Annotated in this window: 45 protein-coding genes (2 of these 45 only partly in view); 26 read left to right on the forward strand and 19 right to left on the reverse strand. The window is 72.1% G+C overall.

All coding sequences use genetic code 11. The annotated features are described in order from the left end of the window. The 5 genes in view from AB0C33_RS24445 to AB0C33_RS24465 are tightly spaced (at most 43 nt apart) and all read right to left on the reverse strand, a layout consistent with a single transcriptional unit that may run on beyond the window. Positions 1–1,962, reverse strand: partial view of a terpene synthase family protein gene (locus tag AB0C33_RS24445; RefSeq protein ID WP_358291640.1) — the 5' portion only. Its footprint begins 234 nt before the window's first position; only the first 1,962 of its 2,196 coding nucleotides appear in the window; its start codon is at positions 1,960–1,962; its stop codon lies off the left edge, out of view. After that, positions 1,962–3,332 carry a family 2B encapsulin nanocompartment shell protein gene (locus AB0C33_RS24450; protein WP_358291642.1) on the reverse strand — a complete coding sequence of 457 codons (1,371 nt, stop codon included), beginning with the start codon at positions 3,330–3,332 and terminating at the stop codon, positions 1,962–1,964. Before AB0C33_RS24450 ends, AB0C33_RS24445 begins: the two co-directional genes overlap by 1 nt. A 43-nt stretch (positions 3,333–3,375) precedes the next feature. Next, positions 3,376–4,785, reverse strand: a complete 1,410-nt coding sequence (locus tag AB0C33_RS24455) for a family 2B encapsulin nanocompartment shell protein (protein ID WP_358291644.1) — start codon at positions 4,783–4,785, stop codon at positions 3,376–3,378. Positions 4,786–4,812: 27 nt separating this feature from the next. Next, positions 4,813–5,754: a 4-hydroxy-3-methylbut-2-enyl diphosphate reductase gene (locus AB0C33_RS24460; RefSeq protein WP_358291646.1), complete on the reverse strand. Its 942-nt coding sequence runs from the start codon at positions 5,752–5,754 to the stop codon at positions 4,813–4,815. A gap of 11 nt (positions 5,755–5,765) precedes the next feature. Continuing rightward, a complete protein-coding gene (locus AB0C33_RS24465) occupies positions 5,766–6,809 on the reverse strand; it encodes a polyprenyl synthetase family protein (protein ID WP_358291648.1) in 1,044 nt (347 codons plus the stop codon). Positions 6,810–6,937: 128 nt separating this feature from the next. Here AB0C33_RS24465 and AB0C33_RS24470 point away from each other — a divergent pair, with 128 nt between their 5' ends. Beyond that, on the forward strand, positions 6,938–8,686 hold the full coding sequence (locus AB0C33_RS24470; RefSeq protein WP_358291650.1) for a 1-deoxy-D-xylulose-5-phosphate synthase: 1,749 nt from the start codon (positions 6,938–6,940) through the stop codon (positions 8,684–8,686). Beyond that, positions 8,674–9,777 (forward strand): flavodoxin-dependent (E)-4-hydroxy-3-methylbut-2-enyl-diphosphate synthase, encoded by a 1,104-nt coding sequence (ispG, locus tag AB0C33_RS24475; protein ID WP_358291652.1) that lies wholly within the window; start codon positions 8,674–8,676, stop codon positions 9,775–9,777. The genes AB0C33_RS24470 and ispG overlap by 13 nt, the downstream gene beginning before the upstream one ends. Positions 9,778–9,889: 112 nt before the next feature. On the opposite strand, the gene AB0C33_RS24480 is transcribed toward ispG, so the two are convergent. Next, entirely contained in the window at positions 9,890–11,272 is a 1,383-nt protein-coding gene (locus AB0C33_RS24480; RefSeq protein WP_358291654.1) for a carbohydrate-binding protein, read from the reverse strand. 165 nt (positions 11,273–11,437) lie between these two features. Between AB0C33_RS24480 and AB0C33_RS24485 the strand changes: the two genes are divergently transcribed. From AB0C33_RS24485 to AB0C33_RS24505, 5 genes are all read left to right on the forward strand, one after another. Next, positions 11,438–12,619 (forward strand): zinc-dependent alcohol dehydrogenase, encoded by a 1,182-nt coding sequence (locus AB0C33_RS24485; protein WP_358291656.1) that lies wholly within the window; start codon positions 11,438–11,440, stop codon positions 12,617–12,619. A gap of 40 nt (positions 12,620–12,659) precedes the next feature. After that, positions 12,660–13,709 carry an NAD-dependent epimerase/dehydratase family protein gene (locus tag AB0C33_RS24490; protein ID WP_358291658.1) on the forward strand — a complete coding sequence of 350 codons (1,050 nt, stop codon included), beginning with the start codon at positions 12,660–12,662 and terminating at the stop codon, positions 13,707–13,709. Between the two features lie 97 nt (positions 13,710–13,806). Next, positions 13,807–14,271: an ATP-binding protein gene (locus AB0C33_RS24495; protein WP_358291660.1), complete on the forward strand. Its 465-nt coding sequence runs from the start codon at positions 13,807–13,809 to the stop codon at positions 14,269–14,271. Between the two features lie 69 nt (positions 14,272–14,340). Next, a complete protein-coding gene (folP, locus tag AB0C33_RS24500) occupies positions 14,341–15,240 on the forward strand; it encodes a dihydropteroate synthase (protein ID WP_352323007.1) in 900 nt (299 codons plus the stop codon). A 14-nt stretch (positions 15,241–15,254) separates the two neighbouring features. Beyond that, entirely contained in the window at positions 15,255–15,653 is a 399-nt protein-coding gene (locus AB0C33_RS24505) for a DUF1992 domain-containing protein (protein WP_358291661.1), read from the forward strand. Positions 15,654–15,783: 130 nt separating this feature from the next. Here AB0C33_RS24505 and AB0C33_RS24510 read toward each other — a convergent pair whose 3' ends face one another. Next, entirely contained in the window at positions 15,784–18,096 is a 2,313-nt protein-coding gene (locus tag AB0C33_RS24510) for a glycoside hydrolase family 6 protein (protein ID WP_358291672.1), read from the reverse strand. A 309-nt stretch (positions 18,097–18,405) separates the two neighbouring features. Here AB0C33_RS24510 and AB0C33_RS24515 point away from each other — a divergent pair, with 309 nt between their 5' ends. From AB0C33_RS24515 to AB0C33_RS24525, 3 genes are all read left to right on the forward strand, one after another. Continuing rightward, positions 18,406–21,351 (forward strand): glycoside hydrolase family 48 protein, encoded by a 2,946-nt coding sequence (locus tag AB0C33_RS24515; RefSeq protein ID WP_358291674.1) that lies wholly within the window; start codon positions 18,406–18,408, stop codon positions 21,349–21,351. Positions 21,352–21,362: 11 nt separating this feature from the next. Then, a complete protein-coding gene (locus AB0C33_RS24520; RefSeq protein WP_358291829.1) occupies positions 21,363–23,843 on the forward strand; it encodes a glycoside hydrolase family 9 protein in 2,481 nt (826 codons plus the stop codon). A 76-nt stretch (positions 23,844–23,919) separates the two neighbouring features. Next, entirely contained in the window at positions 23,920–25,512 is a 1,593-nt protein-coding gene (locus AB0C33_RS24525; protein WP_358291676.1) for a cellulase family glycosylhydrolase, read from the forward strand. 173 nt (positions 25,513–25,685) lie between these two features. Here the strand turns inward: AB0C33_RS24525 and AB0C33_RS24530 are convergent, their stop codons facing one another. The 5 genes from AB0C33_RS24530 to AB0C33_RS24550 form a co-directional block, all read right to left on the reverse strand. After that, positions 25,686–26,207: a hypothetical protein gene (locus AB0C33_RS24530; protein WP_358291678.1), complete on the reverse strand. Its 522-nt coding sequence runs from the start codon at positions 26,205–26,207 to the stop codon at positions 25,686–25,688. Continuing rightward, the gene (locus tag AB0C33_RS24535; RefSeq protein ID WP_358291680.1) at positions 26,204–27,277 is read right to left on the reverse strand and encodes a lytic polysaccharide monooxygenase; all 1,074 of its coding nucleotides are present in this window, start codon (positions 27,275–27,277) and stop codon (positions 26,204–26,206) included. The genes AB0C33_RS24530 and AB0C33_RS24535 overlap by 4 nt, the downstream gene beginning before the upstream one ends. A gap of 168 nt (positions 27,278–27,445) precedes the next feature. Next, positions 27,446–28,723, reverse strand: a complete 1,278-nt coding sequence (locus AB0C33_RS24540) for a serine/threonine-protein kinase (protein ID WP_358291681.1) — start codon at positions 28,721–28,723, stop codon at positions 27,446–27,448. Beyond that, the gene (locus AB0C33_RS24545; protein WP_352358712.1) at positions 28,710–29,681 is read right to left on the reverse strand and encodes a LacI family DNA-binding transcriptional regulator; all 972 of its coding nucleotides are present in this window, start codon (positions 29,679–29,681) and stop codon (positions 28,710–28,712) included. Before AB0C33_RS24545 ends, AB0C33_RS24540 begins: the two co-directional genes overlap by 14 nt. 228 nt (positions 29,682–29,909) lie before the next feature. Next, the gene (locus AB0C33_RS24550; RefSeq protein WP_358291683.1) at positions 29,910–32,111 is read right to left on the reverse strand and encodes a transglycosylase domain-containing protein; all 2,202 of its coding nucleotides are present in this window, start codon (positions 32,109–32,111) and stop codon (positions 29,910–29,912) included. A 192-nt stretch (positions 32,112–32,303) separates the two neighbouring features. Between AB0C33_RS24550 and AB0C33_RS24555 the strand changes: the two genes are divergently transcribed. From AB0C33_RS24555 to AB0C33_RS24570, 4 genes are all read left to right on the forward strand, one after another. After that, the gene (locus AB0C33_RS24555; protein ID WP_358291685.1) at positions 32,304–33,599 is read left to right on the forward strand and encodes a cytochrome P450; all 1,296 of its coding nucleotides are present in this window, start codon (positions 32,304–32,306) and stop codon (positions 33,597–33,599) included. A gap of 106 nt (positions 33,600–33,705) precedes the next feature. Further along, positions 33,706–34,875 carry a hypothetical protein gene (locus AB0C33_RS24560; RefSeq protein WP_358291687.1) on the forward strand — a complete coding sequence of 390 codons (1,170 nt, stop codon included), beginning with the start codon at positions 33,706–33,708 and terminating at the stop codon, positions 34,873–34,875. After that, positions 34,872–35,870, forward strand: coding sequence for a hypothetical protein (locus AB0C33_RS24565; RefSeq protein ID WP_358291690.1), 999 nt, complete (start codon positions 34,872–34,874; stop codon positions 35,868–35,870). The genes AB0C33_RS24560 and AB0C33_RS24565 overlap by 4 nt, the downstream gene beginning before the upstream one ends. A gap of 132 nt (positions 35,871–36,002) precedes the next feature. Next, complete coding sequence (locus tag AB0C33_RS24570; RefSeq protein WP_358291692.1) at positions 36,003–36,413, forward strand: STAS domain-containing protein; 411 nt, start codon at positions 36,003–36,005, stop codon at positions 36,411–36,413. Here AB0C33_RS24570 and AB0C33_RS24575 read toward each other — a convergent pair. Next, a complete protein-coding gene (locus AB0C33_RS24575; protein ID WP_358291694.1) occupies positions 36,401–37,807 on the reverse strand; it encodes an NAD(P)/FAD-dependent oxidoreductase in 1,407 nt (468 codons plus the stop codon). The two genes, AB0C33_RS24570 and AB0C33_RS24575, sit on opposite strands and share 13 nt — an antisense overlap. 164 nt (positions 37,808–37,971) lie before the next feature. Here AB0C33_RS24575 and AB0C33_RS24580 point away from each other — a divergent pair, with 164 nt between their 5' ends. From AB0C33_RS24580 to AB0C33_RS24595, 4 genes are all read left to right on the forward strand, one after another. Beyond that, positions 37,972–39,354, forward strand: a complete 1,383-nt coding sequence (locus AB0C33_RS24580) for a hypothetical protein (RefSeq protein ID WP_358291696.1) — start codon at positions 37,972–37,974, stop codon at positions 39,352–39,354. Beyond that, positions 39,351–40,445 carry a sialidase family protein gene (locus AB0C33_RS24585; protein WP_358291698.1) on the forward strand — a complete coding sequence of 365 codons (1,095 nt, stop codon included), beginning with the start codon at positions 39,351–39,353 and terminating at the stop codon, positions 40,443–40,445. The genes AB0C33_RS24580 and AB0C33_RS24585 overlap by 4 nt, the downstream gene beginning before the upstream one ends. Positions 40,446–40,587: 142 nt before the next feature. Then, complete coding sequence (locus tag AB0C33_RS24590) at positions 40,588–41,346, forward strand: IclR family transcriptional regulator (RefSeq protein ID WP_358291699.1); 759 nt, start codon at positions 40,588–40,590, stop codon at positions 41,344–41,346. Between the two features lie 136 nt (positions 41,347–41,482). Then, a complete protein-coding gene (locus tag AB0C33_RS24595; RefSeq protein ID WP_358291831.1) occupies positions 41,483–42,340 on the forward strand; it encodes an SMP-30/gluconolactonase/LRE family protein in 858 nt (285 codons plus the stop codon). Here AB0C33_RS24595 and AB0C33_RS24600 read toward each other — a convergent pair. The 3 genes from AB0C33_RS24600 to AB0C33_RS24610 are packed head-to-tail and all read right to left on the reverse strand — an operon-like array spanning position 42,330 to position 45,345. After that, a complete protein-coding gene (locus tag AB0C33_RS24600) occupies positions 42,330–43,145 on the reverse strand; it encodes a carbohydrate ABC transporter permease (protein WP_358291701.1) in 816 nt (271 codons plus the stop codon). The two genes, AB0C33_RS24595 and AB0C33_RS24600, sit on opposite strands and share 11 nt — an antisense overlap. Beyond that, positions 43,142–44,062: a sugar ABC transporter permease gene (locus AB0C33_RS24605; RefSeq protein WP_358291703.1), complete on the reverse strand. Its 921-nt coding sequence runs from the start codon at positions 44,060–44,062 to the stop codon at positions 43,142–43,144. The genes AB0C33_RS24600 and AB0C33_RS24605 overlap by 4 nt, the downstream gene beginning before the upstream one ends. Beyond that, positions 44,059–45,345, reverse strand: a complete 1,287-nt coding sequence (locus AB0C33_RS24610) for an ABC transporter substrate-binding protein (protein ID WP_358291705.1) — start codon at positions 45,343–45,345, stop codon at positions 44,059–44,061. Before AB0C33_RS24610 ends, AB0C33_RS24605 begins: the two co-directional genes overlap by 4 nt. Positions 45,346–45,505: 160 nt before the next feature. Between AB0C33_RS24610 and AB0C33_RS24615 the strand changes: the two genes are divergently transcribed. Next, the gene (locus tag AB0C33_RS24615) at positions 45,506–46,474 is read left to right on the forward strand and encodes an endo alpha-1,4 polygalactosaminidase (protein WP_358291707.1); all 969 of its coding nucleotides are present in this window, start codon (positions 45,506–45,508) and stop codon (positions 46,472–46,474) included. 232 nt (positions 46,475–46,706) lie between these two features. Then, positions 46,707–47,471, forward strand: coding sequence for an SDR family oxidoreductase (locus tag AB0C33_RS24620; protein ID WP_358291709.1), 765 nt, complete (start codon positions 46,707–46,709; stop codon positions 47,469–47,471). Here the strand turns inward: AB0C33_RS24620 and AB0C33_RS24625 are convergent. Both AB0C33_RS24625 and AB0C33_RS24630 read right to left on the reverse strand, forming a co-directional pair. Beyond that, positions 47,457–48,536, reverse strand: coding sequence for an STAS domain-containing protein (locus AB0C33_RS24625; protein WP_358291711.1), 1,080 nt, complete (start codon positions 48,534–48,536; stop codon positions 47,457–47,459). The genes AB0C33_RS24620 and AB0C33_RS24625 overlap by 15 nt on opposite strands. A gap of 104 nt (positions 48,537–48,640) precedes the next feature. Then, positions 48,641–50,242, reverse strand: coding sequence for an IucA/IucC family protein (locus AB0C33_RS24630; protein ID WP_358291713.1), 1,602 nt, complete (start codon positions 50,240–50,242; stop codon positions 48,641–48,643). An 80-nt stretch (positions 50,243–50,322) separates the two neighbouring features. Between AB0C33_RS24630 and AB0C33_RS24635 the strand changes: the two genes are divergently transcribed. The 6 genes from AB0C33_RS24635 (at position 50,323) to AB0C33_RS24660 (ending at position 56,257) form a co-directional block, all read left to right on the forward strand. Then, entirely contained in the window at positions 50,323–51,912 is a 1,590-nt protein-coding gene (locus AB0C33_RS24635; protein WP_358291715.1) for an IucA/IucC family C-terminal-domain containing protein, read from the forward strand. Positions 51,913–51,967: 55 nt separating this feature from the next. Further along, complete coding sequence (locus AB0C33_RS24640) at positions 51,968–52,816, forward strand: alpha/beta hydrolase (RefSeq protein ID WP_358291716.1); 849 nt, start codon at positions 51,968–51,970, stop codon at positions 52,814–52,816. A gap of 39 nt (positions 52,817–52,855) precedes the next feature. Next, complete coding sequence (locus AB0C33_RS24645) at positions 52,856–53,965, forward strand: L-dopachrome tautomerase-related protein (protein WP_358291718.1); 1,110 nt, start codon at positions 52,856–52,858, stop codon at positions 53,963–53,965. A gap of 195 nt (positions 53,966–54,160) precedes the next feature. After that, on the forward strand, positions 54,161–54,580 hold the full coding sequence (locus tag AB0C33_RS24650; protein WP_352358745.1) for a hypothetical protein: 420 nt from the start codon (positions 54,161–54,163) through the stop codon (positions 54,578–54,580). Beyond that, entirely contained in the window at positions 54,568–55,461 is an 894-nt protein-coding gene (locus AB0C33_RS24655; protein WP_358291720.1) for a hypothetical protein, read from the forward strand. The genes AB0C33_RS24650 and AB0C33_RS24655 overlap by 13 nt, the downstream gene beginning before the upstream one ends. A 1-nt stretch (position 55,462) precedes the next feature. Next, complete coding sequence (locus tag AB0C33_RS24660; protein WP_358291722.1) at positions 55,463–56,257, forward strand: hydrogenase maturation protease; 795 nt, start codon at positions 55,463–55,465, stop codon at positions 56,255–56,257. Here AB0C33_RS24660 and rfaE2 read toward each other — a convergent pair. Then, positions 56,229–57,671, reverse strand: partial view of a D-glycero-beta-D-manno-heptose 1-phosphate adenylyltransferase gene (rfaE2, locus tag AB0C33_RS24665; RefSeq protein ID WP_358291724.1) — the 3' portion only. 45 nt of this gene lie beyond the right edge of the window; the window shows 1,443 of its 1,488 coding nt (coding positions 46–1,488); the start codon falls outside the window, past its right edge — the gene reads right to left on this strand; its stop codon occupies positions 56,229–56,231. The two genes, AB0C33_RS24660 and rfaE2, sit on opposite strands and share 29 nt — an antisense overlap.

Here is a 57,671-nt window from a genome sequence, read left to right on the forward strand (position 1 = left end):
GCACAGGATCGGCAGCTCGTGCGCGGCGATGTGCTGGAACTGCTTCATCCGCGAGGTCAGCAGGTCGTTGACGATGCCGAGCGCGGCCGGGTAGTCGCAGTCGAAGAAGTTCTGGACCACCAGGACGCAGTTGTGCAGCTCGCCCTCGAACTCGATCTCCTTCTGGTACGAGAAGATGTCGTTCAGCAACATCCCGCAGTCCATGACCGCGTTCTCCAGCGCCCGCATCGGGCCGCTCTCGTACAGCGCCTCGGGCAGCGCGTACGCGTGCCGCAGCCGGCACAGGCTCATCGTCAGCTCCGAGCCGAAGGTGAGCCGGCGCATCTCCAGGTAGTCCACCGGGTCGGGGATGTGCCGGGCCGCCTCGTTGCCCAGCTCCCAGAGCCAGCCCTCGCACATCGTCACCACCGACCGTCGCAGCTGCGCGCGGGCGCCGGCCGGCATCGGCCCCGCCGTACGCGCCCACAGGTCGGCCAGGCCGCGTTCGAGCGCGCTCACGGGCGGCGGCGCCGGCGTGCCGTCCAGCGGCATGAACGCCGAGAGCCTGGACACCGTGACCTTGGCCGCCGCCAGGTTGCCCGACCGGCCGAAGACGACGGGGAAGTAGTCGTCGCCGTAGGTGCCCCAGCACAGCCAGTGCGAGGCCAGGTCCAGCTCCTCGGGGGTGGCGTCGGGATGCAGGCCCGCCGCGCACAACGGCAGGTCGTAGTCGGCCAGCTTCTCGGCGTCCCAGACCGCCGAGCCCACGACGCCCGGCTGGGCCTCCAGCAGGCCCATGGACGCGCACCAGGTCACCGCGTTGCGCCGGGCCCCGTCGAGGTGGGGGGACAGGCGCAGCTCGAAGGGCACGTACAGCTCGGGGATCTGCGAGGGGCCGACGCGCTGCCGCCCGGTGTGGGCGAAGTTGCGCAGCCGTTTGGCCCCCGTGCCGGCGACCAGCGACTTCGCGCCGAGCGGCCGGGCCGTCTTCGCGCCCTTGTTCATGTAGCGGCTCGACCGCAGGTGCCACTCGTGCCCGCCGGACTGCCAGTCCTGCAGCCCCTTGACGTAGGCCAGCACGCCCATCGCCGACAGCGGATCGACGGCGTGCTCGACGAACAGCGGGCCCAGCTCGCCCAGCGCGGTGTGCTCGAACTGCTGCATGCGCGAGGTGAGCAGGTCGTTGACGGCGTCGGCGGCCTCCTGCGTCGTGCACCCGAGGAACGTCTCCAGCACCAGCACGCCGTTGCTCAGCTCGCCCTCGTCCCTGACCTCGCGCTCGTAGGAGAACAGGTCGTTGCGCAGGTGCACGGCGTCGGAGAAGCTGTCCTTCAGCACCCGCAGCGGCCTGGTGCCGGCCAGCCGGGCGGGGATCTCGGCCCGCACCGCGTGCTCGACCAGCCCCGCCGACCAGGGCGCGCCGCCCACCTTGCGGCGCATCTCGATGTACTCGACCGGGTTGGCGATCCGGCCCTCGTTGATGTTGGACAGCTCCCAGATCGACTCGTTGAGCAGGTGGCGGGTGCTCTCGGCGAACCGCCGCCGCCAGTCGGCCGACATGCCCGGCACCGTGCGCAGCCACAGGTCGGCCAGGCCCGCCTCGACCGGGTTGGCCGGCTCCGGCATGGACAGGTCGGCGCCCATCGGCATGAACCGGGGAAGCCGGTCGAGGTGCCGCTTGCCGCCCTGGATGTCGCCGGAGCGCTTGAAGACATCGAGGAAGTGGTCGTCGAAGAAGAACACCCAGACGTACCAGTCGGTGATCAGGCACAGCTCGGCGCCGTCGCAGTCGGGGTGGGTGTAGGCGCACATCAGGGAGTAGTCGTGGCCGTCGAGGTCGGCCTCCTCCCAGACGCCCGATCCCTCCAGCATGCCCATCTCGCGCGCCCACAGCTTGGAGTGCGTACGGGCCTCCTCCAGATGCGGGTTGAGCCGCGCCGGGTACGGCATGTAGAAGTCGGGCAGTTCGAACGGCTGAGCCATCAGCTCGCGACCTCCACGTCCTCCAGCACCCCGAGCGCGTCGGGCACCAGCACCGCGCACGAGTAGTAGGCGCTGACCAGGTACGACATGACGGCCTTCCGGTCGATGCCGGTGAGCTTCACGCTGAGCCCCGGCTCCCGCTCGTCGGGCACGCCGGTCTGGAACAGGCCCACGACGCCCTGGTCCTTCTCGCCGGTGCGCATGCACAGGATCGAGGTGGTGCCCGCCCGGCTGATCGGAATCTTGTCGCACGGCAGGATGGGCACCCCGCGCCACGACTGCACGGGCACGCCCTCGATCTCGGCGGTGTCGGGATAGACGCCCCGCGCGCTGCACTGCCGGCCGAAGGCCGCGATCGCCCGCGGGTGGGCCAGGAAGAACCGCGACTTCTTGCGCCGGCTGACCAGGTCGTCCAGGTCGTCGGGGGTGGGCGGACCGGTCAGCGTGCGGATGCGCTGGCTCGGGTCGACGTTGTGCAGCAGGCCGAAGTCGCGGTTGTTGACCAGCTCGCGCTCCTGCGACTCGCGCACCGCCTGGACGGTGAGCCTGAGCTGCTGCTCGGTCTGGTCCATCGGGTCGCCGAACAGGTCCGCGACCCGGGTGTGCACGCGCAGCACGGTCTGCGAGACGCTGAGCTCGTACTCGCGCGGGCCCGGGTCGTAGTCCACGAACGTGCCCGGCAGCGTGTGCTCGCCCCGGTGGCCGGCCGTCAGCTCGATGGCCGCCTCGCCGTGCTTGGTCTGGGGGGCCGCCCGCCGGGCGCGGTGGCGGTCGAGCCGGTCGCGCAGGGCGGGCGTGCTCTCGGCAAGCGCGCGCAGCTCCTCCCACGGCAGGGCCAGCACCGTGCACCTGGTGCCGGCCTCCAGCGTGTCGTGCCGTACGGCCCGCTCGCCCGGTGGTTCGGTCCCGGCGTGGTCGCCCTCGCCGAGGGTGCCGAGCACCAGGCGGTTGCCGTAGTCGCCCGGCTGGAACCGGGTGACCCGGCCGTCGGCGACCAGGATGATCTCGTCAGCCGGCCGTCCGGCCCGCGCGATCGTGTCGCCGCGGGCGTACTCCCGCTGCTCGAACAGCCCCGCGAGGGTGTCGAGCAGGCGGTCGTCGTCGAGCCCGTGCAGCGGCGGCAGCTCGGTCAGGCTCGGCGGCACCACCCGCACCCGGGCGCCGGTGCGCGAGAAGCTCACCCGGCCACCGCCGACCATGTAGGTGAGCCGCCGGTTCACCCGATAGGTGCCGGCGGTGTCCACCCACGGAAGCATCCGCAGCAACCAGCGGGAGGAGATCTCCTGCATCTGCGGAGGCGTCTTGGTCGTCGTGGCGAGTTTCCGCGCCGCGGCGGTATCCAGGCTCAGCCGCTGATCCGACTCCGTCAACACAAACACCACCAATTCTTGGACCGGACGGACGAAGGGGCTGCTAGCCGTTCCTGCCGAGCTCGACGTCCTCCAGGACGCCGAGCGCGTCGGGCACCAGGACGGCGGCCGAGTAGTAGGCGCTGACCAGGTAGGAGATGATCGCCTTCTCGTTGATGTTCATGAAGCGCACCGACAGGCTCGGCTGGTACTCGTCGGGGATGCCGGTCTGGTGCAGGCCGACGACGCCCTGGTTCTCCTGGCCCGTACGCATGAGCAGGAACGACGTGGTGCGCTTGCCGGTGACCGGGATCTTGCTGCACGGGAAGATCGGCACGCCGCGCCAGGCCGGGATGCGGTGGCCGTTGACCTCGCTGGCCTGCGGGTAGAGGCCGCGCTTGCTGCACTCCCTGCCGAACGCGGCGATGGCCTGCGGGTGCGCGAGGAAGAAGGCCGGCTCCTTCCAGACGACGGCCAGCAGGTCGTCGAGGTCGTCGGGCGTGGGCGGGCCGGAACGCGTGCGGATGCGCTGGCTGAAGTCGGCGTTGTGCAGCAGGCCGAACTCCCGGTTGTTGATCAGCTCGTGCTCCTGGCGCTCGCGCAGGGCCTCGATCGTGAGGCGGAGCTGCTGGTCGAGCTGGCTCATCGGCTGGTTGTACAGGTCGGAGACCCGGCTGTGCACCCGCAGGACCGTCTGGGCGACGCTCAGCTCGTACTCGCGGGGGGACTGCTCGTAGTCCACGAACGTGCCGGGCAGCGCGACCTCGCCGGAGTGGCCGGAGGACATGTCGATCGCGGCCTCGCCGTAGGCGTTCTGGGCGTGGTCGCCGGCCGCCTGCCGGCTCTGGATGTGCTCGCGCAGCGACGGCGACTGCTCGGCCAGCTGCTCGAAGGTCTGCCTGGACAGGGTGAGCACGGTGGTGTGCGTCTTGGCCGTGGCGGTGAAGTCGTACGTGCCGCCGCCGGTCAGCGCCTGCTCGCCGAGGTGGTCGCCGTCGGCCAGGACGCCGAGGTTCTGCTCGTCGCCGTAGGCGCCCTGCCCGACCTTGCCGACCCGGCCGTGGGCGATCAGCACGAGCTGGTCGGCCGGGTCGTCCTCCCTGACGATGGCCTCGCCCGGCTCGATCTCGCGCTGCTGGAAGCGGTCGGCCAGCGCTTCGAGCACCTCCATGTCGTCGAAACCGCGCAGCATGGGCAGCTCGGTCAGCTCGGCCGGGATGACCCGCACGTCGGAGCCGGTCGTGGAGAACGTGATGCGCCCGTCGCCGAGCGTGTACGTCAGGCGCCTGTTGACCCGGAACACGCCACCGGAGCACTGCACCCACGGCAGCAGCCGCAGCAGCCACCTGGAGGTGATCTCCTGCATCTGCGGGGGCGTCTTGGTGGTGGTCGCGAGCTGTTTGGCGGCCTCGGTACTGAGGCTGAGCTGCCCGTTGCCGTTCAAGGGCGCGCTGGAGTCGGTGGTTTCTGTCATGGTGCACCGCCAATCTCGGTGTGGGGTCTAGCCGGGGTTGCGGGAGGAACGGAGTTCCAGGGGGAGGGAGAAGGTGAGCGTCTCCTCGGTCACGGTCACGGGCTCCACGTCGGTGTAGCCGTGGCCGGCGAGCCAGCCGAGCAGGTCCTCGACCAGCACGTCGGGTACGGACGCGCCGGAGCTGACCCCGACCGTGCCGACGCCGCCGAGCCATCGCGGGTCGGCGTCGGCGGCCCGGTCCACCAGGTGGGCGGCGGGGGCGCCGGCGTGCAGCGCGACCTCGACCAGCCGCCGGGAGTTGGAGGAGTTGGCCGAGCCGACGACGATGACCAGGTCGCAGCGGGGGGCGATGCGGGTGATCGCCTCCTGGCGGTTCTGGCTGGCGTAGCAGATGTCGTCGCTCGGCGGGTCGGCCAGCTGGGGGAAACGGTCGCGCAGCTCGGCGACGGCGCCCATGGTCTCGTCGACCGAGAGGGTGGTCTGCGACAGCCAGGTCATGCGCGCCGCGCCGCTCGCGGTGACCTCGTGGGGCCTGGCCGGATCGACGACGTGGATGCGGCCGGGCGCCTCGCCGAGGGTGCCCTCGACCTCCTCGTGCTCGGCGTGGCCGATGAGCACGATCTCGTGGCCGGCCTCGGCCAGCCGCACCGCCTCCTTGTGCACCTTGGTGACCAGGGGGCAGGTGGCGTCGATCGTGCGCAGGCCGCGGCCCCCGGCCTCCTGCCGGACCGCGGGGGAGACGCCGTGGGCCGAGAAGATCACCAGCGCGCCGTCCGGCACCTCGTCGAGCTCGTCGACGAAGACCGCCCCGCGCTCGGTGAGGTCGGCCACCACGAACGTGTTGTGCACGATCTGCTTGCGCACGTAGACCGGTGGCCCGAAGCGCCGCAGCGCCTCCTCCACGGAGAAGATGGCCCGTTCGACGCCCGCGCAGTAACCGCGCGGGGCCGCGAGCAGTACGCGTCCCATCGGAGAGCCCCCTACTTGGTACGGTGCGCGAGCTGGTCGGCCAGGACGGACAGCGCACTGCCGGCCTCGGGCCCGATCGGCGCCCGGGCCAGGGCGGCCGTGGCCTCGCCCACGCGTTCGTCGATCATCGACTCGACCTGGTCGAGCGCGCCGGTGTCGATGAGGATGGTGCGCAGCCCGACAGCCTGCTCCTCGGTGAGCGCCGGGTTGCCGTGCCAGGCGCGCAGGTAGCCGAGCTGCGCGGGCGAGGCGTGGGCCATGGCGTGCGCGATCAGCACCGTGTGCTTGCCCTCGCGCAGGTCGTCGAGCGCCGACTTGCCGGTCTCGGCCGCCGAGCCGAACGTGCCCAGCACGTCGTCGCGCAGCTGGAACGCCTCGCCGAGCGGCACGCCGAACCGGGAGAAGGCGTCGAGCAGCTCGGGTGCGGCGCCGGCCAGGGCGCCGCCGATCTGCAACGGCCGCTCGACGGTGTACTTGGCCGTCTTGTAGCGGATCACCGTGAGCGCCTCCGGCACGCTCGCGCCGGCGCGGAGCTGGGCGAGGATGTCGAGGTACTGGCCGCTGATGACCTCGGTGCGCATGGCGTCGAAGAGGTGGTGGGCGGCGCGCAGGCGGACGGGCTCGACGCCGCACGACGACAGCAGGGTGTCGGACCAGGCCAGGCTGAGCGTGCCGAGCAGGATGCCGCCCGCGTGCCCGAACGCCTCCGCGGACGGACCGTCGTGGAGGTCGGCGAGGTTGCGGTGGATGGTCGCCCGGCCCCGGCGCAGCTCGCTGCCGTCCATGATGTCGTCGTGGATGAGCAGCCCGGCGTGGCACAGCTCCAGGGCCGCCGCGGCGCTGACGATCTCGTCGCAGTCGGCGCCGCCCGCGCCCCGCCAGCCCCAGTAGCACAGCAGGGGGCGGATGCGTTTGCCGCCGCCGAGGATGAACTCGGTCAGCAGCCGGTAGGCCGTCTGCACGTCGGGATCGGAGACAGGCGAACGCCATGTCTCAAGGAAGTCGGCGAGGCGTCGCTCGATCCGTGATCCGAGGTAGTGCTGAGTGAAGCTCACCGGCATCCGCTCGGCTCCTTCTGGTCGGGACGCACTACCAATAGTTACTACTTGAATACAGAGCGTGTAAAGTGTCTTGGGCCTTTCAACTATTCTTTTGGCTCACCGCAACACCGTCAGGGGATGTCATGACGACCCTGTTGCCGTACGTTTCCACTCCCCAAGACCTGCGCGCCCTGCCCGCCGAGCTGCTGCCCGGCCTCGCCCGCGAGATCCGCGACTTCCTGGTCGAGAAGGTGAGCGCCCGCGGCGGGCACCTCGGCTCCAATCTCGGCGTCGTCGAGCTCACGATCGCCCTCCACCGCGTCTTCGACTCGCCCGGCGACGCCATCGTCTTCGACACCGGGCACCAGGCGTACGTCCACAAGATCCTGACCGGGCGGCGCGACTCCTTCGACGCCCTGCGCTGCCGCGGCGGCCTCAGCGGCTATCCGAGCCGGGAGGAGTCCGTGCACGACCACGTCGACAACTCCCACGCCTCCGCCGCGCTCGCCTACGCCGACGGGCTGGCCAAGGCGCGCCTGCTGACCGGCGACGCCGGCCGGGCGGTGGTCGCCGTGGTCGGCGACGGCGCGCTCACCGGCGGGCCGGCCTGGGAGGCGCTCAACAACCTGGGCGCCGCCCGCCACCGGCCGGTCGTCGTCGTGCTCAACGACAACGGACGCTCCTACGCCCCCACCCACGGCGGCATCGCCGACCACCTCGCCCGCCTGCGCACGGCCGCCGACGTGACCGTCTTCGAGCAGCTCGGCCTGCGCTACCTGGGCCCGGTCGACGGCCACGACATCGCCGCGCTCGAAGCGGTCCTGCGCGCCGCCCGCGAGCTGCGCGCCCCCGTCGTGGTCCACTGCGTCACCCGCAAGGGCCGCGGCTACGACCCGGCCGAACGCGACCACGACGAGCACCTGCACGCGATCCCGGCCACCGACCCGGCCACCGGCCGTCCCCTCGCGGCCGGCGCCGCCACCTGGACCGACGCGTTCGCCCGCCACCTGTGCGTGCTCGGCGAGCGCCGCGACGACCTGGTGGCCGTCACCGCCGCGATGCCGGGGCCGACCGGGCTGGCCTGCTTCGGGCGGCGCTTCCCCGGCCGCATGTTCGACGTCGGCATCGCCGAGCAGCACGCGCTGGCCTCGGCGGCGGGCATGGCCATGGCGGGCCTGCACCCCGTGGTCGCCGTCTACGCGACGTTCCTCGGGCGCGCCCTCGACCAGGTGCTGATGGACGTCGCCCTGCACCGGCTGCCGGTGACGCTCGTGCTCGACCGGGCCGGGCTCACCGGCCCCGACGGGCCCAGCCACCACGGCATGTGGGACCTGGCGGCGCTGGCCATGGTGCCCGGCATGCGGGTGGCCGCGCCGCGCGACGCCCGCCGGCTGTGCGAGCTGCTGGAGGAGGCGGTCGAGCACCCCGGGCCCACGGCGCTGCGCTTCCCCAAGGCGGCCGCCGGTCCCGAGCTGCCGCGCGTGGGGCGGCTCGGCGACGTCGACGTGCTCTTCGCGGGCGGTCCCGACGTGCTGCTGGTGGCGGTCGGGCCGATGGCCGGGCCGTGCCTGGGCGCGGCGGCCATGTTGTCGGCCGCCGGGATCGGCGTGACCGTGGTCGACCCCCGCTGGGTGATCCCGGTCCCGGCCGGTCTGCGCGGGCCGGCCGGGGCCGCCCGGCTGGTGGTGACCGTCGAGGACGGCCTGGCCGCCTGCGGGGCCGGCGCACTGCTCCGGCAGGAGTGCGGGCCCCGGCAGCACATCGTCAACCTCGGTCTGCCGCGCGAGTTCGTCGCGCACGGGAGCCGGGCCGGGCTGCTCGCCGAGGCCGGGCTCACCGGTCAGGGCATCGCGCACACCGTTCGAAGGGAGCTGGACAGGTGGCCGCTGTAGATCTCGGACTGCCGGTGCGACATCGGGCGCGCAGGGCGTCCAGGCAGGTCATGGTGGGGTCCGTGCCGGTGGGGGGCGACGCGCCCGTCTCGGTGCAGTCGATGACGACGACGGTGACGGCCGACGTCAACGCCACGTTGCAGCAGATCGCCGAGCTGACGGCGGCGGGCTGCCAGATCGTCCGCGTCGCGGTGCCGACCCAGGACGACGCCGACGCGCTGCCGGAGATCGCGCGCAAGTCGCAGATCCCGGTCGTCGCCGACATCCACTTCCAGCCGCGGTACGTCTTCGCCGCCATCGAGGCGGGGTGCGCGGCGGTCCGGGTCAATCCCGGGAACATCAAGAAGTTCGATGACAAGGTGGGTGAGATCGCGCGGGCCGCGGCCGGCGCGGGGGTGTCGATCCGCATCGGGGTGAACGCCGGTTCGCTCGACCCCCGGCTGCTGGCCAAGCACGGCAGGGCCACGCCGGCCGCGCTGGTGGAGTCGGCGCTGTGGGAGTGCTCGCTGTTCGAGGAGCACGGCTTCCGCGACATCAAGCTCTCCGTCAAGCACCACGACCCGCAGGTGATGACGGCGGCCTACCGGATGCTGGCCCGCAGCTGCGACTACCCGCTGCACCTCGGCGTCACCGAGGCAGGACCGCTCATGCAGGGCACGATCAAGTCGGCGGTGGCGTTCGGGATCCTGCTCGACGAGGGCATCGGCGACACGATCCGCGTCTCGCTGTCGGCGCCGCCGGTGGAGGAGGTCAAGGTCGGGATCGGCATCCTGGAGTCGCTGGGGCTGCGGCGGCGCAGGCTGGAGATCGTCTCCTGCCCGTCGTGCGGGCGGGCCCAGGTCGACGTGTACGGGCTGGCCGAACGGGTCACCGCGGCGTTCGACGGGTTCCCCCACCCGCTGCGGGTGGCGGTGATGGGCTGCGTGGTCAACGGGCCGGGCGAGGCCAGGGAGGCGGACCTGGGCGTGGCCTCGGGCAACGGCAAGGGGCAGATCTTCGTCAGGGGCGAGGTGGTCCGCACCGTCCCCGAGTCGCGGATCGTGGAGACGCTGGTCGAGGAGGCCCTGCGGCTGGCCGCGGACGCGTCCTGACGGTCGTGGCAAGCGCATGGGCCGGGCGATGTCCCTGACGGAGGAGTGGGACATCGCCCGGCCGCGCGGTCCAGGTCGTGAGGGGGTATCTCCGCCCTGGACGTCTAGAGGGTCAGACGCGCTGCCAGAGGGCCGGCACGTTCGGCGGCTCCCAGCCGGGCTGGGCGGTGTGCCCCTGGAGGCAGCGGTAGGTCGAGCCGCCGTACGTCACCGTCGCGCCGGCCGCGTACGTCGTGCCCGCGGCCCACGTGCCGCCCGGGTTGTTGGTCGGGGTGACGGTCGGCGTGCTGGTCGGGCCGGGGCCGCCGCCCTGGGTGGCGAGGGTCAGGCCGTAGGCGGACAGGATCTCGTTGACCGGCTGGAAGTACGTCGTGCCGCCGGAGCTGCAGTTGCCCGAGCCGCCCGACGTCACGCCCTGGGCCTGGTCGCCGGAGATGAACGAGCCGCCGGAGTCGCCGGGCTCGGCGCAGACGTTGGTCCGCGTCACGCCGGAGACGGTGCCCTCCTGGTAGGTGACGCTGGTGTTGAGCTGCTGGACCGAGCCGCAGTGGTAGCCGGTGGTCGATCCGGCGCGGCAGACGGCCGAGCCCACCTGGGCCACGGTCGAGCCGCGGACGGGCAGGATGCCGGCGCTGTAGCCGTACACCACGCCGGTCGGGGTCCACTGGCCGTTGACCTCGACCCAGGAGTAGTCGTTGCCCGGGAAGGACGAGCCGCGGAACGTGCCCATGGCGACCCGGTTGGAGCCGGACGTGCTGGACCCGGCGGTGCCGCAGTGGCCGGCGCTGACGAAGCCGCCCTGCGAGCCGGCCTTGGTCACCGAGAAGCCGACGGAGCAGCGGGTGCCGGAGCCGATGTAGTAGGCGTCGCCGCCGCGGACGTCGTAGAACAGCGTGGGCTTCTCGGCCGAGCGCACGACCTGGACGGCGGAGGCGTCCGCGCCGCTGGCCCTCACCCAGGCGGCGGCCTTGGCGGGGTCGGAGCTGAGGACGACGACGGTGTTGTTGACGACGTCCACGTACCAGACGGGGGCGGTCTTCGGGGCCTTGGCCGACGCGGCGTCCAGCCTGGCCTTGACCCCGTCGAGGCTGCTCAGCGAGCGGGCCACCACGCGGGCCTGCACACCGGCCTTGGCGATGGCGGCCACCTGCGCCGGGTCGGTGGTGGCGGTGATCGGGGTGGAGGTGGGGCCGGTCACCCAGGAGCCGGCGTAGGAGGCGCCTAACTGGGCGCGCAGGGTGGGTTCGAGGCCGGCCGCGGCGGCCTCGTTGACCAGGCGGGCCTCGGCCTGCCGGCCGGTGATGCCGAGGTCCCGGCTCATGGCGTCGACCAGGCCCTGCGGGGGGGCGGCGACGGCTTCGGCGTTGCTGCGGGCGATGGAGTAGGGGGTCTCGTCCTGGGCCGTGGCGCCCTTCGCCGCGAAGGCCAGGGCCGGGACGCTGATCATGGTGACGGCGATCGCGATGCCCGCCGTCACGGTCTTCCTGGGGAGCATGTGCACGTCTCCTCGCGTACAGGGGGGTGTCTGCACGGTACGAGCCCGAATACGAGGAGTGGTCGTGTCAAAACACCCCTATCACCGTGTTATGGGGCAAACCGTTTGGAGCTCTATGTGGGGGTATGCGGGATTTGTGCCGTCCGAATCCCATCTGGAGGCGTCATGAAGGCCGTCACCTGGCACGGCAAGCGGGACGTACGGGTCGAGGAGGTCCCCGACCCGGCCATCAAGGAGCCCAACGACGCGGTGATCAGGGTGACCAGCTCCGGCATCTGCGGCTCCGACCTGCACCTGTACGAGGTGCTCGGGCCCTTCATGGCCGAGGGCGACATCCTCGGCCACGAGCCCATGGGCGTCGTCGAGGCCGTCGGAGCCGCCGTCACGGACATCAAACCCGGCGACCGCGTCGTCATCCCGTTCAACATCTCCTGCGGCCACTGCCACATGTGCGGCCTGGAGCTGTACGCGCAGTGCGAGACCACCCAGGTCAAGGAGCAGGGCATGGGCGCCGCGCTGTTCGGCTACACCAGGCTGTACGGCCAGGTGCCCGGCGGCCAGGCCGAGTACCTGCGCGTGCCCGAGGCCCAGTTCGGCCCGATCAAGGTGCCCGAGGGCCCGCCGGACGAGCGGTTCCTGTTCCTGTCCGACGTGCTGCCGACCGCCTGGCAGGCCGTGGACTACGCGGAGATCCCGGACGGCGGCAGCGTCACCGTCTTCGGCCTCGGCCCCATCGGCCAGATGTGCGCCCGCATCGCCCGCCACCTCGGCCACCGCGTGATCGGCGTGGACGGCGTCACCGAACGCCTGGAGATGGCCCGCCGCCACGGCATCGAGGTCGTGGACGGCAGCGAGACCTCCGACGTGCCCGGGGCGATCCGCGAGCTCACCTCCGGGCGCGGCACCGACTCGGTGATCGACGCCGTCGGCATGGAGGCGCACGGCTCACCGGCCGCCAAGATCGCCCAGACGCTCACCGGGCTGCTGCCCGACGTGGTGGCCGCGCCGCTGATGTCCCACGCGGGCGTCGACCGGCTGGCCGCGCTCAACCAGGCCATCGACACCGTCCGCCGGGGCGGCGTCATCTCCGTCATCGGCGTCTACGGCGGCATGACCGACCCGATGCCGATGCTGCGCATGTTCGACAAGGGCGTCACGCTGCGGATGGGCCAGGCCCACGTGCGGCGGTGGATCAACCGGCTCATGCCGCTGGTCACCGACGACTCCGACCCGCTCGGCGTCATGGACCTGACCACCCACCGCATGCGGCTGGAGGAGGCGCCGCAGGCGTACGAGATGTTCCAGAAGAAGGCGAACGGTGCGATAAAGATCGTGCTACAGCCCTGACCAGGGGTTTCACCCTCCGGAGCGCGGGCAGCGGTGCGGCATGAGAGTCGTGGTGGTCGGGGCTACCGGCAATGTCGGCACGAGCGTCGTACGCGCGCTCGCCGCGGATGACAACGTGACGTCGATCGTGGGCGTGGCCCGCCGGCTGCCGGGATGGCGCATCGACCGCACCGAGTGGCGGCAGGCCGACGTCGCCACCGGCGACCTGTCCCGCATCTTCGAGGGCGCCGACGCCGTCGTGCACCTCGCGTGGCTGTTCCAGCCCACCAGGGATCCGGCCGTGACCTGGCGGGCGAACGTGCTGGGCAGCATGCGGGTGTTCCGCGCGGTGGCCGAGGCGGGGGTGCCCGCGCTGGTCCACGCCTCCTCGGTCGGCGCGTACTCGCCGGGCCCCAAGGACCGGCCGGTGGACGAGAGCTGGCCCACGCACGGCTGGCCGGGCGCCGCGTACGGCCGGGAGAAGGCGTACGTCGAGCGGGTGCTCGACGTCTTCGAGCACGACCACCCGGCGATCCGCGTGGTGCGGATGCGGCCGGGGTTCATCTTCCAGCGGGCGGCGGCCACCGAGCAGCGCCGCCTGTTCGCCGGGCCGTTCCTGCCGCGCCGGCTGATCCGGCCCGGCCGCATTCCGTTCGTGCCCGACGTGCCCGGACTGCGGCTCCAGGTGCTGCACGCCGACGACGCGGCCGAGGCGTACCGGCTGGCGGTGACCAGGACGGTGTCGGGGGCCTTCAACCTGGCCGCCGAACCCGTGCTCGACCCCGCCGACCTGGCCAAGCTCCTCGGCACGCGGACGATACCGGTCACGCCCTGGCTGGCCAGGACGCTGATGTCGGCCGGCTGGCACCTGCGGCTGGTGCCCGCCTCGCCCGGCCTGCTCGAACTGGCGCTGCGCATTCCCGTCATGAAGACCGACAGGGCCAGGGACGTCCTGGGCTGGCGGCCGCGGCACTCCTCCTGGGACGCCATGCGCGAGCTGCTGGACGGCCTGCACGACGGCGCCGGCATGGAGACCCCGCCGCTCGCCCCCGACGGCGGCCCGCTGGGCCGGGTCAAGGAGCTGGCCACGGGGGTCGGCGCCCACCCCTGATCCGGAGGTGTAAGCCCGCCCGGCCGGGGAAGGGGACGGTTCTCTACGCAAGGTCCAGAGGCGTGGCCTGTGTGTCGTGACGACACGAAGGAGCGCCATGGCCCTTCTCCTGACCCAGGTCTTCACCCTCCACGACGTCACCAAGCTGCGCCGGGCGGTCGCCGAGCAGGCGGAGAGCAGCGGGCTGCGCGACGGGCGGCTCGACGACTTCGTGCTCGCCGTGCACGAGAGCGTGGTCAACGCCGTGGAGCACGCGGGCGGGCGCGGGCATCTGACGTTGTGGACGGTCGACGGCGTCATCCGCGCGGAGACGACGGACCAGGGGACGGGCATCCCGCAGGCGTACCTCGACGGGGACGTCCGGCCGTCCAGCCTCTCCTACACCGGTCGCGGCATCTACCTGATCCGGCGGTTGTGCGACGTCGTGGACGTCCGCACCGGCCCGGACGGCACCACGGTCCGGCTCACCATGCGCCTGCCGCACGCGTCGGTCTCCCCGAGTTCCATGAAGCGCATCCGGGTCACCGGCGGCGGCGGGCCGTCCGGGCACTTCCAGGTCTGAGCGCGGGCGCGCCCGACCGCCCTGCCACGGCCCCGGGTAGGCTCGGCAGGAGACGGAAGGGGCCACTACGTGAGCGGCGGAAACAATCCCCCCGAGATCATCTCTCCGGTCCGCCGCATCGGGCGGCGGGAGTTCGATTTCGAACGCCAGATCGCCATCATGGCCATCGTCAACAGGACCCCCAACTCCTTCCACGACCAGGGGCGCACGTACGAGCTCGACCGCGCGGTCGCGGCCTGCGCGCGGGCCGTCGAGGAGGGCGCCGACTGGGTGGACATCGGCGGGTTCGCCTTCAGCGCCGCCCAGGCCGCGATCGGCGTCGAGGAGGAGATCGAGCGGGTGGTCCCGGTGATCGCCGAGGTCAGGGCCGCGACCGACGCCGTCATCTCGGTCGACACCCACCGCCCCGAGGTCGCCAGGGCGGCCGTCGAGGCCGGCGCCGACGTCATCAACGACACCAACGGCCTGCGCGAGCCCGGCCTGGCCGAGGTCGCGGCCGAGACCGGCGCCAGCGTGGTCGTCACCCACAGCCTCGGCGGGCCCGGCCGGCGGGTCTTCCGCCCGAGTTACGACGACGTCGTCGCCGAGGTCGCCGGCTTCCTGCGCGAGCGGGTCGCCTTCGCGCTCAAGGCGGGCATCGCCCCCGACCGGATCATCATCGACCCGGGCCACGACCTGAACAAGAACACCTTCCACTCCCTGGAGCTGACCCGGCGGCTGGAGGAGATCACCGCCATCGGCTATCCCACCCTGGTCGCGCTGTCGAACAAGGACTTCATCGGCGAGACCATCGACCGCCCGCAGGGTGAGCGCAAGGAGGGGACGATCGCCGCGAACGTCGTCTCCATCCTCAAGGGCGCCCGGATCCTGCGGGTGCACGACGTCGCCGCGACGGTGGCGTCCGTGCGCATGACCGAGGCCGTGCTCGGCTGGCGCGGGCCGGTCGCGCCGAGCCACAACCTGGCGTGAGAGGAGCCGCGTCCGTGACCGACCGCAAGCCGGTGGGCATGCCGTTCGAGAGCTGGATCGACCGTCAGATCCGCGAGGCGGCCGAGCGTGGGGAGTTCGACGACCTGCCGGGCGCGGGCAAGCCGCTGCCCGGCCTCGACCGGCGGCACGACGAGATGTGGTGGATCAAGCAGAAGCTGGAGAGCGAGGGGCTGTCCATGCCGCTGCCCCCGACGCTGGCGCTGCGCAAGGAGGCCGAGGAGGCGCTGCGGCAGGCCCGCGGGGCCCGGTCCGAGACCGAGGTGCGGCAGATCCTCGAAGAGGTCAACGAGAAGATCCGCGAGGCGATCAGGAAGGGCCTGCCGGGGCCGCCGCTCAACCTGATGCCCTTCGACGTCGATCGCGTCGTGTCGGAGTGGCGCGAGAGCCGCTGACCCGCGCCCGGACGAGTCGCGCCGGTCGAGGGGAAGGGTCCCGGGTTCCTTCACCGGACGAGGGGCCCGGGTCAGGCGGGCCCCTCGTCCGGCGGCCGGGGGCCCCGGAGCCCCCGGCCGGCTCGGTGAGCTAGCTGACCGGCGGGTAGGCGTTCCTGACCAGCTCCTGGAACTGGGCGGAGAACCACTGGCCGGACAGCGGGGCGCCGCCGAGGGCGCCCGACATGTTGTTGCCGTTGAGGTTGTTGCCGGTGTAGGTCGGGTCGCACATCCGGTCGAACTTCTTGCCCTCGTCGTTCGGGATGTCGGTGCTGGCGCCGTCGGACTCGCCCGGCGGCTTGATCCAGACGTAGGCGTCGAAACCGGCCTCGGGGCTGGCCGTCGGCCGGGCGCCGAGGCCCGCGCCGCTCTGGTTGCACCAGTTGCCGGCGTGGATGCGCCGGTCGACGCGTGACTGGTTGACGAAGGTGTTCACGTCCGTCGAGGTGCTCGCGCCGCCCGGACGGGCGGTGCCGCCCCAGCCGTTGCGCGAGGTGTCGACCAGCATGCCGAGCCCGGACTTGAAGCCCTTGTTGACCAGCGCGGTGCGCAGCGCCGCGGCGAAGGTGGACTCGTCCACGTAGTAGTTCCAGTCGATCCACTTGGACTGGCGGACGGTCTGGCCGTTCACCAGGGTGTTGATCGTGAAGTACGGCTCCTTGGTGGCGGAGTAGTTGGCGGTGTTGACGATGAAGCCGTCCACGCTGTCCACGCCGGCCGTGGTGCCCGCGGCCATGTTGTAGAAGAGGTTCACGGCGGGGCCGAAGTTCGAGTCCCAGCCGAGCCAGGCGTGGTGGGCGGCGTCCACGTAGGTGTAGACGTTGGTGATGGCGTGCAGCTTGTTGAGCGCGTACCGGACGCCGTCCACGTAGCCGCCGGGCCCGTTGGCCTCGGCGCACTTCGGGAAGTTGCCGGTGTTGGTGATCAGGTTGGGCAGCGAGTCGGGCTCGATGATCGTGACGATGCGCAGGTTGGCGTACTTGGGGTCGCGCAGGATGTTCGCGATCACGTCGATGTACTCGGCCTTGTAGCGGTTGAAGCCGTTCTCGGCCATCAGCAGCTCGCCGTTGGAGGCCAGCGCCGAGCAGTCGCGGTTGGGCAGGTCGTAGATGACGAACTGCACGGTCAGCGGGGCCGAGCCGTTGAGCGCGTCCTGGGCCACGGCCTCGTCCAGGTGGGCCTGGAGGCCCATGGCCGAGGAGGAGCCGGCGATGGCCGCGATGCGGTCCAGCCACACGGCGGTGGAGGTGTTGGCGACGGCGGCGCCGCCGGGCTCGGCCGCGGCCTTGGCCTTCCACTGCGGGTTCACGTAGCCGGTCGCGCCGGCGTACGGGTTCTCGACGTGGCCGGTGGGCGGCTGGCCGTCGTCGTCGGCCTCGGTGGCGGTGACCGTCTTGCTGGTCAGGCCGGTGGCGGCGACCGTGAAGGGACGGGTCCCGTTGGTCGTGTCGGAGTCCTGGGCGGCGGCCAGGGTCACCGTCTGGGCGGTGTTCCAGTTGGCCGTGGTGAAGGTGAGGCTGCCGCCGCCGGAGACGGTCAGGTCGGCGTCGCCGCTGCCCGCCGTCGAGGTGACGGTCACGTTCGCGGACGGCTGCGCGGCCAGCTTGACCGTGTACGCCGCCGTCCCGCCCTCGGGCACGGTCACCGACGTGGGCGTCACGAGCAGCGCCTGCTCCACGACCGCGTCGTCGTCCACCTCGGTCGCGTTGACGGTGGCCGAGGTGACGCCGGTGCCGCCGACGGAGAAGGCCGCCGTGCCCGCGGTGGTGTCGGCGTCCTGGGCGGCGGCCAGGGTGACCGTCTGGGCGGTGTTCCAGTTGGCGGGCGTGAAGGTGAGCGAGCCGCCCGCGCTGACGGTCAGGTCGCTGTCACCGCTGGTCCGCTGGGTGGTGACGGTGACGTTCGAGGAGGGGGCGGAGGACAGCTTGGCGGTGAAGGAGGCGGTGCCGCCCTCGTTGACCGCGACCGAGCTGGCGGAGGTGACCACCGCGGGGGTGGTGGGGGTGACGCCGCCGCAGGTCACGCCGTTCACGGTGAAGGAGGTGGGCGGGTTGTTGCTGCCCGTCCAGGTGCCGTTGAAGCCCATGGTGGTGGAGGCGCCGGTGGCCAGGCTGCCGTTGTAGGGCATGTTCGTCGCGGTGACGTGGGTGCCCGACTGCGTCCAGTTGGCGCTCCAGCCGGTCGGGGTGTACTGCTGGCCGGTGCCGGGGAAGTCGAAGCCCAGCGTCCACGAGGTGATCGGGTCGCCGGTGTTCTTCAACGTGATGTTCGCGGTGAAACCGCCCTGACCGGGGCTGCTCGTCCACGAGTTGGCGGAGTAGGTCACGTCGCAGTTCACCGCGGCGCTGGCGGCCGTGGTCTGGCCGACGACGAGCCCGAGGGCCGCGACGCTCGCGGCGGTCATGGTCACGGCCCATCGGCGTGGGCCGCTGTGGAGTCTCACTAGCGATCATCTCCAGAACGTCAGTTGGCTGGGAGCGCTCCCATAGTGAGACGCCCTCCCGGCCCTGTAAATGAGGGCGGCCGTGCGGCGGGCGTTCCCGGGCCGCATGCTCGCCGAATGCCCCGTAACGTGGATGAAACTTTCATCATCGGCAGCCTGGTGAGAGGAAACGCGGGGGCCGGCGGATGGGCGATCCGTTGACATACGCCGCCGGTCACCCACAATCCCCCTTGGGAGCGCTCCCACACCCCCTACTCCCATGGAGATCCCTTGAAACACAGACCTCCTTCCCGTCTTTCCCGCCTGTCGAGGCGGCTCGCCGCAGCCGCGACGCTCGTGCTCGCGGCGGGCACGACCACGACCCTCGCGGCGCTGCCCGCGCACGCCGCCGTCGCCTGCGACGTGACGTACACCGCCAACCAGTGGACGAGCGGCCCAGGCCAGGGCGGGTTCACCGCCAACCTGACCCTGAAGAACACCGGCGACCCGATCACCTCGTGGACGCTCGGCTTCGACTTCCCGACCGCGGGCCAGAAGTACACGCCCACCGGCTGGAGCGCCAACTGGACGCAGTCGGGCACCCACGTCACCGCGACCAACATGCCCTACAACGGCAGCCTGGCCACCGGCGCCTCGACGACGCTCGGCTTCAACGGCACCTGGACGGACAGCAACCCGAGCCCGACCTCGTTCACCGTGAACGGCGTGACCTGCGGCGGCGCCAACACCCCGCCCACGGTCGCGCTGACCTCGCCCACCGCCGGCCAGACGTTCACCGCCCCGGCCACCGTGGCCATCGCCGCGAACGCCGCCGACAGCGACGGCACGGTCTCCAAGGTCGACTTCTACCAGGGCTCCACGCTGCTCGGCACCGACACCTCGGCGCCGTACGGCTACACCTGGCAGAACGTGGCCGCGGGCAGCTACTCGATCACCGCGAAGGCCACCGACAACGGGGGCGCGACCACGACCTCGGCCCCCGTCGGGATCACCGTCTCGCAGAACACCGGGCCCGCCCTCGTGGTGAGCCCGACCACGATCTCCGTGCCGGAGAAGGGCACCGCGGGCTTCGGCGTGAAGCTCTCGCAGGCGCCCGCCGCGAACGTGACCGTCACCACCGCCCGCACCAGCGGCGACGCCGACCTGACCGTCGGCTCCGGCGGCTCGCTCACCTTCACCCCGGCCAACTGGAACACCGTCCAGAACGTCACCCTGGCGGCGGCGGACGACGCCGACACCACCAGCGGCACCGCCGAGTTCACGGTGAGCGCGACCGGCTACACCCCGGTCAAGGTCACCGCCAGCGAGGCGGACGACGACCTCGGCGGCGACAACGAGTACGTCAAGCGGTTCGTCGAGATGTACAACGAACTGCACGACCCGGCCAACGGGTACTTCTCGCCCGACGGCGTGCCGTACCACTCGGTGGAGACGTTCATGGTCGAGGCGCCCGACCACGGGCACGAGACCACGTCCGAGGCCTACAGCTACTACCTGTGGCTGGAGGCGACCTACGGGCAGGTGACCGGCGACTGGGCGAAGTTCAACAACGCCTGGGCCTCGATGGAGAAGTACATCATCCCCTCGACCGCCGACCAGCCGACGAACTCCTTCTACAACCCCGCCAAGCCGGCCACGTACGCCGGTGAGTGGAACGACATCAAGCAGTACCCGACGCAGCTCGACTCCGGGGTGTCCGTGGGCTCGGACCCGCTGGCCAACGAGCTGAAGAGCGCGTACAACACCAGTGACGTCTACGGCATGCACTGGCTGCTCGACGTCGACAACACCTACGGCTTCGGCCACTGCGGCGACGGCACGAGCAAGAACACCTACATCAACACCTACCAGCGCGGCCCGGAGGAGTCGGTCTTCGAGACCATCCCGCAGCCGTCCTGCGACACCTTCAAGTTCGGCGGCCCCAACGGCTACCTCGACCTGTTCACCAAGGACAGCAACTACGCCAAGCAGTGGAAGTACACCAACGCGCCCGACGCCGACGCGCGGGCCGTCCAGGCGGCGTACTGGGCGCAGACGTGGGCCAAGCAGCAGGGCAAGGAGTCGCAGATCTCCGCGTCGGTCGCCAAGGCCGCCAAGATGGGCGACTACCTGCGGTACGCGATGTACGACAAGTACTTCAAGAAGCCCGGCTGCACCAGCACCTCGTGTGCCGCGGGCACCGGCAAGGACGCCTCCAACTACCTGCTGTCCTGGTACTACGCCTGGGGCGGCGCGAGCGACACCAGCGCGGGCTGGGCCTGGCGCATCGGCTCCAGCCACAACCACTCCGGCTACCAGAACCCGCTCGCGGCCTGGGCGCTGGCCAACGTGGCCGAGCTGAAGCCCAAGAGCGGCACCGGCGCGGCCGACTGGAGCACCAGTCTGACCCGTCAGCTGCAGTTCTACACCTGGCTCCAGTCGGCCGAGGGCGCCATCGCGGGCGGCGCGACCAACAGCTGGGAGGGCCACTACGCCACCCCGCCGGCCGGGCTGCCGAAGTTCCACGGCATGACCTACGACTGGCAGCCCGTCTACCACGACCCGCCGTCCAACCAGTGGTTCGGGTTCCAGGCGTGGACGATGGAGCGGGTGGCCGAGCTCTACTACGCCTCGGGCAACGCCGACGCCAAGGCGCTGCTGGACAAGTGGGTCACCTGGGCGATGGCCAACACCACGATCAACGCGGACGGCACGTACCAGATGCCGTCGACGCTCAAGTGGACCGGCCAGCCCGCCGGTGACTTCAGCGACCCGAACGGCATGCCGCCGCCCAACCCCGGCCTGCACGTGACGGTCGCCGACTACACCAACGACGTCGGCGTGGCCGGCTCGTACGCCAAGGCCCTGATGTACTACGCGGCCAAGGCGAACCACGCCGGGGCCAGGACCATGGCCAAGGCGCTGCTGGACGGCGTGTGGAAGAACCGCGACGCCAAGGGCGTGTCGGTGTCGGAGACCAAGACCGACTACAAGCGGCTGAACGACCCGGTCTACGTGCCCCCGGGCTGGACCGGCAAGATGCCGAACGGCGACACGATCAACTCCAGCTCGACGTTCATGTCGATCAGGTCCTTCTACAAGAACGACCCCGACTGGCCTGAGGTGAACGCCTACCTCCAGGGCACCGGGCCCGCGCCGACGTTCAACTACCACCGCTTCTGGGCGCAGGTGGACGTGGCCGTGGCCCTGGCCGAGTACGGGCGGCTCTTCCCGTGAGAAAGACGGCGATGATCGCCGCGGCGTCGCTGGTCCTGCCCCTGCTCGCAGGGGTGGGGCCGGTGGCCCACGCGGCCGCGCCCGCCTTCTCCTACGGTGAGGCGCTGCAGAAGTCGCTGTGGTTCTACGAGGCCCAGCAGTCGGGCGACCTGCCCGCCTGGAACCGCGTCTCCTGGCGCGGCGACTCGGGCCTGAACGACGGCAAGGACGCCGGGCTGGACCTGACCGGAGGCTGGTACGACGCGGGCGACCACGTCAAGTTCGGCTTCCCGATGGCCTTCTCGGCCACGATGCTGGCCTGGGGCGGCGTGGAGTACCGCGACGCCTACGCGGGCTCCGGCCAGCTCACCCACCTGCTGAACAACCTGAGGTTCGTCAACGACTACTTCGTCAAGGCCCACCCGTCGGCCAACGTGCTGTACGGGCAGGTCGGCAACGGCGGCACCGACCACGCCTGGTGGGGCCCGGCCGAGGCCATGCAGATGAACCGGCCCGCCTACAAGATCGACGCGTCCTGCGGCGGCTCGGACCTGGCGGGGGAGACGGCGGCGGCGATGGCGGCCTCGTCGATCGTCTTCCGTCCGACCGATCCGGCATATGCCGACAAGCTGGTGACGCACGCCAAGCAGCTGTACTCCTTCGCCGACACGGTCAGGAAGAAGTACAGCGACTGCATCAGCGACGCCCAGGGCTACTACAACTCCTGGAGCGGCTACAACGACGAGCTGGTCTGGGGGGCGATCTGGCTCTACCGGGCCACGAACGACGCCGCCTACCTGGCCAAGGCCGAGGCCGGTTACGACAACCTGGGCAACGAACCGCAGACCACGACGAAGTCGTACAAGTGGACGATCGCCTGGGACGACAAGTCGTACGGCGCGTACGTGCTGCTGCACAAGCTCACCGGCAAGCAGAAGTACCTGGACGACGCCGACCGCTGGCTCGACTGGTGGACGGTCGGCGTCAACGGCTCCAAGGTCAGGTACTCGCCGGGCGGCCAGGCCGTGCTGGACCGGTGGGGGTCGCTGCGGTACGCGGCCAACACCTCGTTCGTCGCGCTCGTGCACAGCGACTCGATCAGCGACCCGGCGCGCAAGGCCCGCTACCACGACTTCGCGGTCCGGCAGATCAACTACGCGCTCGGCGACAACCCGCGCAACTCCTCGTACCTGATCGGGTTCGGGGCCAACCCGCCGAAGAACCCGCACCACCGCACGGCGCACGGCTCGTGGACCGACCAGATCACCAACCCGGTCAACAGCCGCCACACGCTGTACGGCGCGCTGGTCGGCGGCCCGCCCGACCCCGACGACGTCTACGCCGACAAACGCGACGACTACGTCATGAACGAGGTCGCCACCGACTACAACGCCGGCTTCACCAGCGCCCTGGCCCGGCTCTACAAGGAGTACGGGGGAGCGCCCGCGGCGAACTTCCCGCCCGCCGAGACCCCGGACGGCCCGGAGATCTTCGTCGAGGCCGGCGTGAACGCCTCCGGCACGAACTTCACCGAGATCAAGGCCATCGTGCGCAACCAGTCGGCCTGGCCCGCCCGGGTCCTGTCGGACGGCTCGTTCCGCTACTACTTCACCCTCGACGGCTCGACGACCGCCTCGCAGATCAGCGTGTCGTCGGCCTACACGCAGTGCAAGGCCCCCACGCTCGGCGCGGCCGGCGGGAGCGTGCTCTACGTGGACATCGACTGCTCGGGGCAGGCCATCGCCCCGGCCGGGCAGTCGCAGCACCGCAGGGAGGTGCAGTTCAGGATCACCAGCGCGGGCGCCTGGAACCCGGCCGACGACTGGTCGTATCAGGGCATCCCGGCCACGCCGGGCGCGACGCCGGTGCAGACGAAGAACATCACCCTCTACAGCGGCGCCACCAAGATCTGGGGTGAGCCCCCGGGGCCGGAGGAGCAGGACACGACACCGCCCAGCAAGCCGGGCAGGCCCGCGGTCTCCGCGATCACGGGCACGGCGGCGAAGCTGAGCTGGACGGCCTCCACGGACAACGTGGGGGTGACCGGTTACGACGTCTACCTGGGGTCCGCCAAGGCGGGCACGGCCACCGGCACCTCGTACGACCTGAGCGGGCTCAGCCCGGCGACGGCGTACACGGTCTCGGTGGTGGCCAGGGACGCGGCGGGCAACAGCTCGACGCCGTCCGACGGCACGTCGTTCACGACCGCCGACCCGCCTCAGGGCGGCTGCGCGGCCACGTTCAAGGTCACCAGCTCCTGGGGTGGCGCGTACCAGGCCGAGGTGACCGTCAAGAACGCCGGCTCCGCGGCCATCACGGGCTGGACGGCCGCCTGGACGTCCGCGAACCAGATCACCCAGCTCTGGGGCGGAAGGCTCACCCAGACCGGCTCGTCCGTGTCCGTCAGGAACGAGGCGTGGAACGGCGGGCTCGCCGCCGGCGCCACGACCACGTTCGGCTTCATCGCCAACGGCGCCCCGTCCACCCCCGACCTCACCTGCACCCCCGCCTGAGCCTGCCGACCCCGCCCTCGCCCCGGCTGCCGAGCAGGGGCGAGGGCGGATCCACCGGCTCAGGGAAAGGCAGCACATGCGATCACTGTTCACCGCGCCGGCGCTCACCGCCGCGCTCGTGGCCGCCTCCTTGATCGTGCCGGGCACCGCGGCGCAGGCCGCCACCGGCATCCACGTGAGCGGCACGAAGATCCTGGAAGGCGACGGCCAGGAGTTCGTGATGCGCGGCACCAGCCACGCCCACACCTGGTACCCGGCCCAGACCAAGGCGTTCGCCGACATCAAGTCGCTGAAGGCCAACACCGTGCGCGTCGTGCTCAGCGGCGGCCGGTGGAGCGCCAACTCCGCCTCCGACGTGGCCGGCGTGGTCTCCCTGTGCAAGCAGAACAAGCTCATCTGCGTGCTGGAGGATCACGACACCACCGGGTACGGCGAGCAGAGCGGCGCGTACACGCTCGACCAGGCCGCCGACTACTGGATCAGCGTCAAGAGCGCCTTGGCCGGACAGGAGGACCACGTCGTCGTCAACATCGGCAACGAGCCGATCGGCAACAACGCCACCACGCCCGGCTGGGCCGAGGCCACCAAGGCCGCGATCGCCAAGCTGCGCGCCAACGGCATCCACCACGCGCTGATGGTGGACGCCCCCGCCTGGGGCCAGGACTGGCAGAACGTCATGCGGGACAACGCCGCGTCCGTCTTCGCCGCCGACCCCGACAAGAACACGATCTTCTCGGTGCACATGTACGGCGTCTACGACACCGCCGCCGAGATCACGTCGTACCTGGAGGCGTTCCGGACGGCCGGGCTGCCGCTGGTCATCGGCGAGTTCGGGTTCAATCACTCCGACGGCGACCCCGACGAGGACACGATCATGTCCCAGGCCGTGAGCCACGGCCTCGGCTACCTGGGCTGGTCATGGAGCGGCAACGGCGGCGGCGTCGAGTACCTCGACCAGGTCACCGGCTTCGACGTCAGCCGGCTCACCTCGTGGGGGCAGCGGCTGTTCAACGGCCCCAACGGCATCGCCGCCACGGCCAGGCAGGCGTCCGTCTACGGCGGCGGCGCCACCGACCCGACGCCGCCGAGCGCCCCCGGCGTCCCGGCGGTCTCGAACGTCACCTCGTCCGGCGCCACCCTGACCTGGCCGGCCGCCACCGACGACGTGGGCGTGACCGGCTACGACGTCTACACCTCGGCCGGCGTCCCGATCGGGACGACGGCCACCACCTCGATCACCCTGACCGGCCTGTCGCCCTCGACCGCCTACCAGGTGCACGTCAAGGCCAGGGACGCGGCGGGCAACCAGTCGGCCGCCTCGCCCACGGCCTCCTTCACCACCCTGGCCGGGGGCGGCGACGGCGGCTGCACGGCCGTGGGGACCGTCCAGAGCCGGTGGGGCAACGGGTACGTCCTGCAGCCCGTCACGGTGACCAACACCGGCACGACCGCCAGGAACGGCTGGACGGTGACGTTCACGCTGCCCGCGGGCCACACCGTGACCGGCTTCTGGAACGCCGCGGTGACGGTCAGCGGGCGGACCGTGACCGCGCGGAACCTGAGCTACAACGGCACGCTCGCGCCCGGCGCCGCCACCGGTTTCGGGATCCAGGCCGGTCGTCCGGACGGCGACGCGTCCGTCCCGTCCGGCTACACCTGCGCCGGCTAGAGAAGCCGGCTGGAGAAGCCGGTTGGAGAGGCCGGTTGGAGAAGGAGGAGGTGAGGCCGATCAACTGATCCTGCCCGCGACACCATCCCGCCCGGATGGGACGGACGCGGCCGGCGAACCCCCAGCCGGCCGCGTCCGTTTGCACCACCCACCGGCTCGGCCTTGCCCGGCGGTCAGCGGGGGTCCTGGGCGTGGGAGAAGCGTTCGCGGGCCGCGTCGATGGCGGCCTCGTCCGAGAAGTCGGCGAACGCCTCGTCGTGGTAGCGCGCGGGGATCAGCGCCCGGACCCGCTCCGGATATCCGGGCCCGGCGGCAGGAACCTTGACCTGCGGCGGCACGCCCAGCCGGACGGCGATGGGCCCCGAGGCCCGGACGGACATCGCCCAGTCGCGGCTCTCGCCGACGATCGCGCACAGGTGCCGCGCGTAGACCCAGCGCACCTCGGCCAGGCCGGCGGCGTCCGGCGGGTCCGTGCCGAACGGCTCCACCGCGCACACCACCCGAGCCTCGAACCCGTGCCCGTGGTCGTGGTGCTCTTGGGGCGTGGCCCGTTCGAGGATCAGCGTCACCTGGGCGGCGAGCTCCTGGTCGAGCCGCGCCGACTCCTGGTGGGCGGCGAACAGCGTCGCCCCGGCCAGCGCCAGGCCGGCCAGGGCGACGCCTGCCGCGATCTTCCCGCGACGTGGTCCGGTCACGGGCTCGTGCAGGTCAGCGCGGGCGCGGGGCTCGGGATCGAGCCGGTGGCGTTGAAGCCGAACGTGGTGGACGCGTTCGGCGCGAGCTGACCGTTGTAGGAGGCGTTCTTGACGGAGACGTTCGGCGGCTGGGCGGACAGCACGCCGTTCCAGGGCGCTCCTTCGAAGCCCTGGCCGCCGGAGTAGGTCCACTTGACCGTCCAGCCGTTCAGTGACGCCGTGCCGGTGTTCTTCACCGTCACCTCGCCCTGGAAGTGACCGGCCCAGCCGGTGTCGGTGGCCTTCCAGGTGGCGGTGCAGCCGCCGGGGGGCGGGGTCACCGTCGGGGTGACCGTCGGGGTGGACGTGGGCGTGCCTGAAGGCGTGCCGCCGCCGGGGCCGACGCCGGTGACCTGGCCGTTGCCGCCGTCGAAGACGACGTCGGAGCAGCTGTAGAAGTTCTCGTTGCTGTCGGAGCGGATCCAGTGGGTGTAGATGATGTGCCGCCCGGTCTTGCCGGAGGGGAGCTGGGCGTTCCAGTAGTAGTAGTTGAGCCCGCCGGGGCCGCCGCTGGCGGGCGGGTTGGTGACGCTGCCGAACGACTCCAGGTCCGACCACTTGAGCGGGCCGTCGGGGTTCCAGCCGTTCTTGGTGACGTAGTAGACGAAGGTGCCGGGGTGCTGGGCCCAGTTGCTGTGCCGCATCTGGATGCTCGCGCCCGACGTCAGGTGGGTCAGCGGCCAGTCGGAGCGGACGGCGTTGTAGGCGGTGAAGTCGTAGGGGCCGCCGGTGCCGCCGCTGCAGAGCTGGCCGTCGGGGATGAAGCCGCTGGTACGCCCGGCGCCGTCGGAACGCAGCACGGCGAACCAGTTGTAGAGCGGGGTCGCGCCGCTCTGGGCGACGGCCGCCGCGCAGGCCGGGTTGTAGGACTGGATCTGGCCGTTCTCGCGCAGGCCGTCCTGCCAGCACAGGAAGGTTCTGGCGCCGGGGAACATGGACACGCCGTGTGCCTGCGCCTGTGGCGGCGCGATCAGGACGGTGGCCAGCAGGACCAGGGCGGCGGTGAGCGCCGCCGTTCGAAAGTGTTTCATGGGGATTCCTTCGTGCAGGGGAACACAGGAACGCCCACGATCAGCCCGCCCGGCCAGCGCATTGAACCATGGGCGGCGCCGTCCCGACAACGCGGTGTGAAACTTTCAGCCGATCTTGGTCAGTGCCTGGCCCGGCGGGCGCGAGGGGCGCCGATCCCGGCGTGCCCCTCAGCCGGGTTCCATGGCCCGGTCGATCACCTTGAGCCTGGCCTCCAGCTCCGCCCGGCAGGCGGGGGCCAGGCGGCCCTCCCTGGCCCGGTCGGCGACCTTGCGCCGCACCTCGGCCGTGCCGGTGACCGCGGGGCCGCGGACCAGCGAGTCGAGCACCTGCTTGAGGTCGAGCACCACGTCCGCGTCGGTCGCGTCGCACGGTTCGCCGTCTTCGAGCGAGTCGTGGAAGCCGTCCACGGCCTGCTCGACGGTGACCGGCCCGGCCGGTGAGCTCCGCAACGCCCGGGAGGCCGACGCCGCGGCGGAGGGCGTGACGGGCGGCGTGACTGACGGCGCGACGGATGGCGTGACCTGCGGCGACAGCACCGGCTCCGGCTCGGACCGCTGGAACCACAGCAGCACGGTGAGCGCCAGCAGCGCCGACCCGGCCACCGTCAGCCCGCGCCGCACCTGCCGGGCGATCCCGGCCGTGCCGAGCGCCGAGGTCAGTGCGGCGACGATCTCCTCGGCCGTGGGCCGCTCCTCGGGCAGGTGCGCCAGGCAGCTCTGGCAGAGCGAGGCGACGCCGTGCGGCACGCCGGTCACCCGGGGCGGGGGATCGGTCCGGCGCGCCGCCTCGATCTCCTCCCACGTCGTCTCCGGGTACGGGGTGCGCCCGGTGAGCATGGCGAACAGCAGCACGCCCAGGGCGTACACGTCCACGGCCGGGTGGGTGGGGGCGCCGAGGAGGCGTTCGGGGGCGACGTAGGGCGGGGTGCCGCGGTCGTCGTCGGGGTCGCCGGCCCAGGCCGCGATGCCGAAGTCGAGCAACTTGGGGCCGTCGGCGGTGAGCAGCACGTTCTCGGCGGTGACGTCCCGGTGGACCAGGCCGCGGGCGTGCCCGGCCATCAGCACGCGGGCCAGCCGCAGGGCGATGGCCGCCGCCTCGGTCCACGGCAGCGGCCCCTCGGCGATGCGCTCGGCCAGCGGGGTGCCGTCGAGCAGGGGCATCACCACGTACGCGGCCACGCCGCCCTTCGCGGTGACGGTCTCGCCGTAGTCGTAGATCTCGATCGAGTCCCGGTGGATGAACCGGGCCGCGGCGCGGGCCTCGCTGCGCACCCGGACGCGTTCGCCGTGGTCGGTGTGCAGCGAGGCGGTCAGCACCTTGACCGCGACCAGCCGCTGCAACGACTGGTCGAAGGCACGCCAGATGACCGACATGCCGCCGTGGGCCAGCGGGTCCAGCAGCAGGTACCGCCGGGCCAGCACGTCCCCCGGCTCAAGCTGACTCACGGATGACCAGTTCCGTGGGGAGGACGGGGTCGATCCCCGTCGCCCCGGTCAGGAGCAGGCGGGTGGCGACCGTGGCGAGCTCCTCGACGGGCTGGCGGATGGTGGTCAGCGCCGGGACGGTGTGCCGGGCCACGGGGGCGTCGTCGAAGCCGATCACGGCGACGTCCGCGGGCACCTTGCGGCCGGCCCGGCGCAGGGCCTGGATCGCGCCGGCCGCCATCAGGTCGGAGGCGACGAAGACGGCGTCGAGGCCGGGCGCGTGGCGTAACAACCACTGCATGGCGTGCGTGCCCGAGGCCGCGGTGAAGTCGCCGTAGGCCACGGGCACGTCGGGGGCGCCGGCCGACTGCAGGGTGCGGACGAGCCCTTCGAGCCGGTCGCGGGCGGCGGGCAGGGAGGGCGGGCCGCCGATGGCCGCCACGTTCCTGCGGCCCTGTAACAGCAGGTGCTCGGCCGCCTGCCGGCCGCCGTCGAGGTTGTCCACGTCGGCGTAGGGCAGCTTGAGGTCGTGGGGCGGCCGGCCGATGTTGCGGACCGGGATGCCGGCCGTGGACAGCTTGATGGCCAGCGGATGGCGTTCGCGCGCGCCGACGATGAGGACGGCGCCCGACAGCGCGGGCAGCGTGGAGGAGGTGGGCGTCACGGTCGTCACCATCAGGTGGGTGCCGTGCTCGGCGATCACCGCTCCGGCGGCGGACAGGAGCCTGGCGTAGTAGGGCTCGGAGAACAGGCGGGGGAGATGGTCGCAGATCACCGCCGTGACGCCGTCGGTCAGCGTCTTGGCGGCGCTGCCCCTGGGCGCGCGTTGTCGGACGTAGCCCATGCGGGAGACGGCGTCGTAGACTTGCCGGCGGGTCGAGGTACTGACCCGCACCGAGCCCGTGAGGACTCGAGATGCGGTCGCGGGGGAAACCCCTGCAGCGGCCGCCACCTGTGCCAGTGTGGGCTGCTCGGTCATGGAGCACCTCGCGGAAAGATCCTGGGAGCGCTCCCACGTTACCAATGTTTCGCCGCTGTTAATAGGGCCTTCGCAGGGGGTGCGTCCGGGTGTGCGGACGCCCGCCGAATCTGCTCAGGTGGGGGCGGTGGTCACCGCCAGAGGTTTTCCCGCCGCAGGTCGATCACGCCATATTGACCATCCGTTAGGGGTATCCGGGACGCGCCGGATACCCCTGGACGTCCGTCTCTAGCGCCTGCCGCGGCCGCGGCCGTGACCGTTGCCGTCGCCGTTCTGGTAACCCTGGCCGGGGCCGAAGTCGCCGTCGGGGTTGACGTCGGTGAGGCCCTGGTCCCTGTTGTCGTCGGGCTCCTGCCTGCGGGGGGCGCAGCCCTGGCCGCAGCCGCCGAAGCGGGAGGAGTCGACCGGGGTGAAGGCCGTCGCCGGGGTGCCCTTGAGCGCGGCCTTCATGGTGGCGTTCCAGATCGGGCCGGGGATGGAGGCGCCGAAGACCGAGGGGTAGTACCGGCCGCCGATGGTGATGCCGTTCAGCTTGTGGGTCGTCGAGCCGCGCGGGTCGCCGATGCTGACCGCGCCGGCCAGGTCGGGGGTGAACCCGGCGAACCAGGCGGTGGCCTGGTCGTCGGTGGTGCCGGTCTTGCCCGCCGCCGGCCGGCCGATGCCGCCGACCCCTCGCATCGTGCCCTTGGTGAAGACGCCGGACAGGATGTTCGCCGCCGCGTCGGCGACCTCGGGGTCGAACGCCTGCGTGCACTTGGGCTTGTACTCGGTCACCTTGCCGTTGCGGTCGGTGATCTGGGTGATGGCCGTCGGCGGGCAGTACTTGCCGCGCGCGCCGATCGCCGCGTAGGCCGTGGCCACGGTCACCGGGTCCATCTCGTTGATGCCGAGCGTGAACGTCTCGAACTCCTGGAGCTTGCCGCCGTCGGAGCGCTTGATGCCGAGCGACTTGGCGGTCTCGACCACCTTGCAGAGGCCGACCTTCTGCTCCAGCGTCATGAAGAACGTGTTCACCGAGCCCCAGGTGCCGGTGGCCAGCGACTTGAAGCCGCCGCCGCCCTCGTCGTTGGTGACGGTGTGACTCGGGTCGCCGACGTTCTGGCCCTTGCAGTTCTTGAACGCCCAGTAGTTGGGGGCGGTGTAGCCGCTGCCCACGTTGAAACCGTCGTTGATCTTCATGCCCTGCTTGAGCGCGGTGAGCAGGGTGAACGTCTTGAACGTCGAGCCGGCCTGGAAGCCGACGCCGCCGCCGTGCACCGCGTCGGCCACCACGTTGTACGACATCTCGTGCTTGCGCCTGGAGTTGCCGTACTTGCGGCTGGCGGCCATGGCCTTGATCTCGCCCGTGCCCGGCTTGACCAGGGCCTCGGAGGCGACCGGGTTGTCGGAGGCGAAGACGTGCTTCTTGATGGCCTCCTCGGCGGCCTTCTGCATCTTCGGGTCGATCGTGGTCTTGATCGTCAGGCCGCCCCGGTTGAGGAACTGGGTGCGGGCCTTGCTGGTCTTGCCGAAGGCCGGGTTGCTGAGGATCTCGTTGCGCACGTACATGCAGAAGTACGGGTACGGGCTGGCGCCGCAGCCGCCGGGCAGCGGGGTGCCCTTGTAGCCGAGCTTCTTGGACTTGGCCTCGTCGTGCTGCTCAGGCGTGATCTTCTTGAGTTCGAGCATCCTGTCGAGCACCACGTTGCGCCGTTGGAGCAGCCGCGCCTGGGCCTGCTTGCCCAGGTTGGGGTCGGTGCTGTTCGGGTCCTGGACGGCGCCGGCCAGCGCGGCCGCCTGGGGCAGCGTCAGCTCGGCGGCCGACACCCCGAAGAAGCGCTTGGCCGCCGCCTCGATCCCGTACGCGCCGGCGCCGAAGTAGGCGATGTTGAGGTACTTGCCGAGAATCTCGTCCTTGCTGTACTTCTCCTCGACCGCCATCGCGTACCGCAGTTCCTTGAGCTTGCGCGCGTAGCTGGCCTCAAGGGCGGCGTTCTTCTCCTTCTTGGTGACGGCCGAGTTGAGCAGCACCTGCTTGACGTACTGCTGGGTGATGGAGGAGCCGCCCTGGGCGATGCCGCCCGAAGTGAGGTTCTTGGCCAGGGCTCGCGCGGTGCCTTCGATGTCGATCGCGCCGTGCTGGTAGAAGCGGAAGTCCTCGATGGAGATGATGGCCGTCTTCATGATGTCGGCCACCTGGTCGAGCGAGACGTTCTCGCGGTACTCCTCGTAGAACTGGGCGATCTGGTTGCCCTTGGCGTCGAGGACCGTCGTCTTCTCGGCGAGCGGCGGTTCTTTGAGGTCTTCCGGTTTGATGTTCAGTTCCTCGGACGCCGAGACGAACATCGCTCCGGTGCCGCCGACCGCCGGCAACGCGATGGCCGCGGCCACCACTCCCGCGGCCATCGCAGCCCCGGTCAGGCGCACGATGCTCGACATTCGGGAACCCATGCGGAAAAACCTCCCCATCTCGGCTTTTGGGTGCATCCTAAACCCGCCCATGACCTGCTCTCTGTAAAAAGACGAAGCGCGCGCCGGCGGTGGATGCCTCTACCCCGGGTGAGACGCCGAAGCACGGGATTTGGTTCGCCGGGTTTCCCGTCGAATTCGTTTCCTGGGGGTCTGCGGGGATAGGGCGTGGTCATGACTTCTCACCGAGTGTTGCCACGCGAGCAGGCGCGGGTCCGTGAGCCGGTCACCGCTCCCCGCCGGAGGCCGGTCCTGGACGACACCCTGACGCTGCTGCTCGACCCGTACCGCTTCATCGGCGACCGGGCGCGGCGGCTCGGCTCCGACGTCTTCGAGACGCGGCTGCTGCTCCAGCCGACCGTCTGCATGACCGGCGCGCAGGCCGCCGAGGTCTTCTACGACCCCGAGCTGTTCGTCCGGGACGGCGCCGCGCCCCGGCGGCTCCAGGCGACGCTGTTCGGCAGGAACGGCGTGCAGGCCCTCGACGGCGAGACCCACCGGGCGCGCAAGGCCATGTTCATGTCGCTGATGGGCCGGGAGGGCCGCGACCGGCTGGCGGAGCTGGCCGGCCGGCGCTGGCGCGAGCGCATCCGCGCCTGGCAGGGCATGCCGCGGGTCGTCCTGTACGAGGAGGTCAGCAGGCTGCTGTGCCAGGCGGTCTGCGACTGGACGGGCGTGCCGCTGCCGCCCGCGCGGGTGCCCGAGGTCACCGCCACCCTCCAGGCGGCCATCGAGGGCGCGGGCGGGCTCGGCCCCCGCTACCTGCGCGGCCGGTACGCCCGGATCAAGGGCGACCTGTGGCTGTCCGGCCTGATCCGCTTCGCCCGCGACGACCCCGGCCGCTTCGCCGGCACGGTGACCGGCCTGATCGCGGGCTACCGCGACCCCGACGGCGCCCTGCTGCCGGCCAGGACCGCGGCCGTCGAGCTGCACAACGTGCTGCGGCCCACGGTGGCGGTGGCCAGGTTCGTGACGTTCGCGGCCATGGCCCTGCACGCCCACCCGGAGTACTACGAGCGCGTCCGCGAGGGCGACGAGCAGTTCGTCGAGCACTTCGTCCAGGAGGTACGCCGGTTCTATCCGTTCTTCCCGTTCGTCGCCGCCAAGGTGGCCAAGCCCTTCACCTGGCACGGCGAGCACTTCCCGCAGGGCCGGCGGGCACTGCTCGACCTGTACGGCATCGACCACGACCCGCGCCTGTGGGACCGTCCAGGCGAGTTCCGCCCGGAACGGTTCGCCGAATGGGACGGCGGCGAGTACGACTTCGTCCCCCAGGGCGGCGGCGACCACTACGAAGGGCATCGGTGCCCCGGCGAGTGGATCACCGTGGACCTGATGAAGCTGGCGGTGACCGCGCTGACCCGCTGGATGACCTACGGCGTGCCGGCCCAGGACCTGCGCATGCCGTCGTGGCGCGCTCCGGCCGTCCCCAACAGCCGTTTCGTCATCGACCAGGTCGAGGCCGTCTGAGATTCGGGCAGCGCCGGGCAAAGAAGCGTGTTGCCGCGCGGGTGCGCGCGCGAGGGTCTGGCAACGTTCACCGGGGCGATTCTTCCTGGCCTTGGTGGAGGGTTTCATGCGTCGTGTCGTGGACGACGAGGAGCAGGTCGATCAACTGGTCTCGGCCGCCAGGGCGTACTGGGGGGACAGCGCGGGCGACACGGGTTGCGTGGTGGCCGAGGCGTTCGACGAGGACGTCCGGGCGGTCGTGCGCACCGTCATGGTCGCCAAGGCCGTGTGCGGGCTGCTGTCGGCCCGGCTGGTCGTGCTCACCGACCCGCGGTGGCGGCCGCTGGCCGAGGCATTCGGGGCCGCCGCCGATCTCGGGCCGCCCGACGCGCTGGTCACCAGCCGGATCGATCCCGGCGTGCGCACCGACATCCCGGTCGTGCACGTGCACGGCACCGGGTCGCTGCAGGCGTACGCGCTCTTCCCGGGTGAGACGCCCGTCTCCTTCGGCGAGGAGCTGCCCGGCCGGGTCGCGGAGTTCTTCGAGCGCCAGATCTGGCCCAACAGGGAGGCGATCCGGCCGAGCGCCGAGCGTACGGCCTGGCGGGCCAAGGAGGGCTACCAGGTCCGCACCGACACCGAACGCCGCCAGCTCCGCCTCTACGGCTGCTCCCGGCTGCGCCTGGACCCCGGCCGGCCCACCGTCACGGTGTTCGGCCACATGCCGGGCCGCGACACCGAGCTGTTCGAGGAGGCCGAGCGGTACGCGGCCGGCGAGGATTCGGCCAACTGGCTGTTCCTCGACCGCCTGCGCTCCGGCCTGCTGTCGCCGAACATCCTGTGGAGCATGACCGACGTCGCCGTCACGTTCGGCGGCAGCGACCTGGCCGCCTTCGGCGTCCCCGTCATCCAGGCCGGCTGGTCGGAGGGCGCCGCCTGCGGGGCCACCCACCTCGCGCGCACGCCGGAGGAGCTGCGCGACCGGCTCGGCGAGGCCGTCGCCGTGCACGGCAAGGCGGAGACGGTCCTCGGCCCGGAGCAGCGCGAGCGCGCCCGCCTGTGGTTGTGGCTGCGCCGCTGCGGCGCCGACGTGCCGACCCAGGTCCTGCCGCGCTGGGAGCTCGGCCCCGACTACCCGCGGGCCCTGGCGGTCGCCCTGCGGCACGCCGAGCCCGACGGCGACCCGCTCTTCGAGGCGGTGCGCCGCATGTGGGAGCGCCGCGACCCCGTGCTCACCCGATTCGACTTCCAGGACCTGGCCAAGACCACACTGACCCCCGCGAGGAGCGCCCGATGACCGGAACAGGACCCATCACAGAGCTCGACCCGGTGATCCTGCCCGCGATCCCGCCCGTGCACGTGACCAGCGGGCGGTTCCCCGCCCTGCAGGTGATCGACCGGCTGCACCGGGGCAGCCAGATCGTGGGCAGGTTCGAGACGTCCGGGCTGGTCGGCTTCAAGGTGTCCGCGCAGGGACGGCCGCTGCGGGTGCAGATGTCGCTGTCCATGGACGAGCGGTCGGTCAGCGGCTGGCACACCGGCAGGACGGGCCCCGACTTCACGACGCCCCGGTGCGTCCAGATCCGTTCCCAGGGACGCCTGCGCCAGTGCGTGCTGTTGCGCGGCCGCAACCCGCACGCCCGCGTGGCCTTCGACCTGACCCCCGAGGAGATCCCGGACGACGGGCTGATCTGCGTCGAGGCCCTGGACATCATGGAGGGCGACGGCGTCTGCGACGAGGTGCGCACGTTCCTGTCCGGCCGGGTCCAGGAAGACGGGGTGGCCGGGCTGCGGCTGAACAAGATCGTGTTCGAGGAGCCGCCCGAGGTCGACTACGACCCCGACACGCTCGACGGCTCCCGCTGCGAGCTGTCCTCGCTGATCAGCGGCGGCGGCCTGGCCAACGTCAACCGGCAGGGCGTGCGCGTCCTGCGGTCGGGCATGTTCGTGGTCAACCCGGTGCTGCGCGACACGTTCGGGGCCAGCGGGCGGATCACGCTCCGGCTGGGCACGAAGGCGGAGGCGGCCAGCATGATCCCGGCGACCTGGCGGCGGGTCAACAGCGAGCTGCGCTGGCTGCGGCACGCCACCAGGAAGCTCCTCGGCACGGCGGCCCCCACGGTGGAGCGCGTCTACAGCCTCAGGGACGGCGTGGCCGGGCCCTTCGGGCAGACCGTCCACGGGAACGTCACCGAGCTCGTCCTGCCGAGCCCGACGGTCTCGCCGTTCCTCGTGGTGATCGAGCGGGTGCCGGGCGTCCTGCCGACGCTGGAGTCGGGCACCTCGGACTAGCGGGAGCTCCGGCTCCCTCGACCCGCGTGACCTGCGACAGCCGGTGACAGCCCGCCGTTCTGGCGGGAAAACTGGTGATCAGCGGTGATAACGCCACTCTGAGGGCAGTTGTCATGGGTGGGCGGGAACGGTTTGAGCATCGAGACGACCCGGCATCAGCAGTGCACGGTCATGCGCGCCACGGGCGAGCTCGACCACGCGGGACGGGTCAGCTTCAGCGCCCACATCAACGCGGTGTGGGACTGGTCGCCCGGACCCGTCCTCGTCTTCGACCTGGGCGACCTGGTCTTCTACGACTCCTCCGCCATCGGCGTGCTGGCCACGGCGATCCAGCGGATGGAGGCGGAGCCGGGCGGCCGGATCATCGTGGTCAGCCCGTCCGACCACCTGCTGTCGGTGCTGCGGCTGACGGACCTGCTCTCCCACGTCGAGCTGCGCGGCAGCGTCGAGGAGACCGTGGCGGAGCTGACGGTGGGCGCCGTCCGGCCGCCCGTCCCCCCGACATGGTCCGGGGGGACGTCGGACGTCGCCTACAACCCGTAGGTCTCCAGCAGCCGCAGCCAGATCTCGCTCACGGTCGGGAACGACGGCACGGCGTGCCAGAGCCGGTCGAGCGGCACCTCGCCGGTGACCGCGATCGTGGCGGCGTGCAGCAGCTCGCCGACGCCGGGACCGGCGAAGGTGACGCCGAGCAGCACCTTCCTGTCCTCGTCCACCACCGCCTTGGCGCGGCCGCGGTAGCCGTCGCCCAGCAGGTACGCGCCCGAGACCGAGCCGAGGTCGTACTCGACCGCGCGCACCCGGAAGCCGGCCTTCCTGGCCTCGGCCTCCGTACGGCCGACCGCGCAGACCTGCGGGTCGGTGAAGACCACCTGCGGCGCGCCGAAGCCGTCGGCGACGTCGCGCATGGCGGGCAGGTCGTCGCCGTGCGCCCGCGCGGCTATCACGTCGCCGCAGATCCTGGCCTGGTACTTGCCCATGTGGGTGAGCAGCGCGCGGCCGTTGACGTCGCCGACGGCGTAGAGCCAGCCGCCCGGCACGCCGGTGGCCCGCATGCTGTCGTCGACCTCGACGGGCGCGTCGTCGGGCAGGCCGACCGTGTCCAGCCCGATCCCACGGGTGGCGACCTTGCGGCCGGTGGCCACCAGCAGCTCGTCGGCCTCCAGCGGCGGGCCCTCCGACAGGTGCACGGTCACCTTGCCGCCCGGCTCGGGCCGCTCGACCCTGACCACGTCGGTGTGCAGGCGCACGTCGATGCCCGCCTCGCCGAACGACCGGGCCACCAGCTCGCCCGCGAACGGCTCGATCCGGCCGAGCAGCCCGCCGCCGCGGACCAGCACGGTCGTCTGCCGCGCGCCCAGCCCGTGCATGGCCTGCGCCATCTCGCAGGCGACCACGCCGCCGCCGATCACCACCAGGCGTTCGGGCACCTTGGTCGCGGCGGTGACCTCGTGGCTGGTCCACGGCTTCGCCTCGGCCATGCCCGGCACCGGCGGGACCGCCGCCGTGCTGCCGGTGGCCAGCACGACCGCCTGCCGGGCCGTGAGCACCCGCTCGCCGCCGTCGGGGGTCGTGACGACCACCCGCCGCTCGCCGTCGAGCCGCCCCCTGCCGCGGACGAACTCCGCCGGCACGCCCTCGACCCAGCTCACCTGCCCGGAGTCGTCGTAGCGTGAGACCGCCTCGTCGCGCCGGGCGAGCACCGCGGCCACGTCGATCGGCCCCAGCGAGAGCCCGGGCACCCGGGACACCTCGCCGGCCAGGTCGACCGGGCGCAGCAGCGCCTTGCTCGGGATGCACGCCCAGTAGGAGCACTCGCCGCCGGCCAGCCGCTCCTCGACGATCGCGGCGCTCAACCCGCCGCGGACCGCCCGCTCGACGACGTTCTCGCCCGCCGGGCCGGCCCCGATCACGATGACGTCGAACTCCTCAGCCACGCTGCCTCCCCACACTCGTCCTCGATTCGCACTCTTTCATGCCCTGCTCGCGCCACCCGAGGTGGCCACGGGCGTGAACCCTTTCGGCCCGCGACGGAGAGACCGGGTAGATGCCCGCGCCGTCCGGGGGAGCCCGCTCGGCACTCCCATGAAGGAGCTTCCCCATGCCGGCGCCGTCTCCTGTGTTCGTGCTGCCCGGAAACGCCCTGGGGCGGCATCGGGCGCTGCTGGTCGCGCTGGTGCCCGCCGTCGCGCTGCGGCTGCTCGCGATGGCGGGGTACCGGCCCGCGCTGTGGTTCTGGGCGGACTCGTTCTCCTACCTGGAGGCCGCGGCCGACCCCGTGCCCGGGACGTTCCGGCCGCTCGGGTACTCGCTCTTCCTGGCCGTGCTCGGGCCCGGGAAGAGCCTGGCGCTGGTGGCCGCCGTGCAGCACGCGTCCGGGCTGGCGCTCGCCGTGGCCGTCTACGCCCTGCTGCGGCGGCGCGGCCTGCCCGGCTGGGGCGGGACGGCCGCCGTCGCGCCGCTGCTGTACGACGAGTTCCTGATCCTGCTGGAACACATGATCATGGCGGACGCGCTGTTCACCGTGCTGGTCACGGCCGGGATCCTGGCGCTGTCGGACCGGCTCACCCCGGCCACGGCGGCTGCCGGCGGCGTGCTGCTCGGCCTGGCCGCCGTCACCCGCACGATCGGGGTGGCCGTCCTCGTGGTGGCCGCCGCCTGCCTGCTGCTGCGCCGTCCCGGGCCGCGCGCGCTGCTCTGTCTGGTCCTGGCGGGCGCGGCGCCGCTGCTCGGGTACGCCTCCTGGATGTGGGCCACCAGCGGCACCTTCGGCCTGACCAAGGCCGACGGCCTGTTCCTGTGGGCCCGCACGACGACCTTCGCCGACTGCGCGGTCATCAGGCCGGAGCCCGAGCTGGCCCCCCTCTGCCCGCGGACGCCGGTGGCCGGGCGGCCCTCTCCCGCCCACTGGATGTGGGGGGCGACCCTGGCGGCCGTCCCCGGCGACCGGAACGCGCTGGCCGGCCGCTTCGCCCGCGAGGCCGTCCTCGCCCAGCCCGGCGACTACCTGGCCGCCGTCGGGCGCGACCTGCGGTGGCTGCTGCGCTGGGAGCGCACCACGGCCAGGAAGGCGTCCGACAGGAGGATCAATCCGTACTGGTTCCCCTACGAGGAGCGCCCGCTGCGCGCGTCCGTACGGCGGATCGCCGGGGCGTACGAGGGCGGGCCGGCGGACACGCGGATCGTCGAGCCCTACGCGGGCTGGCTGCGGGCCTACCAGCGCTTCGGCTACCTGCCGTACCCGGTGCTGCTGGCGCTGCTCGGGGGCGCGCTCGCGGTGGCGGCCGTACGGCGGCGGCCGGACGCGCTGCTGCCCGGCGTGGCCGCCGCCGTGCTGGTCGTGGCGCCGTCCTTCCTGAGCGGGTACGACGTGCGGTACGTCGTACCGGCTCTCCCGCTGGCCTGCCTGGCCGCCGGGCTGGCACCGGGACGTCCGCCGGAGGTCGGGAGACGTTCACCTGCGGGGCCTAGCGTTCGCGCATGACTCCTTACCCCACGTCGGTGGTGTACCGGGCGGCGTCCGAGGGTTATCACACCTTCCGCATCCCGGCGGTCGTGGCGACCGGGGCCGGGACGCTCCTCGCCTTCGCCGAGGGGCGGCGCGGGTCCGCCGGCGACTCGGGGCACATCGACCTGGTGCTCAGGCGGTCGGCCGACGGCGGGCTGACGTGGGGTCCCCTTCAGGTGGTCGCCACCGAGCCGCGCCGCGGCACCGTGGGCAACCCCGCGCCCGTGGTGCTGGACGACGGCCGGATCCTGCTCGTCACGGTCCGGCAGGGCCCGTCGGCGACGGAGGAGGAGATCAGGCGGGGTCAGGTGCAGGCGGCGGAAGGGCGGCGGGTGTTCGTCCAGGTCAGCTCGGACGACGGGGTCACCTGGCCGGCCCCGCGCGAGATCACCGCCCAGGTCAAGCGCCCCGAGTGGCGCTGGTACGCCACCGGCCCCGGGCACGCCGTCCGGCTCCGGAGCGGGCGCGTCGTGGTGCCGGGCAACCACTCCCTGCCCCCGTCCGGCTCGGACGACGGCACCGAGGGCCGCTACAACGGCGGCCACGCGCTGCTCAGCGACGACGGCGGCGGTACCTGGCGCATCGGCTACGTGGACGACAACCCCGACGGCTATGTCAACGTCAACGAGACCACCGCGACCGAGCTGCCCGACGGCCGCCTCTACCTCAACGCCAGGACGGACTCCGCCGCGCCGGGCACCCGCGCCGACGCCTGCTCCTCCGACGGCGGCCAGCGGCTCGACCTGCCCTTCCGCCCACAGGCCGGGCTGGTGGGGCCGGTGGTGGAGGGCAGCGTGCTGTGGTGCGAGCCGCCCGGCGTGCTGCTGTTCTCCGGCCCGGCCGCGCCCGACGCGCGGGCCCTGATGACGGTACGGGCGAGCACCGACGCCGGGGTCACCTGGCATCCCGTGCACACCGTGTCGGGCCTGCCCGCCGCCTACTCCGACCTGGTCAGGGTGGACGGCGACACGGTGGGGCTGCTCTTCGAGACCGGCGACTTCGGGCCGTACGAGAGCATCGTCTTCCGGCGCGTCCCGGTCGCCGAGCTCGACCCCCGCCGGGCGTAGCCGCCCGTTCCTTTCCCACAGCTCTGTGCTGACACAGGGCTGTGCTGACTACGCTGAGACGACCACTGTGCGACCGCGTGTACGGAGTGTTCCGTATTACGCGCTAGCATTCCGATCAGCGGAACAGGCGAGGGAGAGTTCAGTGGCTGAGACCCAGTCCCCTGTGGGGAGCGTCGATCGTGCCCTGCTGATCCTGCAGGAGATCGGAAGACACAGCAGGGGTGTGACGCTCGACGAGCTGGCCACCAGGCTGCGGCTGCCGAAGAGCTCGCTGCACCGCCTGCTCGGGGCGTTGAAGCACCGGGGCTTCGCGGCCCAGCCGGAGCCGAGCGGGCCGTACTTCCTCGGCACCGAGATGCTGGCCACGGCCTTCCGGTTCTACGAGACGATGGACCTGCGCACGCTCGTCCGGCCGCTGCTGCTGCGGCTGAGCGAGGAGTTCTCCGAGACCGTGCACATGGCCATGCTCGACGGCGGCGAGGTCGTCTACCTGGACAAGGTCGAGGCGGTGCGGTCGATCACCATGACCTCGGTGGTCGGCGGGCGCAACGCGGCCCACTGCACGGGCGTGGGCAAGGCGCTGCTGGCCTGGACGTACCCGACGGACGAGTCGGTCAAGGCGTGGGCCGAACGCTACGGGCCGCTGGCCGCCAGGACCAGGAACACGATCACGAACCCCGCCAAGCTGGCCACCCACCTCGACCAGGTCAGGCAGCAGGGGTACGCGCTCGACCTGGAGGAGAACGAGCCGGGCGTGCGGTGCGTGGCGGCGCCGGTCTTCCTGGGCAAGACCGCGCCGGTGGCGGCGGTGAGCGTGACCGCCATCAAGGACCGCATGTCGGTCGCCCGCCTCGAAGAGGTCGGCCTCGGCCTCCGCCGCGCCATCTCCGCCCAGGTCTGACCCCCACCCACAAGCCCCCGCCCCCTGCCGCGATGGCCCCAGCCCCCGTATCGGGCGGTGGCGCCGGCTCCTCCCCCCTCTCCCCAAAGGGACCTCAACCGGCTACGGTCGGAAAGAACGCGGAATAGCGTTCCGTATCACGGACCAAAGGACACATGGGCATGAAGCTGGAGAAGGTCCCCCCGTCCCCCGTGCCGCCCTCGCGGAGGGCCCGAGGTGGGACGCCGCCACGGGCACCCTGCTGTGGGTCGACATCCCCGCCGGCCACGTCCACCGGCTCGACCCGGCCGGCGACGAGCGGGAGACCATCGAGCTGGGCCAGCCGGTCGGCGTCGCCGTGCCGCACGCCTCCGGCGGCCTCATGCTGGCACTCAGGGACGGCTTCGCCCGCCACGCGGACGGCCGCACCGAACTGGTCGCCCGGCCGTCCGAGCCTGAGGGCAACCGGATGAACGACGGCGCATGCGACCGCGCGGGCCGCTTCTTCGCCGGCACCAAGGCCGAGGACGACACCCCCGGCGCGGGCTCGCTCTACCGCCTGGCCCAGGACCGTACGTGCGACAAGGTGCTGGACGGCGTCACGATCTCGAACGGCGTCGGCTGGAGCCCCGACGAGCGCCTGATGTACTACGTGGACACCGCGACCGACCGGATCGACGTCTTCGACTACGACCCGGCGACCGGCACGCTCGACGGCCGCCGGCAGTTCGCCGCACTCCCGAGCCCCGACGGCCTGACCGTGGACGCCGCCGGCCACGTGTGGGTCGCGCTGTGGGGCGGCGCGGCGGTCGTGCGGCTGCGGCCGGACGGGCGTACGGACCTCACCGTGGAGGTCCCCGCGGCCAACGTGACGAGCTGCGCCTTCGGCGGCCCCGACCTCGACGTGCTGTACGTGACCACCGCCTGGGACGGCGGCGCCGGCGGGGAGCTGTGGCGCTGCCGCACCCCCCACACCGGCCTGCCCGCCAACCCCTACCGCGGCCTCACCCCTTGACCGCCCCGGTCAGCGCCTGCACGAACCGGCGCTGGCCGAACAGGAACACGGCCAGCACCGGCAGCGTGGTCAGCACCGTGCCCGCCATGATCGCGGGCCAGTCGGCCCGGTGCTGGCCCTGGAACGTGGTCAGCCCGGCCTGCACGGTGTAGTTCGCCTCGGAGTTGATCACCACCAGCGGCCAGAAGAGGTCGTTCCAGGCGGTGATGAACGTGATCACGGCGAGCGCCGCCAACGCCGGCTTGGCGACCGGCAGCACCACCCGGAAGAACAGCGCGACCCGCGAGCACCCGTCGATCCGCGCCGCCTCCTCCAGCTCCCTCGGGAAGGACTGGAAGAACGACGTCATCAGATAGATCCCGACCGACGAGCTGAGCTGCGGGATGACCAGCGCCCCGAGCGTGTCCACCAGCCCGGCCTGGCTGAACATCAGGAACGTCGGGATCACGGTGAGCTGGAACGGGATCAGCGCGGTCGCGATGATCAGGACCAGCGTCAGCCGGGAGCCGATGAACCGGATCCGGGCGAAGGCGTACCCGGCCATGCTGCAGAGCACGACCTGGGCCGCCACGATGGCGCTCGACACCAGCACGCTGTTGAGGAACCAGCGGGGGAACTCGGAGCGCTCCATGACCGTGCGGTAGCCGCCGAGGTCGATGCCCTCCGGCAGGATCGGCGGCGGGAACCTGTTCAGCTCGGCCTGCGTCATGACCGAGCTGAGCACCAGCCACACGAACGGCAGCAGCGTCACCACCGACATCGGCGCGAGCACCAGGTGCCACTTGCTGGGCAGGCGTCGTCTCATCGCACGGCCCCTCTCCGCCGCGCGACCACCAGGCCCGCGGCGATCAGCAGCAGAGTCCCGGCGAACAGCGTGTACGCCACGGCCGCGCCGTACCCGGCGGCCGAGTAGCGGAAGGCGAGCTGCCAGACGTAGTAGACGATGGTCACGGTCGCGCTGGCCGGGCCGCCCTGGGTGGTGGTCATGACGAGGTCGAAGAACTGCAGCGCGTCGATCACGCCCCAGACCGCGAGGAAGACCGTGATCGGCCGTACGGACGGGACGATGATGTGCCGGAACGTGGCCCACCGCCCCGCGCCGTCGATGGAGGCCGCCTCCAGCACCGCCTTGTCGATCTCCTGGATGGCCGCCAGGTAGATCACCACGGCGAAGCCGAACCGGGTCCAGAAGAAGATCAGCGTGAGCACGTACATGGCCTGTGACGGGCTGCTCAGGAAGCCCTGGAGCGGCAGGCCGAGCCGGCCGAGCACACCGTTCATCAAGCCGAAGTCGCGGTCGAAGATGTAGCCCATGAGCAGGCCGGCCGAGGTGGCCGAGGCCACGTACGGAACCAGGAAGGCGGTCCGGTAGAAGCCGATGCCGCGCACCTTCCTGTTCAGCAGCACCGCCACCACCAGGCCGAAGACCAGCGAGGCGGGGATGTAGAGCACCAGCAGCAGTCCGGTGTTGCGCACCGCCTGGAAGAACACCGGGTCCTGGAACAGCGCCCGGTAGTTGTCCAGGCCGACGTTCTCGGGCGTCTTCATCAGGTCGGAGTCGGTGAACGACAGCGCCAGCGCCCACGCCATCGGCACCAGCGCGAACCCGAGGATGATCAGCGTGGCGGGGCCCGCGAACGACCAGCCCGCGACGTGGTCGCCGAGCCCGCGCGTCTTCCTGGCGTGCCGGGCGGCGGGCGCGCCGACGGCGGCGCTGCTCATGAACCCGGCACCGCCAGCACCGCGTCGGACCTGGCCGCGGCCTCGTCCAGGGCGGTCTTGGCGTCGGCTTTGCCCAGCAGCGCCTGCGCGATGGCCTCGGCGACGAAGGACGACACGCGGGGGTACTTGGTGGTGGGCGGCCGGACCCGCTTGGCGTTGGCCAGGTTCTCGGAGATCACCTCGATGCCCGGATATTTCCGCAGATAGTCCTGGTAACCGGACAGCTTGGTGATCGACTCCCTGATGGGCAGCGAGCCCGTGTCGCTCATCCACACGAGCTGCTGCTCCGCGGCCGTCAGCCAGCTCAGGAACGTGGTCGCCGCCTTGACGCGGCGCTCGTCGTGCTCGAACACCACCCAGTTGTCCGGGCCGGAGACGGTCTCGTGGTTGCCGTTGGTGCCGGGCAGCCGCGCGACGCCGTAGTCGACCTTGGCCGCCTGGAGGTCGGGCAGGACCCAGGGGCCGGACAGGAACATGGCCAGCCGTCCGGACTCGAACAGCTTCTGGCCCTTCTCGGCCGGGCTGGAGTCGAGGTAGACCGACTTGTCGTCCACGGCCATGCTCCGGACCAGGCCGAGCGCCTGCTGCCCGGCCGCGGAGTTGAACGCCGACTTCTTGTGGTCGGGGGTGAGGATGTCGCCGCCCGCCTGCCACAGCAGCGGCCAGAGCCCCCAGACGGCCTCCTCGCCGCCGCTGATCGCCCAGGTCGTGCCGAAGACGCCCTTCTGCGCGTCGGTGGTCTTCCTGGCGATGTCGCGGAAGTCGTCCCAGGTCCAGTCGGGGCCGGGGGCCTTGACGCCCGCCTTGGCCAGCAGCTTCTTGTTGTAGAGGACCACCATGTTGTCCACGACGGCGGGGAAGCCGATGACCTTGCCCTGGACGGTGACCGCCTCGCGCTCGTTGGCCCAGAAGTCGTCCCAGCCGACGGCCGGGTCCTTGACCAGGGAGGTGAGGTCGGCGGTCTTGGGGTTCCTGGCCACGTTGGGGGCCCAGGAGCCGTACAGGTAGGCGATGTCGGGGTAGGCGTCCGAGGTGAGGGCGGCAGTGATCTTGGGTAGCATGCCGTCTGCGGTCGCGCCGCCGGACTCGGTGCTGACCTTGATGTCGGGGTGACTCTGGTTGAACCGGGCGACCAGTTTCTCGATCGACTTCGCCGAGGTGTCCTCCTGGCCGTGCCAGATGGTGATCTCGACCGGGCCGTCCGCCCGTTCCTGTCCGCCGCCGCCGCAGCTCGCCGCGGCCAGAGCCAGGGCGACGACGGCCAGCGTCGTACGGGGCCTCATCGGGCGGTCTCACGGATGTGGTGAATGAGTCGTGCCATGGGGTTCCCTCCACAGAGCACGGCGGGCGTGGCGGCCCGCTGCGTGCGGCGAGTATAGTCACGCATCCACGATGCAGACTAGAGTTCCACCAGACGGAATGAGGGGCGCGAACGTGCGAACCATGACTCTCTTAGCCCGGCTGGCCGCGGTCGCGGCCCTGAGCTGCGCGCCGCTCGCGGCGCTCGCCGCACCGGCCACGGCCCAGACGGCGGAGACGGCGCAGACGGGGGAGACCGCGCAGGCGGGGCCATGGCGGCCGCCGCTGCAGAGCCGCTGGCAGTACCAGCTCCAGGGCAACGCCAAGTACGCCGCCACCGGCGGCGTCAACGTCGACATCTGCGTGGTCCCCCAGTCGGGCGGCGCCTGCGTCCGGCCGGCGGTGTTCGACGTCGACCTCTACGCCGACGGCGACGTGGTGGGCAACAACACCACGCTCAACACCGCGGCGGTGAAGGCCGTCCACGCCCGCGGCGCGAAGGCCGTCTGCTACGTCGACGCCGGCTCGATCGAGGAGTACCGGCCCGACTACCAGCAGTTCGTCGCCTGGCACAAGAGCCACGGCAACTCCCTGCTCGGCAAGCCGTTCAGCGCGGAGTTCCCCAACGAGCGCTGGGCCAACATCAACAACGACCAGGGCCAGCGGGACTTCCTGCTGAAGATGATGGAGGCCCGGGTCGACAAGTGCGTCCAGGCGGGCTTCGACGGGGTCGAGTTCGACGTCGTCAACGCCCACGAAGAGGGCAAGTCGGTCACCGGCTGGACCGTCAGCCCCGCCACCCAGCTCGTCTACAACAAGGCGCTGGCCGACCTGGCCCACCGCAAGGGCCTGTCCGCGGCGCTCAAGAACGACCTCAGCCAGGCGGCCGAGCTGGTGTCCAGCTTCGACTACGCCGTCAACGAGGAGTGCTTCCAGTACGACGAGTGCGGCGAGCTGAGCGTCTTCGTCAAGGCGGGCAAGCCGGTGTTCCAGGTCGAGTACAAGACGGCGCCCTCGTCCTTCTGCCCCAAGGCGGCCAAGCTCGGCATCAACGCGATCAAGAAGGCCGTGGACTACTCGCTGAAGGACACGCCGTACAAGCCGTGCAAGTGACAGGGGCCCCGCCCGTCACGGGCTGGGGCCTCGGCGGAGGTGTCACGGTCGTCCGGCCGTGACACCCCCACCTGATGTGGTCACAGAACGCAGTCCGAAATCCCCGAGGTAGTCCTGTGATTCCGCGTAACGGAATACCAGTGCAGGATGCGGAACCAGTGCTATTTTCTGATGACCGAACGCAGGTCACCCCAGGTCTGCGCGTCGCGGCACGTTGAGGAAGGACGGCGTCATGCGCGGACTGGCCGGGAAGCGGGTGCTGATCAGCGGGGGCAGCAGCGGCATCGGAGCCGCCACCGCCCGCAGGTTCCTGGAGGAGGGCTCCCGGGTGGTGCTCACCGGGCTGGACGGCGACGAGGTCGAGCGCACCGTCGCCGAGCTCGCGCCGCTCGGCGAGGTGGACGGGCTGACCGGCGACGTCAGCTCGGAGGACGACGTCGCACGGCTGGTCGCGGCCGCGATCGAGGCCATGGGCGGCGTGGACGTGCTGATCAACAACGCCGGAACGGCCTGGCGGGAGCCGTTCCTGGAGATCACCCCCGCCCACTGGGACCGGATCATCTCGGTGAACCTGCGCGGCATGTTCCTGATGGCCCAGACCGTCGCCCGCCACCTGGTGGACCGGGGGACGGGCGGCGTGATACTCAACATGTCCTCGACCAACGGCCTCGGCGGCGAGGCCGACTACGCCCACTACAACGCCTCCAAGGGCGGCGTGCTGCTGCTGACCAAGACCATGGCCGTCGAGCTCGGCAGGCACGGCATCCGGGTCAACGCCCTGTGCCCCGGCTACATCCGCACCCCGCTGAACGCCTCGATCTCGTCGGGGCTCGCCGACGACTTCGTCTCGGCCTACGAACGCGACCACATCCCGCTGGGCCGGGCCGGGCTCGCCGAGGAGGTCGCCGCCGCCTACGCCTTCCTCGCCTCGGACGACGCCGCGTTCGTCCACGGCACCGAGCTGGTGATCGACGGCGGCCAGCTAGCGATCATGTGAGGCGCCGGGGCGCGGCACCTTCATGGCGATGATCAGGCCGCGCCCGGAGTCGTCGCCGGGACGCAGGCGGGACAGCTCGACGGTGAGCCGCGTCGGCCGGCCCCGGCCGTTGACCACGTCGAGCGCGACCCTCCTGGCTCCGGCACGGGCCGTGCCCCCGGCCGGCGTGTCGCGCACGAGCGGGACGATCCGCTCCACCGGCAACCCCGTGCCCAGCGAGGCCAGCGGACGGCCCACCGCCTCCCCGGCCCGCACCCCCCACAACTCCTCGGCCCCCGCCCCCCAGATGAGCACCCGCATGTCGGCGTCGAGCACCACCGCCGCGTCGCCCAGCCCGTGGACCAGCGAGGCGGTGATCCGGCCGACCTCGTCGAGCTCGGCCGTGCGGGCGACCAGCGCGTCGTTGGCGCGGCGCAGCTCGGCGGCGCGGGCGGTGAGCGCGTCGTTGGCGTGGCGCAGCTCGGCGTTGGCCGAGCGCAGCTCGTCGTTCGCGCGTTGCAGGTCGGCGTTGGCCGAACGCAACCGGCCGACGATCGCGGACCAGCGGCCGGGCGGCGGCAGGTTCTCCTGGCGGTCGGGGGTGATGGGCGTCTCTTGCGGCCGCAGCCGGCGGGTGCCGTGATGCTGCTCGGAGCGGGGGTCGCGGGCCCGGCGGAAGCAGGCCAGGTGGCGGCTGACCGGCCTGGGCGGGCCGGTCTGCTCGTAGATCTCGACGCCGGTCCCGGCCAGGGCGTCGGGCATCGTGCTGAACAGGGGGATCGCGGTGCCGCCGTGCTCGGTCATGAGCGCGATGAGGCGGCACAGCGCGGGCTGGGCCTCGGCGACGGCCAGGTGGCCGCCCTTCTCCTGCATGGCCCGGTGGGTGATCGCGAGCTGTTCGAGGCCGTTCAGGTCGCAGAACCAGAGGTCGCCCGCCGCGACGATCACGTGTTTCACCCGCGAGCGCGGCAGGGGGTCGAGGAAGGCGGCCAGGATGGGGCGGGTCGTCGAGTCGAGCTCGCCCGCCAGGGCGATCACCAGGGTGGTGTCGCCCACGGGCACGAGCCGTACTGAGAGCTGCATCATCGGATTCGCTCCTTCCCTGAACTCTGCGTGATCGAAGATCGACGCGCAGCAGGGTCCGGCTGCATGCCCCATACTCCTCCTCCTTCGGGAAAAGAGCCAGGCGCTCACCGTGCGTGAGCGAGGGTCCAGGAGGCTCCCTGGGTGAGGGGGTTGGGCAGCGTCGTCCAGCTGTCGCCGGGCGGGGCGCCCGCGAGCTGGGCGAGCAGGTGGGCCTTCACCCGGATCCGCTCGCCGAACAGGGCCGCGCGGTCGGCGCGCACGTCGGCGGTGTCGGGGAGCGCGTCGAAGGCCCGCCGCGCGGCCCGCGCCACGACGGCCCACAGGCGTGACTCGGCGGCACGGTCGCCCTCTCCGAGAAGGGAGACCAGACTGCCGAACGTGGTGCCGACGAGCGAGCCGAACAGCTTGGCGTGCAGGATGCCGGGGTCGTCGCTGAGCAGCCGGGGGCTCACCGGCGGCGTCCCGAAGCCGTTGCGGGCCAGCCGGGCCGGGCTGATCCGGACGTCGGCCAGGTCGCGGTAGACCAGCTCGACCGGGCGGCCCCGCCGGTCCAGCACGACCAGCAGGTTCTGGCCGTGGGCCTCCAGCGCGACCCCGAGGGCCAGCAGGCCGAGCGCCGCCGCCGTCGCCACGCCGGCGAAGGCCGCCAGCCACTCGCCGGCCTCCTCGCCACGCGGCGCGTCCCACTGGGCTGGGGCGGTGAGGGCGGCGACGGGCAGCACGGTGTGGCCGGGCACGCGGGGCGTCGGATCGCGCAGCATGACGGACAGGTCGGCGGTGTGCTCGCCGCGCACGGCCCCCGCGGCCCCGGACAGGTAGCGGGCGATGCGCGGACGGCCGCCGAGCCGCGCCGACAGGGCGGTGAGCAGGTCCGACAGGGGGACGCAGTCGCGGACCGAGCCGGGGGAGATGTCCCTCACGCCGGAGGTCATCCTGGTGGTGAACGCCGTCTTGAGGTGCGGGCCGCCGTCCAGGGGCGCGAGGGTCCGTACGGACATCAGGGGATGGCACGGCAACGCCCCGATCGCGTACGGGCGCACCCCCAGCCCGGCCAGCACGTGCCGGGTCTGCCAGGGGTGGACGGGCAGCAGCAGCCGGTCGCCGTCCATGAGCGAGCCCGGCCACGGCCCGGTGACCAGGCATTCGGCGGCGGGCACCGCGACCAGGTCGAGCGCGACGACGGGCCGGTGCTCCGGCATGTACGCCAGTTGCTCGGCCACCGACACCCCCGGCCGGTTGCGGCAGCCCGGATGGTAGGGATGGCCGTCCACCACGCTCTGCTCGTACCGTTCCGGTCCCGGCTCGCGCAGCGGGGAGGCCGCGCCCGCCCGGGACAACGCCAGGGAGGCGACGCTGTTGTCCAGGTCGGCGACCAGCCCCTGCGCGCCGGGCAGGCCGAGCGCCGCCAGCAGCTCGGCCGGGTCCGGGTACGGGACGCCGTCCAGCCGCAGCACCGGCTCGTCGGCCAGGTCGTAGGGCAGCCGGGCCCGTCCGGTCAGCTCGCGCCCGTCCGAGAGCCGTACGCACAGGTCGCCGCCCACGGCGACCGGCTCGGCGAGACCGGGCAGAGGCTCGCAGAGCAGCCCCCGCCACAGCCGTCCCATGACGGCGGCCCGCGCCCCCGGCAGGGCCGCGGCGTAGCCGGGCGTGAGGTCCGGGCGCACGGCGGCCAGCTCCCTCGCGAACCGCGCCGCAGAATGCCGCATGAACCCCCCCGATGTCAGGAACATGCCCAGGTGAGAACCCTGTGGACACTGATCGGTACAAAAGGGTAGGACAGGTCGCCATGGCATATATCGACGGCCTCCTCCCGCCGGCCGGTCCGGCACCCGAGGCGCAAGACCACCAGGCCGCGGACGGGGCCACGGCCCTCGCGGTGACGGCCCTGCTCAACTGCCTGCTCCGCGAGGTGGCCGAACCCGCGGCCGCCGAGGACGACGTGTGGGTGCTGCCCGCGACCGGGCAGGTCCTGCACGTCCGCCCCGGACGGTACCCCGGCGCCCCCGCCCTGCGCACCCCCGACGGCCCGCGCCCGCTCTCCCTGGCCGGCCTGGTGGCGCTCACCGAGGACGAGCTGCGGACGCGCACCGGCCACGCCAACCCGTCCCTGGCCAAGGAGATCATGGAGAGCAGGGACGTCATGGCCGCGCTGCTGTCGGCCCAGCGCGCCACCACGCCGCCCGCCGACCTGTACCTGCGCTCGGAGCAGGCGCTCGTCGCCGGTCACCGCTACCACCCGGCCCCCAAGGCGCGCGGCGGATCGGGCCCGGACGCCTGGCTGCCCTACTCGCCGGAGGCGCGCGCGAGCTTCGCGCTGCCGCTGCTCGGGGTGCCCGCCGAGGCGCTGGTCGAGCAGGGCGACGCGAGCGCGCTCGACCGGCTCGGCCCGCCCGCCCCCGACGGCCTGACGCTGCTTCCCGCCCACCCCTGGCAGGTGGAGCTGCTGGGCGGGCTGAAGGAGCTGCGCCACCTCGGCGTCACACCCGCGCGGGCGGTGGCGACGGCCTCGATCCGCACGGTGTACCTGCCGGAGGCGGACCTGTTCTGCAAGTTCAGCCTGGACGTGCGGATCACCAACGACATCCGCCGCCTGTGGCTGCACGACCTGCGCTGGCTGGGCCTGATCGACGACCTGCTGGGCGTGGCGTTCGACGACCTGCCCGCGCACCGGCCGCGGCCCGCCGTCCTCGGCGACCGCGGCTACCGCAGCCTGGAGCTGGACGGGGACGGCGGCGAGGCGCTGGCGGTGATCGTCCGCGACGGCCTGGGCGGGCACCTGCGGCCGGGGCTGACGGCGCTGCTGGCCGCCGGGGTCAGCGAGGGCTTCCCCGGCAACCCGCTGGACGGCCTCGACGCCGCCGAGGCGCTCGGATGGTGGCGGCGCTACCTCGACCACGTCGTGCCACCGGTGCTGCACGCCTACTTCCGCCACGGCGTGGTGCTCGAATGCCACCTGCAGAACGTGCTCATCGGCGTGGACGAGCGGGGCCTGCCCGGCCAGGCGATCTTCCGCGACCACGAGGGCGTCAAGCTGACCGCGGACCGCCACAGCCTGCCCGGCGCCCGCACGCCCGTCGTGAGCCCCGCCTACGGCTGGGAACGGCTGCTGTACTGCCTGGTCGTCAACAACCTCTGCGAGATCGCCGGAGCCGTGGCCGAGCGGCACCCGGAGCTGCGGGCCGAGCTGTGGGCCGAGGCGAGATCGGTGTTCGCCGGCTGCGCCGAGGACCACGGCGAGCCCGAGGAGCTGCGGGAGCTGCTGGCCGGCGCGTACGTGCCCGCCAAGGCCAACCTGCTGCTGCGCTGGCTGGAGGCGGACGGCGCCGACATGCGCTGCGTGCCGACGCCCAGCCCTTTGCGACTCTTTACGCCATAAGCTATCCTCGCCGAGGACAACAGTTTACGGTGTATGGAATTCACGGAGGCTCCCGGTGACCACGGCGACGCTGCACGACGGAAGCACCATCGAGACAGAGGTCCACGGCTCGGGCCCGGTCCTGCTCCTGGCCGTCAACCCCAAGCCGATCGAGGGCGAGGCGGCCGAGGAGATGCGGAAGTGGGGGGCCGACCCCGCGCTGGGCCGCTCGCTCATCGACGGCCTGTCCGACGGCTTCCGCGTCGTGGCCTTCGACTACGAGGGCCACGTCCTGGCCCATCCCAAGCCGGACACGCTCACCCCCGACAACGTGGCGGCCGACATGCTGGCGGTGGCCGACGCGGTGGGGGCCGACCGGTTCGCCTACTACGGCTACTCCTGGCTGGCGCTCAGCGGGCTCCAGCTCGCCCTGCGCACCGACCGGCTCTCGGCGCTGGTCATGGGTGGCTACCCGCCGCTCGGCGGGCCCTACTCCGAGATGCTGAAGGTCACCGAGGCCACGTACCGGATGGCCGTCGCGCCGAAGACCGCCACGCCGCCGGCCACGGGGACGGGCGAGCCGGGCGACTGGTCCTCGACCGAGGTGACGCTGAGCGAGGGCCAGGCCAGGCAGTTCGCCACCCTGTACCGGGCGCTGCGCGGGTTCGACGACAGCCAGGTGCGCCTGTCCTGTCCCCGCCTGTGCTTCGTCGGCTCCGCCGACGAGATCGTCTACGACGAGCGGTGGGGCGGCGCCCGCGTCAGCATCGCCGGCCCGGTGCTCCGCGAGCGGGCCGCCATCGAGGCGCTGGGCTGGGACGTCGAGGTGCTCGACGGGCTCGACCACGCCGGGGCCATGCAGGCCGCGAACGTGCTGCCCATCCTGCGGCCCTGGCTGGAGAGGGCGCTGTTTCTCCCGGCCTGAGCTGGGCAGATGCCCGGCGGATCGGGGAACGGGGGGAACATGGCGAAGGGGAACGGCCGCGACGGCGTTCAGCCGGTCGATCAGCCCATCGGGAAGCTGGAACTCGTGCACGCCTTCGAGTCCGGCCCGATGCCGACCGGCGTCACGGTCTCCCGTGCCGGCCGGATATTCGTGAACTTCCCCAAATGGGGTGACGACGTTCCGGCGACCGTGGTCGAGCTGCGGGACGGCAAGGCCGTCCCCTATCCCGACCAGGAGTGGAACGCCGAGGCCGACGAGCCGTCGAAGTGGCTGGTCTCGGTGCAGAGCGTGGTCGTCGATCCCCTGGACCGGCTGTGGATCCTCGACACCGGCAGCCCGATGTTCCGGCCCACCAGGAAGGGCGGGCCGAAGCTCGTCTGCGTGGATCTGGAGACCGACACCGTGGTCAAGGTCATCATGTTCGACCGCGGTGTCGCCCTGGAGACGTCCTATCTCAACGACGTGCGGTTCGACCTGCGCAAAGGCGTCGCCTACCTCACCGACTCCGCCGACAAGGGGCCCAACGGGATCATCGTGGTCGATCTGGCCAGCGGGCAGGCGTGGCGCCGGCTGCACGACCACCCGAGCACCAAGGCGGCGCGGCCGCCGGACTTCGTGCCGGTCGTGGAGGGCCGGCCGTTCATGGAACGGCCGCAGGACGGGCCGCCGTCGCCCGTCCTGATGGGGTCGGACGGCATCGCGCTCCCGGCCGGCGGCGAGCGGCTCTGGTACTGCCCGCTGCTCTCCCGCCGCTGGTACAGCGTGTCCACGGACGCCCTGGTAGACCGCACGCTGGACGACGCCGAAGTGGCAGCGACGGTCAGGGACGAGGGCGACAAGGGCGGCTCGGCCGACGGCCTGGAGGCCGACGACGCCGGGCGCATCTACCTGACCGACTGGGAGCACAACGCGGTGCTGCGCCGGACGCCCGACGGCACGATCGACACCCTGGTGCACGACGCCCGCCTGCTGTGGCCGGACACGCTGTCGGTGGCCGACGGCCACCTGTACGTGACCGCCAACCAGCTGCACCGGCAGGCCAGGTTCCAGGAGGGGCAGGACCGGCGGCGGTACCCGTACGCGCTGTTCCGGGTGCCGATCGACGCCGGACCGGTCCGTCTGGTCTAGCGCCGCGGGCGCGCAGGGTCCGGGTCATGGTTTGCCGCCTTCGTCGACGCGGTATGCCCGCTACGTAGAGGTACTGATCGGATACCGATCGACGCCATCGCTGAACCTCTGCAATGGCCACTTGGGGGGCTTAAGGCCGATGAATGCCGCTAAATACGACTGGTTTCCTGACGGCGTGACCGTCCTGGGGGCGTCATGTCGCTGAACGCACGCATCGGCAGGATCGAGAGCCTGCTCGAACGGGCCGAACCGCCCGCCGTCGAGCTGGCCCAGGCCCTGCTCGACCTCTACGGCGAGGGCCTGACGCGGATCATGGCAGCGGCCGACGACGACCTGGCCGCCCGGCTGGCCGCCGACGACGTGGTCGCACACCTGCTGCTGCTGCACGACCTCCACCCGATCGACGTGCGGACCCGGGTCGAGGACGCGCTGCGCGGCACCGCCGCCGAGGTGATCGCCGTCGAGGGCGACCTGGTACGCCTGCGGCTCCCGGACGACGACGGGAGCTCGGCGGACGCGGTCCGCCGGGCCGTGCGCGACGCGGCCCCCGAGGTCGAGCAGGTCGAGATCGTCCGGTCGGCGCCCGGCGTGGGGGCCGGCAGATGGACCACGTGAGGCGCATCGCCCGCGCCGTCCTCTACGGGGGCTACCTGCTGTGGCCCAGCCGCCACTCCGCCCCGCCCGACCGGCGGCGCTGGAACTTCGGCGGCGTGCACCCCGAGTCCTACGGCCGGGCGCACGAGGGCAACCCGTGGCTGACCCAGACCCAGTGCCTGCTGGAGGCCGGCGGCGACGACGTCGTGGACGTGCACGTGCGCTTCCTGCACCTGGTCACCTGCGAGGTGGCCGTGCGGCGCGAGGGCGAGCTGGTCCGCGTGCCCGAGCTGACCGTCGGCGGCGCCCGCCACCTGCCCAGGGAGGAGGCCAAGGAGCGCGAGGTGGCCGAGACCGGGCTGCGCCTGGCCGACCTGCTGGCCTGCCCGACCGGCATGGAGATCCACGTGCCGCCGGGCCAGCGGGCCGAATGGCTCGACGGCGAGGGCGTGCTGCTGCGCGGCTGGGAGGCGCTGAGCGGCCGGGCCGAGGTGTTCGCCGAGCGGCTGCGCGAGGGCCTGTTCCGGCTCACCGTCCGGGTGGCGAACACCAGCCCGTGGCAGGGCGACTCGCGCGCGGAGGCCATGAAGCACACCCTGATCTCCGCGCACACGGTCGTGAGCTCGCCGGGCGGCCGGTTCGTCTCGCTGACGGAGCCGCCCGACGGGCTGCGCGCGCTCGCCGCGGGCTGCCACAACATCGGCACCTGGCCGGTGCTGGTGGGCGAGGAGGGCGACCGGCACACGATGTTGTCGGCCCCGGTCATCCTCTACGACCATCCCAAGGTCGCGCCTCAGAGCGGCACGTTCGACGCCACGGAGATCGACCAGCTCCTCGACCACTGCGCCGCGCTCACCCCGGAAGAGCTCATGCGCCTGCACGGCACCATGCGGGAGACGTGACATGGACACTCGGTACCCCACGGAACGGCCGGCCCCGGCCGAGGCGATCGTCGACGGCGTGCGGCTGGCCCCGGGCAGCCGGGTGCGCCTGCGCCCGAAGAGCCGCGCCGACATCCTCGACCTCGCGCTCGACGGCCGCCTGGCGGTGATCGAGAGCGTCGAGCGGGACGACGTCGGCGGCTTCCACGTCGGCGTCACGCTCGCCGGCGATCCGCTGCGCGACCTGGGCGAGTCCAGGCTGCCGTGCCACCGGTTCTTCTACTCGGCCGAGGAGCTCGAACCCGTCGGAGGGGGCTGCCGCCCGCGCGTCCTGGTGGCCGGGATCGGCAACGTCTTCCTCGGCGACGACGGCTTCGGCGTCGAGGTCGTGCGCCGCCTGGCCGACGACGACCTGCCCGCCGACGTGCTCGACTTCGGCAGCCGCGGCCTCGACCTGGCCTACGCGCTCCAGCGCGACTACGAGGCCGCGATCCTCGTGGACGCCGCGCCGCGCGGCGAGCCGCCGGGCACGCTCACCCTGCTCGAACCGGACATGCTCGAACCGGACATGCCCGGCCCGGGCGGCCCCGGCGGCATCGGGGCCGAGAGCCACGGCCTCGACCCGGTCAAGGTGCTGCGCATGGCCCGCGAGCTCGGCCGGGTGCCCGCGCGGGTGCTCGTGCTGTGCTGCGAGCCGGCCCGGCTGGTCACCGACGACGTGCTGGTGGAGCTGAGCGAGCCGGTGCGCGGGGCGGTCGAGGAGGCGGTGCGCATGGTGCGCTCGCTGGTCATGGACGTGCTGGCGGAACGGGCCTGACCCCGTCCGGCGGAACGGGCGTGGCACCGTCCGGGGCGCCCGGCACCGAGCGCATGCGGCCGATGATGGCGGTCGTCGAGCGGTCGGGCAGGTAGTCCAGCACCAGCACCTCGCCGCCGAGCGAGCGCACCAGCGGCGCCTCCGGCAGCATCTCCGGGGTGTAGTCGCCGCCCTTGACGTAGATCTCCGGCCTGATGAGCCTGAGCAGGCGTTCCGGGGTGTCCTCGTCGAACTCGGTCACGTAGTCCACGTCGTTCAGGGCGGCCAGCACCGACATGCGGTCCTCGCACGGGTTGAGCGGGCGTCCAGGGCCCTTGAGCCGGGTGACGCTGGCGTCGCTGTTGACCGCGACCACGAGCACGTCCCCGAGCTGCCCGGCCTGCTCCAGGTAGCTGACGTGGCCCCGGTGCAGCACGTCGAAGCAGCCGTTGGTGAACACGATCCGCTCGCCCCTGCGCCGGTGCTCGTCCAGGAGCTGGGCCAGGCGCTCGGCCGCCTGCACGGTGCCCTCCTGGCGGCGCAGGGCGCGCAGCAGCTCGTAGCGGGTGCAGATGGACGTGCCGGAACGGCGTACGACCACCCCGGCCGCGGCCTGGCCCGCCTCGGCGGCCTCCTCCGGCGTCGCGCCGGCGGCCAGCCAGAGCGAGAAGGCCGCGGTGTAGGTGTCGCCCGCGCCGGTCGCCATGTGCTGCGGCGCGGGCCGGGCGTAGGTCCGGTACGGCGGGCAGCCGGCCCGGTGCAGCAGCGTGCCCTCGCCGTCCAGGGTGGTCACCACGATCCCGGCCCCGGTGGCGGCCAGGATCTGCGCGGAGCGCGCCATCAGGTACGCCGGTCGATCGGCCGCGGCGTCCACCTCGCCGAGCAGGCCCACCACCTCGGCGTAGTTGGGCAGCACCGCCGCCGGCGCGCACTCGACCCAGGGCGCGACCGCGTGCGCGTCCACCACGAGCAGCGGCAGCCCGGCCAGCGCCCGGCGCACCGCCGGGGTGAACACGCCGCCGCCGTAGTCGCAGGCCACGACGACGTCCGCGCCGGCCACGGCCGCGGAGACGCGGGCCAGCAGCGCGCGTTCGGCCTCGGGCGGGATGACGTCGAGGTCCTCCTCGTCGTAGCGGGCGGTGAGCTGGCCGCTGGTGACCAGCCGCCGCTTGTGCGCGGTCCGCCGCCCCGGCACCGCCTGCAGGTCCGTCTCCACGCCGAGCAGCCGCAACGCCTGGACGAGCTGGTCGCCGCAGGCGTCGTCGCCCACGACGCCGACGAGCCGGACGCGCGCCCCCAGCGCCGCCAGGTTGGCCGCGGTGTTGCCGGCGCCGCCCGGCGCGTCCTCGACCGCCTCCAGGCTCATCACGGGCACCGGCGCCTCCTGGGCCAGCCGCTTGGCCGAGCCGTGCAGCCACGAGTCGAGCATGACGTC

It is taken from the genome of Nonomuraea sp. NPDC048881 (genome assembly GCF_040649795.1).
GTDB lineage: Bacteria > Actinomycetota > Actinomycetes > Streptosporangiales > Streptosporangiaceae > Nonomuraea.

Excerpts from the sequence above, each read along its gene's own strand:
- AB0C33_RS24455 (WP_358291644.1), bottom strand. The coding sequence starts at position 4,785 with ATGACAGAAACCACCGACTCCAGCGCGCCCTTGAACGGCAACGGGCAG.
- AB0C33_RS24460 (WP_358291646.1), bottom strand. The coding sequence starts at position 5,754 with ATGGGACGCGTACTGCTCGCGGCCCCGCGCGGTTACTGCGCGGGCGTC.
- AB0C33_RS24470 (WP_358291650.1), top strand. The coding sequence starts at position 6,938 with ATGACGACCCTGTTGCCGTACGTTTCCACTCCCCAAGACCTGCGCGCC.
- AB0C33_RS24480 (WP_358291654.1), bottom strand. The coding sequence starts at position 11,272 with ATGCTCCCCAGGAAGACCGTGACGGCGGGCATCGCGATCGCCGTCACC.
- AB0C33_RS24485 (WP_358291656.1), top strand. The coding sequence starts at position 11,438 with ATGAAGGCCGTCACCTGGCACGGCAAGCGGGACGTACGGGTCGAGGAG.
- AB0C33_RS24490 (WP_358291658.1), top strand. The coding sequence starts at position 12,660 with ATGAGAGTCGTGGTGGTCGGGGCTACCGGCAATGTCGGCACGAGCGTC.
- AB0C33_RS24495 (WP_358291660.1), top strand. The coding sequence starts at position 13,807 with ATGGCCCTTCTCCTGACCCAGGTCTTCACCCTCCACGACGTCACCAAG.
- AB0C33_RS24510 (WP_358291672.1), bottom strand. The coding sequence starts at position 18,096 with ATGACCGCCGCGAGCGTCGCGGCCCTCGGGCTCGTCGTCGGCCAGACC.
- AB0C33_RS24520 (WP_358291829.1), top strand. The coding sequence starts at position 21,363 with ATGATCGCCGCGGCGTCGCTGGTCCTGCCCCTGCTCGCAGGGGTGGGG.
- AB0C33_RS24525 (WP_358291676.1), top strand. The coding sequence starts at position 23,920 with ATGCGATCACTGTTCACCGCGCCGGCGCTCACCGCCGCGCTCGTGGCC.
- AB0C33_RS24535 (WP_358291680.1), bottom strand. The coding sequence starts at position 27,277 with ATGAAACACTTTCGAACGGCGGCGCTCACCGCCGCCCTGGTCCTGCTG.
- AB0C33_RS24545 (WP_352358712.1), bottom strand. The coding sequence starts at position 29,681 with ATGACCGAGCAGCCCACACTGGCACAGGTGGCGGCCGCTGCAGGGGTT.
- AB0C33_RS24550 (WP_358291683.1), bottom strand. The coding sequence starts at position 32,111 with ATGGGTTCCCGAATGTCGAGCATCGTGCGCCTGACCGGGGCTGCGATG.
- AB0C33_RS24555 (WP_358291685.1), top strand. The coding sequence starts at position 32,304 with ATGACTTCTCACCGAGTGTTGCCACGCGAGCAGGCGCGGGTCCGTGAG.
- AB0C33_RS24560 (WP_358291687.1), top strand. The coding sequence starts at position 33,706 with ATGCGTCGTGTCGTGGACGACGAGGAGCAGGTCGATCAACTGGTCTCG.
- AB0C33_RS24565 (WP_358291690.1), top strand. The coding sequence starts at position 34,872 with ATGACCGGAACAGGACCCATCACAGAGCTCGACCCGGTGATCCTGCCC.
- AB0C33_RS24580 (WP_358291696.1), top strand. The coding sequence starts at position 37,972 with ATGCCGGCGCCGTCTCCTGTGTTCGTGCTGCCCGGAAACGCCCTGGGG.
- AB0C33_RS24585 (WP_358291698.1), top strand. The coding sequence starts at position 39,351 with ATGACTCCTTACCCCACGTCGGTGGTGTACCGGGCGGCGTCCGAGGGT.
- AB0C33_RS24600 (WP_358291701.1), bottom strand. The coding sequence starts at position 43,145 with ATGAGACGACGCCTGCCCAGCAAGTGGCACCTGGTGCTCGCGCCGATG.
- AB0C33_RS24605 (WP_358291703.1), bottom strand. The coding sequence starts at position 44,062 with ATGAGCAGCGCCGCCGTCGGCGCGCCCGCCGCCCGGCACGCCAGGAAG.
- AB0C33_RS24610 (WP_358291705.1), bottom strand. The coding sequence starts at position 45,345 with ATGAGGCCCCGTACGACGCTGGCCGTCGTCGCCCTGGCTCTGGCCGCG.
- AB0C33_RS24615 (WP_358291707.1), top strand. The coding sequence starts at position 45,506 with ATGACTCTCTTAGCCCGGCTGGCCGCGGTCGCGGCCCTGAGCTGCGCG.
- AB0C33_RS24620 (WP_358291709.1), top strand. The coding sequence starts at position 46,707 with ATGCGCGGACTGGCCGGGAAGCGGGTGCTGATCAGCGGGGGCAGCAGC.
- AB0C33_RS24625 (WP_358291711.1), bottom strand. The coding sequence starts at position 48,536 with ATGATGCAGCTCTCAGTACGGCTCGTGCCCGTGGGCGACACCACCCTG.
- AB0C33_RS24630 (WP_358291713.1), bottom strand. The coding sequence starts at position 50,242 with ATGCGGCATTCTGCGGCGCGGTTCGCGAGGGAGCTGGCCGCCGTGCGC.
- AB0C33_RS24635 (WP_358291715.1), top strand. The coding sequence starts at position 50,323 with ATGGCATATATCGACGGCCTCCTCCCGCCGGCCGGTCCGGCACCCGAG.
- AB0C33_RS24645 (WP_358291718.1), top strand. The coding sequence starts at position 52,856 with ATGGCGAAGGGGAACGGCCGCGACGGCGTTCAGCCGGTCGATCAGCCC.
- AB0C33_RS24650 (WP_352358745.1), top strand. The coding sequence starts at position 54,161 with ATGTCGCTGAACGCACGCATCGGCAGGATCGAGAGCCTGCTCGAACGG.
- AB0C33_RS24655 (WP_358291720.1), top strand. The coding sequence starts at position 54,568 with ATGGACCACGTGAGGCGCATCGCCCGCGCCGTCCTCTACGGGGGCTAC.
- AB0C33_RS24660 (WP_358291722.1), top strand. The coding sequence starts at position 55,463 with ATGGACACTCGGTACCCCACGGAACGGCCGGCCCCGGCCGAGGCGATC.